Genomic DNA, 57,671 nt, shown 5'->3' with positions numbered 1-57,671 from the left:
GCCGGCGAACCCGTGCAGCTCGAAGGTGCGGCGCAGCACCTCCAGGACGTGCTGCTCCACGACGCGACCGTCGGGGAGCCATTCGGGGAAGCCGGAGAGGGGGGTGGGGCGTGCCATGGTGCACATCTTCCCAGACGTCGGTCCTCGCCGGTGAACACGCCCGGGAACCCTTTCAGCGCAGGTACGGGTTGGTCGCGAGCTCCCGGCCCACGGTGGTCGTGGGCCCGTGCCCGGGCACGACGGCGAGCGCCGGGTCGAGGCGGCCGACGACGTCGCGCAGCGTGCGCGCCATGGCCGCCGGGTCGCCGCCCGGCAGGTCGGTGCGCCCGACCCCGCCCGCGAACAGCACGTCGCCGGCCAGGAGGACGTCGCCCGCGACGAGGAGCGTCGAGCCCTCGGTGTGCCCCGGGGCGTGCAGGGCCCGCAGGTGGACCGCACCCGCGAGGAGCTCGGCGTCGCCGTCCGCGTCGTCGTCGTCCTCGTCGTCGTCCAGGGCCGCGAGGGCCTCGACGGCGGCGGGCGCCCGATAGTCCGCGACGCGGCGGCCCGTGGCCGCGAGCGCCTGCGCGAGGGCGCCGCTGACGCCGGGGGCCGCAGGGTCGGCCGACTGGTGGAGCCCGAGGGTCCCGAACGGGTCGGCGAGCCGGTAGGCGTCGGCCGGGTGGATGCGCATCGGCACGCCGAAGCGCTCGCAGAGCATCGCCGCGTCCCACGTGTGGTCCACATGGCCGTGGGTGGCGACGACGGCGCGGGGCGTCAGGCCGTGCTCCGCGACCAGGGCGGTGACGCCCTCGGCCGTACCCGCGCCGGCGTCGACGATCACGCAGTCCGGCGAGTCGCCGGCCACGACGACGCAGCAGTTGGTGGCGAAGACGGGGGCGACGACGAGGTGGATCTGCACGGCGGCCACGCTAGCGGGCATGGCACGGTCCGCACCCCCGGACGGCACCGAGGGTGTGACCTGCGCCCCGCCGCCTAGACTGTGCTCCGCGCGCGGTTGTTCCCGTGCGGTGACCGGGACGACCGAGGAGGTGCCCCCAGGGTGGCGGCCACCAAGCGCGAGCGTGAGAACGCCCGCAAGCGGCAGGCGGAGTGGGAGAAGCGGCGGGTGCAGGCGCGCGCCCGGAGACAGCGGACCTGGGCGATCGTGGCGATCTTCGCCGTGCTCGCCCTGGTCGGCGGCGGTCTCGTGGTCGCGAACCTCGGGAACGCGGCCGGCCAGTCCGCGGCGGCGGGTGGCTGCCCGGAGGCGGCCACGGCGACCCGCTCCGGCGGCGACCTCCCCGACCCGTCGGTCGCCGAGGACCGCGCCTGGACCGCGACGCTCGACGTGTGCGCGGGGGGCGAGGAGTCGCAGGTCGTGCTGGAGCTCGACGGCGCCGCTGCCCCGCAGGCCGTCGCCAGCTTCGTCTCGCTCACGGACCAGGGGTACTACGACGGCACGTCGTGCCACCGCCTCACGACCTCCGGCATCTCCGTGCTGCAGTGCGGCGACCCCACGGGCACCGGCTCAGGCAGCCCGGGCTACTCCTACGGTCCGATCGAGAACGCGCCCGCCGACGACGTGTACCCGAAGGGCACGATCGCCATGGCGCGCGTCGGCGGCGAAGGCGAGTCGATGGGCTCGCAGTTCTTCATCGTGTACCAGGATTCGACCATCCCGTCCGACGCCGCGGGCGGGTACACGGTGCTCGGCACCGTCACGTCCGGCCTGGACGCCGTCCAGGCAGTCGCTGACGCGGGTGAGACGAGCGGAACCGGAGACGGTCCGCCCGTGAACCCCGTCATCATCGAAGGAGTTGAGACCAAGTGAGCGAAAACACCCCCGGCTCGACCGGCCCCGAGGAGACTCCGGCCGGCACCGAGCAGGAGACGGCCGAGACTCCCCCCCAGCCGACGCAGGACGAGGCGGCAACGCCCGAACCCGCAGCGCCGCAGGACGACGCAACCGCCGCCGAGGCGACGCCGGAGCCCACGCCCACCGAGGCGACCCCGGCCGACGCAGCGCCGGAGCCCACGCCCGACGAGCCGACCCCGGCCGACGCAGCGCCGGAGCCCACGCCCGACGAGCCGACGGCGCCGAGCCCCGCCCCGGCTCCCGCTGCGCCGAAGCCGTCCGCCATCCCGAAGCCCGCACCTGCGCCCAAGCCGTCCGCGCTGCGGCGCCCGACGCCGGCGGCCGCTGCGGCCTCGCCAGCGGACGCCGCCCCCGCCCCGGTCGCCCCGCCCGCGCACGACGCGGCACTGGCCGCCGCGGCGGAGGCGTTCGGCCGGGTGGACGAGGACGGCACCGTCTACGTGCGCGAGGCGGCCGGCGAGCGGTCGGTCGGCCAGTTCCCCGGCGTGTCCGCGTCCGAGGCGATGAGCCTGTACGTGCGCCGCTATCTCGACCTGGATGCCAAGGTGGCACTCTTCGAGACGCGTCTGGACAGCGCCGACCTGTCGGTCCGCGAGATCGACCAGACGCTCACGAAGCTCGCGGAGGAGACCGGCGAGCCCGCCGCCGTCGGCGACCTGGATGCGCTGCGTGTCCGGGTGGACGGGCTGCAGGCCCGCGCCGCCGCACGCCGCGCGGCCCTGGAGCAGGAGCGCGCCGCCGCCAAGTCCGAGGCGGTGGCCGCCCGCACCGCCATCGTCGAGGCGGCCGAGAAGATCTCCGAGACGGAGCCCTCGAAGATGCAGTGGCGGCCCGCCGGCGAGGAGCTGCGCGGCCTCCTGGACAGCTGGAAGGAGGCGCAGCGCAACGGCCCGCGCATCGACCGGCCGACGGAGGAGTCGCTCTGGAAGCGCTTCAGCCACGCCCGCACCGCCTTCGACCGGGAGCGCCGGCACTTCTTCGCCGACCTCGAGCAGCGCAACACCACCGCCAAGTCCGAGAAGGAGAACCTGGTCGCGGAGGCGGAGGCCCTGCAGCACCACACCGACTGGGGCGCCACCGCGGCCGCTTACCGCGACCTCATGACGCGCTGGAAGGCGGCCGGGCGGGCGAGCCGCAAGGACGACGACGCGCTGTGGGCCCGGTTCCGCGCCGCACAGGACACGTTCTTCGGCGCGCGGGACGCCGAGAACGCCGCGATCGACGCCGAGTACGGACAGAACCTCGAGGTCAAGGAGGCGCTGCTCGTCGAGGTCGAGGCGCTGCTGCCGGTCTCCGACCTCGCGGCCGCCAAGGCCGCGCTGCGGACCCTCCAGGAGCGCTGGGAGGAGGCAGGCAAGGTGCCCCGCGGCGACGTGCAGCGCATCGAGGGCCGGATGCGGGCCGTCGAATCGGCGATCCGCGACGCCGACCAGGCCCGCTGGGACCGCACCAACCCGGAGACCCGGGCCCGGGCCGAGGGCGCGGCGGCCCAGCTCGAGGCGGCGATCGAGGGCCTCGAGCAGGACCTCGTCGCGGCCCAGGAGTCCGGCGACGCCCGGCGCGTCGAGGAGGCGGAGACGGCGCTCGCCGCGCGGCGTGCCTGGCTCGAGCAGGTCGTCCGCGCCGCGGAGGAGACTCGCGGCTGACGTCCGCGCGGGTCGCCGTCCACAGGCGGCCGCGCCAGGGGCCCACGACCGGATACGTTTCCGGGCGTGGGCCCCACCTTTGTCCCGTCCCAGCCGGCCGACCCGCCGACCCTCGCCGCACGACCGCGTCGACTCGGCCACCTGCTCGCCGCCCCGACGCCGGCCGCGGGGAGGCTCGTGCGCCCGGCGGACGTCGGCGGCCGTGCCGCCTGGGACGTGCTGGTGCGCGACGGCGCGCTGCAGGTGCTGCGGGGCTGCGCCGCCGTTCCCGCCGCCACGGTCGTCACGCCCGCCCTGCGGGCCGCCCTGCTCGAGCCGGAGCTGCCCACGGGCGGCGTCGTCGCCGGGCGCACGGCCGCCTGGGTCCACACCGGCAGGCACGTCTCCGCGGAGTCGGCCGACCGCCTGGACGTCACCTACCCGGCCGGCGGCCACCGTCCGGAGCTGTGGGGCGCCGGGCTCGTGTGGCAGGCGCCGTTGCTGCACGGCGACACGGAGCAGGTCGGCCCGGTACGGGTGACCACCCCGCTGCGGACCGTGGTCGACGTCGCCCTGCACGTCGCGCCCCAGGAAGCGGTTCGCCTCGTGCGCATCCTCTCCGACGCCTGCCCGGTCGACCTGGACGACGCCGGGCGCCTGCTCGAGCGCCGGGCACGGGTCGTCGGGCGCCCCCGCGCCCGGCGCGTGCTCGCCGAGGCGCGCGCCGTGCCGGCTCCGTCAGTGCGTGCGGCCCGGGCCGTGCTGCCCTAGGTTGAGGCGCATGGCCTCCGCCGCTCCCGCCGTCGAGCTCGACGCCGCCGGCCGCTCCGTGCGCGTCACCAGCCCCGACCGCGTGGTCTTCCCCGAGCAGCCCGGGCGAGCCGGGGTCACCAAGCGCGAGCTCGTCGAGTACTTCCTTTCCGTCGGTGACGGCGTCCTCGGCGCGTTGCTGCACCGGCCGACCACCCTCGAACGGTGGCCCAAGGGGGTCTTCGAGGGGGCCGTGATGGCCACCCGCGCCGACAACCGGGGGGACGCCTTCTATCAGAAGCGCATCCCCAAGGGCGCGCCCGACTACGTCGAGACCGCCACCATCGCCTTCCCCAGTGGGCGTACCGCCGACGAGGTGGCGCCCACCGAGCTCGCCGTCGTCGCGTGGGCGGTCAATCTCGGCACGATCACCTTCCACCCCTGGCCGGTGCGCCGCGACGACGTCGAGGCCGTCGACCAGCTGCGCATCGACCTCGACCCGCAGCCGGGCACGTCGTTCGACGACGCCGCGGCGGTGGCGCCGCACCTGCGGGACCTGCTCGTCGAGCTGGGCCTTACCGGGTACCCGAAGACGTCCGGCGGGCGCGGCCTGCACGTCTTCGTGCCCCTGGCCCCGCGATGGTCCTTCCAGCAGGCGCGTCGCGCCACCATCGCGGTCGGCCGCGAGCTGGAGCGCCGCCTCCCGGAGCAGGTCACCACGAGGTGGTGGAAGGAGGAGCGCGGCGAGAAGATCTTCGTCGACTACAACCAGATGGCCCGCGACCGGACCATCGCGTCGGCGTACTCGGTGCGCCCGAACAAGCGCGCCACAGTCTCGACCCCGCTCGAGTGGGACGAGGTGAGCGACGTCCACCCGGACGACTTCGACGTCACCACCGTGCCGGTCCGCTTCGCCGAGCGCGGCGACCTCTTCGCGGCGCTGCGCGCGGACCGCGACCCGGAGCTCGACTGCTCCCTGGACGCCGCGCTCGACCTCGCCCGGCGCGACGAGGAGGAGCATGGCCTGGGCGACCTGCCCTACCCCCCGGAGTATCCCAAGCAGCCGGGCGAGCCCAAGCGCGTGCAGCCCAGCCGGGACAAGGACCGCAAGCGCACCTAACCGGCCGTTGTGGGCGCGAGACACGCCGTGATCGTTCGCCCGACATCGGCGTGTCTCGCGCCCACAACGCTCAGGCCTGCACGTAGCGCAGAAAGACCGATCCGTCGTCGAGCGGCACGCACTCCGCGCGCGTGAGGTCGGCCCGCATCCCGTCCGGCAGCAGCCGCAACCCATCCCCCACCACGTGGGGCACGACGCGCACGGTCATCTCGTCGAACAACCCGGCCCGCAGCGCCCCGGCCGCCGTCGTCGGCCCGGAGACCTCCACGACGCCTTCGGTCGCCGCCACGATCTCGACGAGCCGCCCCGTCGTGAGCCGGGGCTCGAGCGTGGTGCGCGGCGCGTCGACGTCCTCGAGGCTGTCGGAGCACACGACCTTGTCGATGCCGCGCCAGATCTCGGCGAACTCGTCCGCGACCTCGCTCTGCCCGGGCGGCCAGGTGTCCCACACGCGCATGGTCTCGAACATGCGCCGCCCCACGACGAACGTCCGCACGTCGCGGACGCGGTCGTTGATGAAGGCGTGCACGTCGTCGCTCGGAGCCCCCCAGTCGAACCCGCCGTCGCCGTCGGCGACGTAGCCGTCGAGCGAACAGCTCATCAATCCATATCTCAGTGTTCCCATGACCCCTTGACCCCGCCGGGCGCTCCGACTCATCGCTCCCTCCGCCGGTTGAGCTTGCGTCGTCAGGCTCAACCAGCGGCCGTACCCGGCGCTCCCGGCAGCAGGCCCGCCAGGTCGTAGCCGACGGGCTCCTCGAGCTGGGCGTAGGTGCACGACGCCGGGTCGCGGTCCGGCCGCCAGCGCTTGAATTGCGCGGTGTGCCGGAAGCGGGAGCCCTCCATGTGGTCGTACCCGACCTCGAGCACGCGCTCGACGCGCAGCGGAGTGAACGACAGGTCCTTCCCGGCGCTCCACCGCGACTGCGCCCCCGGGCGCCGCTCCCCCGCGCTCCCGTCGGCGACCGCCGGGTCCTGCCAGTCCGCCCACGGATGATCGGCGGCGGCCGGCGTACCGGGCTCGACGACGAGCGGGGCGAGCTCGGCGTGCAGCGCGGCCCGCCTGGCCGCCGGGAACGAGGCCGACACCCCGACGAACTGCAGGCGGCCGGCGTCGCCCGAGGTTCCTTCAGCGTCGTACAGGCCGAGCAGGAGCGAGCCGATCAGGGGGTAGTCGGGCGTCGACGTCTTGTGCAGCCGATAGCCGGCGAGGACGACGTCCGCGGTTCGGGCGTGCTTGATCTTCAGCAGCGCGCGCTTGTTCGGCTGGTAGGGGTCGTCGAGCCGCTTGGCGACCACGCCGTCCAGCCCGGCCCCCTCGAAGGCGGCGAACCATTCCCGCGCCACGTCGGCGTCCTCGGTACGCGGGGTCGCGTGCACCTGCGGCCCGTCGAGGCCGAGCCCGTCGAGCGCGGCGAGGCGCTCGCGCAGCGGCCGGGCAGACAGGTCGTCGTCGCCCAGCGCGAGGACGTCGAACACGACGAGGCTCGCGGGGGTCTCGGAGGCCAGCAGCCGCACCCGCGACTCGGCCGGGTGGATGCGCTGGCCCAGCGCATCGAAGTCCAGGTGGGCGGCCCCGGCGCCCTCGCCGGGGCAGGCGACGACGATCTCGCCGTCGATGACGCACCGGTCCGGGAGAGCCGCGCGCACGGCCTCGACGACGTCCGGGAAGTACCGCTGCATGGGCCGCGCGTTGCGGGAGTCGATGCGCACGTCGTCGCCGTCCCGGAACACCAGCGCGCGGAAGCCGTCCCACTTGGGCTCGTACACCCAGCCGGCCCCGTCGTCCGGCTGGTCGGGGACGCCGGGCACGGACTTGGCAAGCATGGGCAGCACCGGCGGCTCGAGCGGCAGCGTCATGCTGGCGAACCTACTCCGCGTGCCGCGCCGGCACCTCCTCGGCGGGCGACCCGCTCCGGGGGTCGCGGGTCAGCAGGACGCGCCCGCGGCGACGGACCCCACGGGGATGGCGAACGCCCGCCCCGAGCGCCGGCCGGAGTAGCTGACGATCGTGAGGCGGCGGCGCACCGGGCCGCCCCAGCGCACCGAGTCGCGCCACGCGAGCAGGCGCGCGTTGACGCGCTCAGGCGCCGGGAGCCTCCTGCGCCTGGTGCACCTCTGCGGCCTTCGTCCCCGTGATGCGGTAGACGTCGAACACGCCGTCCACCTTCCGCACCGCGGCGAGCACCTGCTGCAGGTGCCCTGGCTCCGCCATCTCGAAGACGAACTTCGAGATCGCGATCCGGTCCGTCGAGGTCGAGACCGTCGCCGACAGGATGTTCACGTGGTAGTCCGAGAGCACGCGCGTGACGTCGGACAGCAGCCGGGAGCGGTCGAGCGCCTCGACCTGGATCTGCACGAGGAACATCGTGTTGGCGCCGTTGGTCCAGCTCACGTCCACCATGCGCTCCGGCTGGGCCTGCTTCAGCTGATCGGCGTTGGCGCAGTCGGAGCGGTGCACGCTCACGCCCGCGCCGCGGGTCACGAAGCCGACGATCTCGTCGCCCGGCACCGGGGTGCAGCACTTGGCGAGCTTCACCCAGATGTCGTCGACGCCCTTGACGACCACGCCCGGGTCGCCGGTGCGGCCGCGACGCGACGCGCGCCCGGGACTCGCCATCTCGGCGGTGTCCTCCTCGGTGCCCTCCTCGCCCCCGAGCGACTTCACCAGCATGTCGACGACGTGCGGCGCCGAGACGTGGCCCTCGCCCACCGCCGCATAGAGGGCCGAGACGTCGGCGTACCGCATGTCGTTCGCCAGCCCGACGAGCGTCTCGTGGCTGAGCAGCCGCTGGATCGGCAGGTTCTGCTTGCGCATCGCCTTCGTGATGGCGTCCTTGCCCTGCTCGATCGCCTCCTCGCGCCGCTCCTTGGTGAACCACTGCCGGATCTTGTTGCGGGCGCGCGCGGACTTCACGAACGCGAGCCAGTCCCGCGACGGGCCGGCGGACTCCGCCTTCGACGTGAGGATGTCGACGGTGTCGCCGTTCTGGAGGGTCGAGTCCAGCGGCACCAGGCGGCCGTTCACCCGCGCGCCCATGGTGCGGTGACCCACCTCGGTGTGCACCGAGTACGCGAAGTCGACCGGCGTCGCGCCGGCGGGCAGCGCCATCACCTCGCCCTTCGGCGTGAAGACGTACACCTCCGCGCCGCCGATCTCGTAGCGCAGGGAGTCGAGGAACTCGCTCGGGTCCGCCGTCTCGCGCTGCCAGTCCACCAGCTGGCGCAGCCAGGCCATGTCGTTGGCCCGCGGGTCGTCCGTCGCGGCGGCCTTGTCCGCGCGCGCCACCTCCTTGTACTTCCAGTGCGCCGCGACGCCGTACTCCGCGCGGCGGTGCATGTCGTGCGTGCGGATCTGGATCTCGACGGGCTTGCCGCCCGGGCCCACGACCGTCGTGTGCAGCGACTGGTACATGTTGAACTTCGGCATCGCGATGTAGTCCTTGAACCGGCCCGGGACCGGGTTCCAGCGCGCGTGCAGCGCACCGAGCACCGCGTAGCAGTCCCGCACCGTGTCCACCAGGACGCGCGTGCCCACCAGGTCGTAGATCTCCGCGAAGTCGTGGCCGCGCACGATCATCTTCTGGTAGATCGAGTAGTAGTGCTTGGGCCGGCCGGTGACGGTGGCCTTGATCTTCGCGCTGCGCAGGTCGGCGGAGATCTGCTCGCGCACCACCGACAGGTACTCCTCGCGCGCCGGGGCGCGCTCCGCCACCAGGTGCACGATCTCGTCGTACACCTTGGGGTAGAGGGTCTGGAAGGACAGGTCCTCCAGCTCCCACTTGATCGTGTTCATGCCCAGGCGGTGCGCGAGCGGCGCGTAGATCTCGAGCGTCTCGCGCGCCTTGCGCTGCGCCGACGAGCCCGAGACGTACTTCCAGGTCCGGGCGTTGTGCAGGCGGTCCGCGAGCTTGATCACCAGCACGCGGATGTCCTTGGCCATCGCGACGACCATCTTGCGGACCGTCTCGGCCTGGGCCGCGTCGCCATACGTCACCTTGTCGAGCTTGGTGACGCCGTCCACGAGCATGGCGATCTCCTCGCCGTACTCACGGGTCAGCTCGTCGAGCCCGTAGTCAGTGTCCTCGACCGTGTCGTGCAGCAGTGCGGCCGCGAGGGTCGGGCCGTCGAAGCCCAGCTCCGCCAGGATGGTCGCCACCGCGACGGGGTGTGTGATGTACGGGTCGCCGGACTTGCGCTCCTGGCCCCGGTGACACCGCTCGGCCGTCGCGTACGCGCGCTCGAGGACCGACAGGTCGGACTTCGGGTGATTGGTGCGCACGGCCTGAAGCACCGGCTCCAGCGCCGGGGTCGTCGGCGGGGCGCCGCGGACGCCGAGCCGCACCAGCCGATTGCGCACGCGCTGCCCCGAGCCCTGACCTCGGCCGGGGGGCGTGGGGGTCGCAGGGCCCTGCGGCGTGGCGGCGCGCACGACTTTGGTCTCGTCGCTCATCTGCGCCTCCTTCCGCAACCACCGCGGTGTTCCCGTCGGCCGGGACGGCAAGTCTACGACTCCACGCGCAGCAGGGCCTCGACCGTACGGCCTGGCAGCCGGTCGCGTCCGCCCAGGCCGGCGAGCTCGAGCAGGAACGCGAGGGCGACCACCTGGCCCCCGGAACGCTCCACCAGCTCCGCTGCCGCGCGCGCCGTGCCGCCCGTCGCGAGCACGTCGTCGACAAGAAGAACACGCGCACCCGCCTCGAGTGTTCCCGTGCGCAGCTCGATCGCGGCCGAGCCGTACTCCAGCTCGTAGGAGACCGTCTCGACGGGCGGCGGCAGCTTGCCCGCCTTGCGCAGCGGCAGGAATCCCACGCCAAGGCGCGTCGCGAGCGGGGCGCCGAAAAGGAACCCGCGCGCCTCCATGCCGGCGACGACGTCCACCCCGCCGTCGGCGTCGACCAGCCGGGCGAACGCCTCCACGACGTCGGCCAGGGCGCGGCCGTCGGCGAGCAGGGGCGTGATGTCCCGGAAGACGACGGGCGGGTGCGGGTAGTCGGGCACGTCGCGGATCAGCTGCCGGATCTCGGCGGCCCGCCCCGCGCCCAGGCCGCGCAGTCCGTCGAGGACGATGTCGTCGGCTGCGCCGCCCTGCGGTGCGGGGCCGGGCCCTGTCGTGTCGCCCACCCCGGGCTCAGTCGCCGCGCTTGCGGCGCGGCTGGGCCCGGTTGCCCTGGTGCTGACCCGGGATGAGCTGGGCGGAGCCGGTCGCGTACGCCTCGACCTCGGCCTCGTGCCCGCCCTCGGCGACCATCCCGGCCCGGCCCTCGAGTACCGACTTCGTGTGCGCGGCGATCTTCGGCTCGCGCTCACGCAGCGCGACGTCGAGCGGCGTCGCCAGGAAGAGCGAGGAGACCGCGCCGACGGCGATGCCGACGGAGAGCGACAGCGACAGGTCGCGGAGCGTGCCGGCCCCCAGGAGGAACGCCCCCACGAAGAGGATGCTCGCCACCGGCAGCAGCGCCACCACGGACGTGTTGATCGATCGCACCAGCGTCTGGTTGACCGCCAGGTTCGCCCGCTCCGCATAGGTGCTGCGGGTCTGCGTGAGCACGTCGGCCGTGTTCTCGCGCACCTTGTCGAAGACGACCATCTTGTCGTACAGCGAGAAGCCCAGGATGGTCAGGAAGCCGATGATCGTGGACGGCGTGACCTCCCAGCCGATGGCCGCGTACACGCCGGCCGAGATGAGCAGGTCGGCGAGCATCGCGACGATCGCGGCGACCGACATTCGCCAGGCGCGGAAGTACACGGCCATGAAGAGCGCCGCCGCCACCACGAACACCACGGTGCCCCAGAGTGCCCGCATGGAGACGCCGGCGCCCCAGGTCGGGCCGACGAACGACGTGCCCACCGCGGACTCGTCGACGCCGTACGCCTCGGCGAGACCCGTGACGAGCGCGGCCTCCTGCTCGTCGGTCACCTGCTCGGTCTGCACCCGCACGGCCGACCCGCCGACGACGGCGACCCGCGGCTCGTCGTCGGACAGCACCTCGTGCACGACGTCGATCGCCGGCTGCTGCTCGGTCGACGCCACGTCGTTGACCGTGAGCTCGGTGCCCCCACGGAAGTCGATGCCCAGCGCAAGCCCCTGGATCACGATCACCGCGATCGACACCAGGGCGAGGATCCCCGAGATCGTGAACCAGCGCCGACGGCGCTGCACGATCGGGTAGGACCGACGGCCCGTGTACAGGTCGTTGCCCCACTGGGCGAAGTTCATGCCGGCCATCAGCGGCTCTCCTCGTTCTCGCCGGTCGCCGAGGGCGACGTGCCGTCCTCAGGACCCGCTTGGCTGCCGGGATTGCCGCCGGGATCCGTCCCCGACTCGGCCGCCCGGCGTTCCGCCGCGCGCCGCTCCGCGATCGTCAGCCGCCGGCCCGAGGCATCCGTGGCGGGCGCCGCGGCCACCCGGGCGCCGCTGCGCGCGGGCTCCCGCTCAGGCTCCGTGCCCTCGACCGCCGGGGCCTCGGCCACCGCGGACCCAGAGGCCTCGTCCGGCGTCGCCGCCGTGTCCCTCGCGGCGGGCTCCGCCGCGCGGACGCGTCCCGCACCCACGTACCGCGGCCCGGAGCCGACGCGCAGCCGCTCGGCAGACAGGCCCGACCATCGGTGGCCGTCGCGGAAGAACGGGATCTTGGTGAGGACCTCCATCATCGGGTGCGTGAACCAGAAGACGACCGCCACGTCGATGATCGTCGTCAGACCCAGCGTGAAGGCGAAGCCCTGCACGCCGCCGACGGCGAGGAAGTACAGGATGACCGCGGAGATCAGGTTGACGGCCTTGGCGGCGAGCACCGTGCGCCGCGCGCGGGCCCAGCCCCGCTCCACGGCGTAGGACAGAGTTCTCCCGTCGCGTATCTCGTCACGGATGCGTTCGAAGTACACGATGAACGAGTCCGCCGTGAACCCGATCGCGACGATCAGGCCGGCCACGCCCGCGAGCGAGAGCCGATAGCCCATCCCCCAGGACAGCAGGGCGATCGAGAGGTACGTGATCGCGCCGGCGACCACCAGCGACGCCACCGTGAGCAGACCGAGCGTGCGGTACTGCATCAGCGAGTACACGACCACCAGCGCGAGGCCGATGAGGCCGGCGATCAGGCCGTTGCGCAGCTGCTCGGAGCCGAGGGTCGCGGAGATCTCCTCCTGGCTCTGCACGTCGAACTGGATCGGCAGCGCGCCGAAGCTCAGCTGGTTGGCCAGCGTCGCGGCCGTCTCGCGCGTGAAGCTGCCCGAGATCTGCGCCTGCCCGTCGGCGATCGGCGTGCTCACCGACGGGGCGGAGACGACGAGCCCGTCGAGCACGATGGCGAACTGGTTGCGGGGCTCCTCGAGGGTCGAGATCCGCGTGGTGGTCTCACGGAACTCCTTGGCGCCCTCGCCGTCGAAGTCGAGGAAGACGCCCCACTCGTTGGTGGTGGTGCCGTTCGGCCCGGGCACGAGGCCGGAGCTCGCGGAGGAGATGTGTGTGCCGTCGACCTCCATCGGGCCGAGGATGTACTTCACCGCCCCGTCCTCGCCGCAGGTGACCAGCACCGAGTCCGGGTCGTCCCCGCCGCCGCCCTTGAGGTTCGCGGGGTCGGTGCAGTCGAGCGCCTCGAACTGCTCCTGCACCTCGGGCGTGATCTGTGCGAGATCGCTCGGGTCGGCGGCCGCGGCGTCGTCGCCCTCGGTGGTCGTCGGCGACGGCTCCGGCTCCTCGGCCGCGTCCCCGCCCGACGTCGCCGTCGCGGTCGGCGCTTCCGTCGGGTCGGTGTCGGCCGGCAACGAGAGCGGCGCGCCGGCACCCTTGCCGTTCGGGCTCGTGTCCGCGGCGTCGTCGCCCGCGGCGTCGTCGCCCGCAGCGTCGTCGCCCGCGGCGTCGTCGCCTGCAGCGTCCTCGCTCGGCGACGGGCTGGCCGACGGGTCCTCGCTGGGCTCCTGGATCGGGGTGCCGGCCGCATAGGTCAGCACGGGGCGGAAGCGCATCTGGGCCGGCTGCGAGACGAGGTCGATGGTCTCCTGCGACACCTCGCCGGGGATGCCGACGACGATGTTGCCCGAGCCCTGGCTCGTGATCTCGGCTTCGCTGACGCCCGAGGAGTCGATGCGCTGCCGGATGACGTTGATCGACTCCTGCACGGTCTCCGACGTCACGTCGGAGCCGTCCGTGGACACCGGCGTCAGGACGATCTGCGTGCCGCCCTGCAGGTCGAGCGCCAAGCCCGGGGCAAAGCTCGCGCCGTCGGGGTCGTCAGCCGTCTTGGGGCTGAAGAAGACGCCGGAACCGAGCGCGATGAAGGGCAGGACGATCGTCAGGATCGTGAAGACCACGAGGGTGCGTGCCGGACGCGACCGCTTCGTGCGTGAGTTCGCCAACTTCTGTCTCTTCCCGTCTGCGCGCCGGTGGGTCGACGCGTGATGGCGCCGGCCGGGATCACCCCGACCGGCGCGGTGTCAGTCGAGCGGGCGCGAGCGCCCGCCGTCGCGTGTCACTGCTACTTGTTGCCGGTCTCGCCCTCGTCGCGACGCTGCTGGTCCCGGTACTCCCGCTGCGCGGTGTCCAGGCTCGACAGGTCGTCGGGGACGTCGACGTGATCGGCGCCGGAGGTGATCGTACCGGTCTCGGCGTCGTCGCTTGTGACGTCCGTCTCGTCAGCGGCGTCAACGGCGTCGTCCACCGGCGTGTCGACACGCTTGGCGATCGCGGCACGCAGCCAGCGGGACCGGTTGCCAGGCGTGGACTCGATGGTGACGGTGTCGTTCGCCTCGTCGATCTCCACGACCGTGCCGAACTGGCCCGAGCCGGTCATGACCTCCTGGCCCGGCGCGAGCTGCGACCGGAACTCGGCCTGCTGCTTCTGCTGCTTGCGCGTCCGCGAGCTCATGAAGAACATGAGGCCCGCGAGGACCACGAAGAGGATGATGAGTTCCACGGAGCGTCCTTGTCTGTCACTGCCCGCCCATGGCGGGCGTCTGGGGCGCGCCGGTCGACGCGCCATGCGCAGGGGTCTGCGCACACGGGACCAACGAGCATGGCGCCCGTCGAGTTCCACACACCGACCGTCGATGGTCGGTGCCTCACCCAGTCTAGGCGGTCGACGGCCACCCGCCGACGCGCGGCCCCGGTTTAGTCCGCCGGGTCGGCCCGGCCGCCCGCCCGGCCGCCCTCGGTGTCGTCGAAGTGCGTGCCCGACACGGCCGCGCCCCAGGCACCGGGCGGGGGCGTGAGGCCGAGGTGCTCCCACGCGGCGGGTGTCGCGACCCGGCCGCGCGGAGTCCGGCCCAGGAGGCCCTCACGCACCAGGTACGGCTCGGCGACGGTCTCCACCGTGTCCGGCTCCTCCCCGACCGTCATCGCCAGCGTGCCCAGGCCCACCGGGCCGCCGCCGAACCGGCGGCACACGGCGTCCAGGACGGAGCGGTCGAGCCGGTCCAGGCCGATCAGGTCGACCTCGTAGACCTCGAGCGCGGCGCGCGCCGCCCGGAGGTCCAGGCCGCCGTCCCCGCGCACCTGGGCCCAGTCGCGCACCCGGCGCAGCAACCGGTTCGCGACGCGGGGCGTACCGCGCGAGCGACCGGCGATCTCGTGCGCCGCGGCGTGCTGGATGTCGACGCCCATCAACCCTGCCGAGCGGATGATGACGCGCTCGAGCTCGGCCGCGTCGTAAAAGTCCAGGTGGCCGGTGAAGCCGAAGCGGTCGCGCAGCGGCGCGGGCAGCAGGCCCGACCGGGTCGTGGCGCCCACCACGGTGAACGGCGGCAGCGCCAGCGGGATCGCGCTGGCCCCGGCGCCCTTGCCGACCACCACGTCGACCCGGAAGTCCTCCATCGCCACGTACAGCAGCTCCTCGGCGGGCCGGGCAAGGCGGTGGATCTCGTCGATGAACAGCACCTCGCCCTCCTCGAGCGAGGACAGCACCGCGGCCAGGTCGCCCGCGTGCTGGATCGCCGGGCCGCTGGTGACCCGCATCGGCGTGCCGAGCTCGGCGGCGATGATCATGGCGAGCGTCGTCTTGCCGAGCCCCGGTGGCCCGGAGAGGAGCACGTGGTCGGGTGCGGCGTCCCGGGCCAGTGCCGCCTGCAGCACCAGGGAGAGCTGATCGCGCACCACCCGTTGGCCGACGAACTCGTCGAGCTTCTTGGGCCGCAGCGCCGCCTCGGCGGCCCGCTCGACGTCGTCGGCCGACGAGGTGACGAGCCGCTCGCCGCCGTATTCGGGTTCGAGCGGCTCAGCCACGGCGGCCACCGAGCGACTGCAGGGCCGCCCGCAGCGTCGCCGCCACGTCGACCGGGCCCTCGTCGTCCTGCTCCGCGAGCACCCGGTCGACCGTGTCCTGGGCCACCTTGGCGGCCCATCCCAGGCCCACCAACGCCTCGACCACCTGGTCCCGCGCAGTGTCTCCCCCGCCCACGGGCGCGACGTCGGCCACCGCGCCGGCGGCACCACTGGGCGCGCCCAACTTGCCGGTCAGCTCGAGCACGAGGCGCTGGGCGCTCTTGGGGCCGACGCCGGGGATCCGGCGCAGCGCCGCCAGGTCCTCCGACGCGACGGCCCGGCGCAGGGCGTCGGGGGTCAGCACGGCGAGCATCGCCAGGGCGATCCGCGGCCCGACGCCCGAGACCGACTGCGCGGTCTCGAAGACCTCGCGCTCGTCGGCGTCCGCGAACCCGAACACCGTCATCGAGTCCTCGCGGACCACGAGCGTCGTGTGCAGCTGCGCACGCTCACCCGGGCGCAACCCGGCGAGCGTGCCCGGGGTGGCGTGCACGAGGTAGCCCACCCCGCCCACGTCGAGCACGGCCCGCTCCAGCGTCACGTGCGTGACCGTGCCGGTCAGGGAGGCGATCACCGTTGTCCTTTCGTCGAGCAGGGCCGTCCGTCGAACACCCGTACGAGGCGCCACTGTAACAACCGGCGCCGACGCCCCCACCCACGACACGAGTGCCGGCCCGCCATCGACGGGAGCGCCGCGGTCAGCGCGGGGTGCGGGACGGCGCCCCGCGGTGGGAGCCCTTGCGGGCCGTCTGCTCGGCCGCCGCCCACGCGCGCTGCGCGGGGGTGAGCTCGTGCCGCTCCCCGCCCTGCAGGGCTCCTGCCGGCCGCCACAGGTGCGTGACGGCGAGGGCGAGCGCGTCGGCGGCGTCGGCCGGTCGCGGCAGCTCGTCCAGGCCCAGGATGCGCGCGATCATGCGCTGCACCTGCTCCTTGCCCGCCCGGCCGGAGCCGGTCACCGCGGCCTTGACCTCGCTCGGGGTGTGCATCGCCACCGGGATGCCGCGCCGTGCGGCCGCGACCATCGCCAGCCCCGCCACCTGGGCCGTGCCCATGACCGTGCCGAGGTTGTGCTGGGCGAAGACCCGCTCGACCGCGACGACATCGGGCACATGCCGGTCCAGCCACTCCTCGAGCCCGGACGCGACGTGCAGCAGCCGCAGGTCGACGCTCGAGGCCGGGTCGCTGCCCACGACGCCCACGTCGACGAGCCGCGCCCGCCGCCCCGGCAGCGAGTCGACGACACCGACACCGCACCGGGTCAGCCCCGGATCCACCCCCAGCACGCGCACGTCGTCACCTTCTCACGCAGGTCGCCGAGGTAGTCCCAGATTCGCCGAGGTAGTTCGAAATTCCGCGAGATAGTTCGATCCTCGGCGAGGTAGTGCGCCATCTTGCGGTCTGCGAACTACCTCGCGGAATTTCGAACTACCTCGGCGAATCAGGGACTACCTCGCCGCGGGGGCGGCGGGGTGGGGGGTGGGGGACGTGTCGGGAGTGGTCAGTCCTCTTCGTCGAGCGCCGCCATGACCTCGTCGGAGGCGTCGAAGTTGGCGTAGACGTTCTGCACGTCGTCGCTGTCCTCGAGCGCGTCGATGAGGCGCAGGATCTTGCGCGCGCCCTCGACGTCGACCTCGACCTCCATGGACGGGTGCCACACGGAGTCGGCGGAGTCGTACTCGATGCCCGCCTCCTGGATCGCGGTGCGCACGGCAACGAGGTCGGTGGCCTCGCAGAGGACCTCGATGAACTCGCCCTCGTCGCTGACGTCCTCGGCGCCGGCATCGAGCGCCGCGAGCATGACGTCGTCCTCGGTGACGCCCTCGGCCTTGGGCACGACGACAAGACCCTTGCGGGAGAACAGGTACGACACCGAGCCCGGCTCGGCGAGGTTGCCGCCGTTGCGGCTGAACGCGAGGCGCACCTCGGAGGCGGCACGGTTCTTGTTGTCGGTGAGGCACTCGACGAGGACGGCGATGCCGTTCGCCCCGTAGCCCTCGTACATGATCGTCTGGTAGTCGACGGCGTCGGCGCCCTCGCCGGAGCCGCGCTTGAGCGCGCGCTCGATGTTGTCGTTCGGGACCGACGACTTCTTGGCCTTCTGGACGGCGTCGAACAGCGTGGGGTTGCCCGCCAGGTCACCGCCCCCGGTGCGCGCGGCGACCTCGATGTTCTTGATCAGCTTCGCGAAGAGCTTGCCGCGCTTGGCGTCGATCGCAGCCTTCTTGTGCTTGGTCGTGGCCCACTTGGAGTGACCTGACATGCGCTCCCTAACTCCTTCGCGATGCTTGGACGAGCCGGACGAACAGCCCGTGCACCCGCGCATCCCCCGTGATCTCCGGGTGGAAGGCGGTGGCGAGCAGCCGTTCCTGACGTGCTGCGACGATCTTACCGGCGGCCGCGCCCACCGTGGAGCCGTCCGCCCAACGGTCGGGCATCCGGGCCAGCACCTCGACGTCGGGGCCGGCCGACTCGACCCAGGGCGCCCGGATGAACGCGGTGCGCACAGGGACGCCGTCCGGCACGTCGGAGATGCCCGAGACCTGCAGGTCCGCCTCGAACGAGTCGACCTGCCGGCCGAAGGCGTTGCGTCGCACCACGACGTCCATGCCGCCGAGGGTGCGCTGGTCGGCGGTGCCGCCCTCGATGCGGTCCGCGAGCAGGATCATTCCCGCGCACGACCCGAAGACGGGCAGCCCCTGCCCGATCGCGCGGCGCAGGGGGTCGGCGAGCTCGAACAGCCGCAGCAGCTTGTCGATGGTGGTCGACTCCCCGCCGGGTAGCACGAGCCCGTCGACGGCCTCGAGCTCGGCGGGGCGGCGCACTCGGACGGCCCGGGCCCCGGCGGACTCGAGGGCGGAGGCGTGCTCGCGCACGTCGCCCTGCAGGGCGAGCACCCCGATCGTGGGTGCGCTCACCAGCGATCCTCCGGGATCTCGACCTGCGGTTCCTGAGCCTGTCGAAGGGCGACCGGCGAGGTGGGCTCGTCGTCGTACTGCGTGCCCAGGTGGCGCACCGTGCCGTCCCAGCCGCGGGCGAGGGCGTCGACGACGTCCGGCAGCACGGTCGGGAAGACCTCGCGTGTCTCGGCGCGCAGCTCCGCGGTCGTGAGCCAGCGCATCTCGTCCAGGACGTCGCGCTCCACCGGTGTCCACCCGGCGTCGGTCGGCTCGTGGCCGCCGTCGACCCGCGCGACGAAGAAGACCTCGTCCTGACGGCAGGTCTCGGCGAAGAACCGGAAGATCCCCGCGCGGGTGGCCACCGGGCCCACCAGGTCGTCGGGGGTGAGCTCCAGGCCGGCCTCCTCGCGCACCTCGCGCAGCGCGGCCTCGACCTCGCTCTCGCCCGGGTCGATCCCGCCGCCGACGGTGAACCACCACGACCGCTCGGGTTGGTCAGCGTCGTGCCCGCGCACCAGCAGCACGCGGTCCGCCTCGTCGAGCAGGATCACGCGGGCCGCACGACGGTGCTTGAGGCCGTCCGGCCCGGTGACCCAGTCGTCGCCGAGGGGCGGCGTCACCAGCCCCGCTCCGCCAGGCGCACGGGCGCCGGCTCGGCCTCGACGTCGATGCCGTGGTTCACGACTGACGGGGAACGTGCATCCATGGTGCCCATGCTAGCCAAGGGCACGGCCCCGCCCAGAACCTGTCGCCCAGACGCTCGGCAAGCCGTCACCGCGACGGATGAGATCAGGGCAGCCCCGCTCACTGGCGAGGTTTTACTCGTTTGGTCGGGAGGGCGGTGAGTGGGTCTTCCGGCCACGGATGGCGCGGGTAGCGGGCCCGCAGGTCGGCTCGGACCTGGGGATAGCCCCGCTTCCAGAAGGAGGCGAGATCGCTCGTGATCGCGACCGGACGTCGTGCGGGCGACAGCAGGTGCAGAACGACCGGGACACGACGGTCCGCGACGGCTGGAGTCGCAGTCCAGCCGAATACCTCCTGCAGCTTCACTGCGAGGACCGGCGACTCGGCGCCGTCGTAAGCGAGTCGAACCTCGGAGCCCGACGGGACCTGGAGCCGTTCCGGTGCTAGCTCACCGAACCGGGCTGCCGCGGGCCATGGCAGTAGTCGCCGGAGGGCCGAAGCCACGTCGATGTGGGCAAGATCGCGCGAGCCTCGCACCGAGGCGAGCTCGGTACCCAGCCATTCGTCAAGATCGGCCAGCAGCGCTTCGTCGTCGACCGCAGGCCACGGGGCGCCGAGGCGGGCGTGGCAGAACGCGAGCCGCTCCCGCAGGGCGAGTGCGGCCTCTGACCAGCGCAGTACGGACAGACCGCTGCGCCGGATACCGTCGCGGACGGCCGCTTGGACGAGCAGCCGGTCGGGTTTTGCCAGCGGGACGTCGCCCAGCACGATCGCGCCGAGCGCCTCGACACGCCGCGTCACGATCCGGCCGTCGTCCCAACGGATCTGGTCGGTGGTCGAGACGAGGTCGCCTGCGATGTCTCGCGCGGTCTGCTCATCGATCGGCGCCGCGGAACGGATCCGGGCGTCGGCGCGACCGGGTGCCCGGTCAGCGACCGCGATCGCCAGCCAGGTCGTGGTCCGCAACGGCGACTGCAGATCCAGCGCTGCACCCGTACCACCAGACATCTGGTACGTCGCCGAGTCGATCCCCCGGGCCCGCGCGATCCGATCCGGATACGCCAACCCCGCCACGATCCCCACCGCGAGATCGTCCGGTACTCCGTGCGTCCCCCGACCAGCCCGCCCACCCGACGGGTCGCCGGTCGGCGCGCCTCGGCCGAGGCGCTTCGTCTCTTCTCGCCAGCGGGCCGTCGCTCCGCGGTCCTCACCACGGCGAAGGGCTCGCCAGCGGGCCGGTAGATCATCGCCGAAGTTGCGGCCCGAGTCGTCCGAGAGCATGGCGACGATCTCGCGTGCCCGGTCGGCGCCGACCCGCGGCGCCCCGTCCAGCAACGCACGAGCAAGGCGAGGATGCGCCCCGATCGCCCTCATCCGCCGGCCCCGCTCGGTGATCCGGCCACCGTCGTCAAGGGCATCGATGCGGCGCAGCAATTCGGTGGCCGCCGTCATCGCCACGACCGGCGGCGCCTCGAGCAAGGTCAGACCGGCACCGGCCGGCGCACCCCACGCCGCGAGGTCGAGGGCGAAGGCTGCCAGATCGGCGATCGCGATCTCCGGCGCCGCATGATCGTCGAGACGCACGTGGTCGGTGGCGGACCAGCACCGATAGACCCGGCCAGGCGCCTCCCGCCCGGCGCGACCCGCTCGTTGGTCGGCCGACGACCTCGAGACCCGGCAGGTGACCAACGTACCGAGGCCACGGGACTGATCGGTCCGCGGCTCCCGGGCAAGACCCGCGTCGACCACGACCCTGACCCCGGGCACGGTCAGCGAGCTCTCCGCGACCGACGTCGTGACCACGATCCGACGAGTGGCGGACGGCGCCAACGCGCGGTCCTGTTCAGCCCTGGACTGGCGGCCGAACAACGGTAGGACATTCTGGCCGGCCAACCGACGAGTCACAGCGTTGATCTCGGCCTCCCCCGGGACGAACACGAGGATGTCGCCGTCGTTCTCGGTCAGTGCGCGCTGGACGACGGTCGCGACGTGATCCAGCAGGCGCGGGTCGACCCGCCCACCGGGAAGCAGCGGCGCGGGGACCGGTGGTGGGGCCCACTCGATCGCCACGTCGAACAGCGCAGCAGACGCGGTGATCACGGGCGCCGGTACGTCAGTGCCCAGCGCGCGGCTCAGCCGGACCGTGTCCGCGGTGGCCGAGGTCGCGACGATCGCCAGGTCTTCTCGAAGGTTCGCCCGGATGTCGACGCAGAGCGCGAGCAGCAGATCGGCATCGAGGTGCCGCTCGTGGCACTCGTCGATCACGATCGCGGCGACACCCGGCAGCTCCGGGTCCTGCTGCAGACGCCGTACGAGGAGCCCTGTAGTCACGACCTCGACACGGAGTCCCTTGCCGCCGCTGCGTTCACCGCGCATCGCGTAGCCGATCTGCCGGCCGAGCGGTTCGCCGACCAGCATCGCCAGCCGGGTCGCGGCCGCGCGGGTCGCCATCCGTCGCGGCTCGGCGACGATGATCGTGCCCCCGAGCGCGTCGGCCAGCGCGAGCGGCAACAGCGAGGTCTTCCCCGATCCGGGCGGCGCGACCAGCACCGCGGTGCCGCGCGACCGCACCGCGTCGACCGTGGCAGGCAGAACCGCCCGGACCGGCAGGTCCGCCCCCGGCACCGAAACTTCAGGTAGCAGCACGCCCCGACGCTAACCGACCTGCAAGAATGCATTGTCGTGAACCATCTGCTGGACCTCGGGTCCCGGAAGTTCTGGCGACTGGCCGGCAAGCCTGTCGACCTTGCAACGCATCACTCCTGGTTGCGCGCCCCGATGAGTCGTTCCTCCACGGTCGGGGACGGCTGGCTCGCCGCCGAGGCCGCGCACCACGGCGGCACGGTCGACGACGATGCCGCGACCACGGATGCTTCAGCAGGCCCAGCACCCGGTCTGCTTCCGGCGATGACGATCCTCGACGGTCCTGGGTTCGACGCCTCCCGACTGGATCCGCGGATCCGCGACTTCTACGAGCACACCGCCTCCTGGCAGATGGAGGTGTGGACCGGATGGTCACCGCTGTTCTGGCCTGCGGGTGAGCTGATCGCTCGGGTGTTCAGCCGCCGGGTTGAGCAGCTATCTCTCCCGATGCGCCCGCTCGACGTCGCGTACGGGATGGACAGCCGGGTCCGCGTGATCCGCGACCGGGACGGCGAGCAGGTGGGTGCCGCGTGGCTGCGAACGCTCCGGCCGTCGAGCCGCTACGTGTTCAGCGGCTGCTATTCGGTACGGCTGCTTCCCGGCGCGGCGCGGCCGAGCGTCCACGTCACGTTCCCGCTCGAGTCCGGCAACGTCCAGGTGTTCCTGCGCCCGGTCATCAATGACGGGGGCGGGCTCGTCCTGGAGTCACCCCCAGGACGGTTCGGTCAGGACGGCGCGTACGTCGTCGTCCACGACGGCGGACGGGACTTCGCGGCACGCGTCCCGCTCCACGAGACCTTCCGGCTCTACCGCGACCCTTACGGGGTGCTCCGTACTGACCACGAGCTACGGATGTGGCGCACCTGGATGATGCGTCTGCACTACAAGATGGAGCACGCCCGATGATCCACACCTTTCACCTCGCCGAGATCCCGGCCGCCGTGACGGCACGCGCGCTGCTGCGACCGCCGTCGGGCACCACCACGCCAGGGCTGGACCACGCCGAGTGCCTGGCCCTCATGCGCCTGGGGTCGCCCACCGTCTCCCCGGACCGACTGCAGCTACGACGGATCGCGGTCTTCGCACAGTGGCGCGATGAGGACGCCGTTGACCGCTTCCTGTCCGACGACGGCCTCGGCCGCCACCTGGCGACCGGCTGGCACGTCCGACTGGAGTACCTGCGCCGCTGGTCCCGGCTGGCGGCCCTGCCCGGTCTGCCCGCCCGGGCAGGCGGTTGGGACCAGGACGAGCCAGTGGTCGCGGTCACCGTCGCGCGGATGCGTCTGCTCGAGGTGCCCCGGTTCCTGCGGTGGGGCAGACCCGTCGAACGTCAGGTGCGCGACCACCCGGGCACCACGCTCGCCCTGGCCGCCTTCCGACCGCCGCACACCATCTCCACGTTCTCCGTGTGGCGCACCGTGCGCGAGATGGAGGAGATGGTGCACGGGCGCTCCGGCGTTCCCACTGACCGGCGGCACGCGGACGCCATGGTCGAACGTCGGCGTCGCGACTTCCACCACGAATTCGCGACGTTCCGCTTCCGCCCGCTCTCGGAGCACGGCACCTGGGAGGGACGGACCGGGATGGTCCCGCAGAGCTGATCATGGCGGCTCGACGGTCTCGCGGGCACCGGCGCGGTTCAGACCAGGCCTGCGTCGCGGATCCGCAGTGCGATGGTCACGCGGCCGTCACACCGCGTATCACCTGGGGCGCGTGCCCCGAGCGGGCCGAGGGCACCAGTCGCGGCCCCCGGCTCACCTGCGGAACCGTGGAGGTTCCGCTCGACTACGGGGACCCCGGTGGCGAGAAGATCGAGGTGGCCGTCTCGAAACTGCCGGCGGCAAGGTCGACCCACGAAGGTCGGGGCCGACGCGAAGGACAACTGGGGCAAGGCCATGTCGGAACGCTTCCCCGACGCGGCAAAGGTCGCCGCAGCACAGCACGCCACGCTCGGGCTGGGCGGCACCGTCGACGAGGTGACCCAGAACTACCTCGCGCTCGCCGACCGCCTCGACCGCACCCCCGCGCCCCCGCGCCCCCGCGCCCCCGCGCCCCCGCGCCCCCGCGCCCCCGCGCCCCCGCGCCCCCGCGCCCGACGGCACGCTCGCCGAGGCGGACGGCCAGGTGCTGCAGCAGGTGTTCGCCGCGCCGCCGCCGACCCCTGGCGTGCCGGCCGACAGCCAGGCCACCATGTTCCTGGCACTGACCTGTGGTGACGCGCAGTGTCGCTGGCGGTGGGTGTCGCGAGTTCCATACCGAGTACGGGCTCGTGGCGAGCGGGGCTACCCTACGGCGTGCCAACGAACGCGGCGATCGACCCGGACGAGCTTGCCACCACCCTTCGGGTGCTGGGCCGGCTCAAGGACCTCGACCCCAACCATCCCGACGTCCAGACGGTCAAACGGGCGACCGGTTACATGTGGAAGCTGCTCAAGAAGTCCCGTAAGGCGGCGGTCCGCGAGGAGCGTCAGGCGCACGACCGGAGCGTCATCGAGCAGACGGCGACAGGTTCGGCGGCGCGGATCGACGACGAGACCGCCGGCATCCCGCTGGTCTCGACCGCGCCGGGGGCGTTCGCCGGCGAGCTGCGCACCGCCCGCGGCTGCTACATCTGCAAGACGGACTACACGCTGGTCGACTCGTTCTACCACTGGCTGTGCCCGGCCTGTGCCGCGAAGAGCCACACGCGGCGCGACCAGCGCACGGACCTGACCGGGCGCCGTGCCTTGCTCACCGGGGGCCGGGCGAAGATCGGAATGTACATCGCGCTGCGACTGCTGCGCGACGGCGCTCACCTCACCATCACCACCCGCTTCCCGAAAGACGCGGTGCGCCGCTTCTCGGCGATGCCCGACGCCGCCGACTGGCTGCACCGGCTCAAGATCGTCGGTATCGACCTGCGTGACCCCACCCAGGTGATCGCCCTGGCCGACGACGTCGCCGCGGCGGGCCCGCTCGACATCCTGGTCAACAACGCCTGCCAGACGGTCCGCCGGACCCCCGGGGCCTACTCGCAGCTCGTCGCGGGCGAGTCGTCACCGGTCGCCCCGCTTCCCTATGGGCTGGAGCCGCCGGGGATGGTCACGTTCGATCACGTCTCGGAGGCGCACCCCGCTGCGATCGCAGGGGCGCTGACCGCCTTGTCGGTCGCCCACCGCGAGGGGCAGTCGCAGGACGACGCCGTCGCGATGCACACCGCGGCATCCCTGACGGCGCTGGCGCTTCGGGCGGGCTCGGCCTCCCTGGACGCCCACCTGGCCGGCACGGCCGTCGACGCCGGCGGGCTTCTCCCCGACCTGCAGACGACCAACTCGTGGACCCAGGTCGTGGACGAGGTCGACCCGCTGGAGCTCCTGGAGGTCCAGCTCTGCAACGCGATCGCGCCGTTCCTGCTCATCTCCCGGCTGCGGCCCGCGATGCGGGCCGCGACGTCCATGGCGCGACGCGGGTACGTCGTCAACGTCTCGGCGATGGAGGGGCAGTTCTCCCGCCGTTACAAGTCCGCGGGACACCCGCACACCAACATGGCCAAGGCCGCCCTGAACATGCTGACCCGGACGTCCGCAGCGGAGATGTTCGAGACGGACCGGGTCCTGATGACCGCGGTGGACACCGGGTGGATCACGGACGAGCGCCCGCACCAGGAGAAGCTGCGGATCGCCGCCGAGGGCTGGCATGCGCCCCTCGACCTGGTCGACGGCGCCGCCCGCGTCTATGACCCGATCGTCCAGGGCGAGGCAGGGACCGACCTGTACGGCTGCTTCCTCAAGGACTACGAGCCGTCGCCCTGGTAGTTGAAAGGGCGGACGCCGGGCGCCTTCGCTCCCCGGCGTCCGCCCTGGTCAGGCAGGTGTTACCAGCCGCGCTCGGCCAGCCGGTGCGGCTCCGGGATCTCGTCGACGTTGATCCCCACCATCGCCTCGCCCAGGCCGCGGGAGACCCTCGCGAGGACGTCGGGGTCGTCGTGGAACGTGGTGGCCTGGACGATCGCCTTGGCGCGCGCCACGGGGTCCCCGGACTTGAAGATGCCCGAGCCCACGAACACGCCCTCGGCGCCGAGCTGCATCATCATCGCGGCGTCGGCCGGGGTGGCGATGCCGCCCGCGGTGAACAGCACGACGGGCAGCTTGCCGGCCCGGGCCACCTCGGCCACGAGCTCGTACGGGGCCTGCAGCTCCTTGGCCGCCACGAACAGCTCGTCCGTCGGCAGCGACGACAGGCGGCGGATCTCGCCGCGGATCTGGCGCATGTGCGTCGTGGCGTTCGAGACGTCGCCCGTGCCGGCCTCGCCCTTGGAGCGGATCATGGCGGCGCCCTCGGTGATACGGCGCAGCGCCTCCCCGAGGTTCGTGGCACCGCACACGAAGGGCACGGTGAACTGCCACTTGTCGATGTGGTTCGCGTAGTCGGCCGGGGTGAGCACCTCGGACTCGTCCACGTAGTCGACTCCGAGGGACTGCAGCACCTGCGCCTCGACGAAGTGCCCGATGCGGGCCTTGGCCATGACCGGGATCGAGACCGCGTCGATGATCCCGTCGACCATGTCCGGGTCGCTCATGCGCGCGACGCCACCCTGGACACGGATGTCGGCGGGCACACGCTCGAGCGCCATGACCGCGACCGCCCCGGCGTCCTCGGCGATCTTCGCCTGCTCGGGGGTGACGACGTCCATGATGACGCCGCCCTTGAGCATCTCGGCCATGCCTCGCTTGACGCGGGCGGTACCCACCTCGCCCGCGGTGATGACGGCGTCCGTGCCGGTGGTCTCGCTCAACTCGGGCCTCGCTCGTGTCGGAGTCGGAGGCGTGACCGCTGTCACGCCACCTCTCATCTTACGGTCGTCAGTGCCCGGTGAGACCCGCCGGCATCTGGTCGTCGAGCTCGACCGTCCGCGGCAGCGCGGCGTGCCCGCTCAGGCGCAGGAGACGCACGTACCAGGTGCGCCGGGCCCGGCGCGCCTGGGCCACCGCCTGGTTGTGGAACCGCCGCGCGAGCTGGGCCCTGTACCACGCCGCGGCCAGCTGCCCCACGAGCTCGTCGCCCGGCGCGGACTCGCGCAGGGACCGGAGGAACTCCTCGTCGCCGAGCGCCGAGCGCAGCGTCGACGACAGCTCGCTCTCGGCGCGCTCGCGCTCGGGGCTGAGGCCGTCGAGCGCCAGCTCGCCCCCGGGAGGGGCGGGCGGACCGGCGTCCTCGACGACGGCGAAAGCGGCATCGGCGACGAGCACTGCGCCCGCCGGGTCGAGCAGGCCGGAGGACGCCAGGTCGATCGCGGCGCCTGCGCGGCGCGCGAGCTGCGCGTACAGCGCGATGCGCGAGGCGATGACCTTGCGGTGCAGCCGGTCGAGGCGCGACGCCGAGATCCAGGCCAGCCACACCACGATCGCCGCGACGACAAGGACGACGAGGGCGAGCTCCGACCAGGTCATACGCCCTCACCTCCCGCTGCGCGGCGGCCGCGCAGCCAGCCGACCGCGCCCTCGGCCCGCGCCGCCGCCTCGGGGGTGTCGAGCGCGTCGCCCGCGGCGACCGCCATCTCGTACACCGCGAGCACCTGCTCGGTGACCGTCGACCAGTCGAACCTCCGGACGAACGCCGTCGCGCGGTCCCGCCGCTCTCCGGTGCCGTCGGGGTCACCGAGGGCCGCGAGGATCGCGTCGGCCAGGTCCCGCGGCTCACCGGTACGGAACAGCCTGCCGGCCGCGCCCTCGTCGAGCACGCGGCGGAAGGCCCCGAGGTCGCTGGCCACCACGGCGGTCCCGGCGCTCATCGCCTCGACCAGCACGATGCCGAAGCTCTCGCCGCCGGTCTGCGGGGCGATGTACAGGTCTGCCGACGCCAGCAGCGATGCCTTGTCCCCGTCGCTCACGCCCCCGAGGAACTCGAAGGACGACGCGTGCGCGCCGAGCGTCTCGATCGCCGCGTCCCGACCGGCGTCGCCGCGCCCGGCGACCAGGAACCGCGCCCCCGGGATCTGCTCCAGGACGTGCGGCACGGCCGCGGCGAGCACCTCCAGGCCCTTGCGGGGCTCGTCCAGCCGGCCGAGGAACGCGATCGTCGGCGCCTCGAGCGTGCCGCGCCACCGTTCGGCCTTCGCGCCCGCGGCGAACGTGTCGACGTAGACCCCGTTCGGGATGACGACGGCGTCGCCGCCCACGTGGTCGACCAGCGTGCGTCGCGCGTCCTCCGACACGGCGATGCGCGCCGCGATCTTCTCCAGCGACTGGCGCAGCACCGGGAACGCGACCTGGAGCGCCCGGGAGCGCACCTGGGAGGTATGGAACGTCGCCACGACCGGCCCCTCCGCCACCCAGAGGGCGAGCATGGACAGGCTGGGCACCATCGGTTCGTGCAGGTGCATCACGTCGAAGCGGCCGGCCTCGACCCACCGCCGGACCCGCGACGCGGCGCGCGGGCCGAAGGCAAGCCGCGCGACGGAACCGTTGTAGCGGACCGGCACCGCCCGGCCCGCGGCGGTCACGACCTCCGGCACCAGGGTCTCCTCGTCGGCCGGCGCGAGCACCGAGACCTCGTGGCCGGCGCGTTGCAGCGCCTGCGCCAGGTCGCGCACATGGAACTGCACGCCGCCGGGGGCGTCGAACGAGTACGGGCACACGATCCCCACCCGCAACCGTCGAGCGGCCCCGCCCGTGCCGTCCCGCTGAGCGTGTTCCGCCCTGTCGGCCTGCGCGGCGCTCATCCCTCGCCCGCCTCGGCCTTGGTGCGGGCGTACCGGTCCGGGTCGAGGTCGTCGACGAAGACGCGCTGCAGCATGTGCCAGTCCTGCGTGGACTCCTGCAGGGTGCGGGCGACCACGTCCACCCAGCTCTGGGTCATCCGCGCCACGCGCTCCTGGCGGCGGATGCCCGAGTCGTCAGGCACCGGGACCGCCGGGTAGAACCGGATCACGATGCCCCACACGGTCCCGGCGGCCCGCCGGCGCTCGCCCGACAGACGCTCGTACGTGATGTCGGCCGGGACGAGCGGCACCTTGGCCGCCAGCGCGAGGGCCGCGGGACCGGCGGCGACGCGGGCCCGGTGGCCGCACAGGTCCACCTCGACGCCCGTCGCGGTGAGGTCGCGGTCGGCCAGCAGCGGCACGAGGTACCCGCCGCGCGCGGCCCCGCGCACCAGGTTGCGGAACACGCTCGGCTCGCCGAGCGGCAGCACCTCGATGCCGATGGACCGCCGGAACTCGACGAACTCGACGAACAGCTCCTCCGGCTTCAGGCGCTCGGCGACGCTGAGGACCGGCGCGATGCGCGGCGTCGCATACGCGCCCGCGAGGTCCCAGTTGCCCAGGTGCGCGAGCGCCAGGGAGACGCCCTGGCCGTCGCCGACCGGTCCCGCCACGTTCTCGTAGCCCTCGACCCGGACGCGGGCCGCGATCTGCTCGGGCGTGGACCCCTGCAGGGTGAACGCCTCGCGGAAGTACCGCATGTACGAGCGCATGCCCGCGCGGGTCAGGCGCCGCAGCTCGGGCGCGTCGAGGTCCGGACGCACCCGCGCGTAGTTCGCCTCCATGCGGCGCACGCCCTCGGTGCGCCGCAGCCACGTGAGGTCAGCGATCGCCGTGAACGCGGCGCGCAGCACCGGCTCCGGGATCTTCGGGGCGTGCCGCCACGCGAACGTGTACAGCCGGGCGACGTCGAACCGCATCAGGCCTCCGGGTCGGTGCTGTCGGGACTGCTGTCGGGACCGCTGCCGGGACTGCTGCCGGTCAGGTCGGTGGTGCCCGGCGCGCCTGCCGTGGCGAGCTGTCGGCGGACCGTCGCCATCCGCTGCACCACGGTGACGAGGCTCGCGACGGCGAGCAGGGTGAGCGCGGCCTCGGTCGCGACGACAGGGAGGCCGACCTGCGTGAACGCGACCGCTGCCAGGGCCACGAGGAGCCGGTCGCTGCGCTCGGCGATCCCGACGGCAGCCGACGCACCGACGCTCTCGGCCCGCGCCCGCGCGTACGGGACAACGGACCCGAGCACCAGGCAGGCCAGCGACGCCGCGATGCCCCACACGGAATAGGGGACGTCGGGGTGCAGCACGAACCAGAGGGTGATGCCGGCGAAGACCGCGCCGTCGGAGACGCGATCGAGCGTCGAGTCGAGGAAGGCGCCCCACGGGCCCGACCGCCCGGACAGGCGCGCCATGACGCCGTCGAGCGAGTCGGCCAGGGCGAACAGCCCGATGAGAACGCCGCCGAGGAGCAGGTGGCCGGCCGGCAGCAGGGTGAGGGCGAGGACGACGACCACGACTGTCCCCGCGATCGTCACGGCGTCCGGCGTCACGCCCCATCGGAGCAGCAGCCGCGCCGGCGGGGTGAAGAAGCGCTGCATCGCCGCGCGCAGGCCTCTCAGCATCAGCGCTCTCCCCCGGTTGACGGCTCGGTTGACGGCTCGGTTGACGGCTCGGTTGACGGCTCGGTTGACGGGCCGGCCGAGTGCTCGTCGGAGGGCCACGCGGCCGCCAGGCGGGCGCGCGTGTCGGCCAGCAGCTCGGGCAGCGCCTTGGTCTGGCCCACGACGGGCAGGAAGTTCGCGTCGCCGAGCCACCGCGGCACCACGTGCTGGTGCAGGTGGGCCGCGATCCCCGCGCCGGCGACCTCGCCCTGGTTCATGCCGAGGTTGAAGCCCGCCGGGGCGTAGACCGCGCGCAGCGTCTGCACCGCCGTCTGCGTCATGGCCGCGAGCTCGGCCGTCTCGGTGAGCGTCAGGTCCGTGTAGTCGGACACGTGCCGGTACGGCAGCACCATGAGGTGCCCCGAGTTGTACGGGTACAGGTTGAGCACCGCGTAGCACTCGTGCCCGCGGGCGACGACGAGCCCGGACTCGTCGTCACCCGCCGGGATGCGGCAGAACGGGCACTGCGCCACCGAGCCGTCCGCCGGCTTGTCCTGCCCGCCGATGTAGACCATGCGGTGCGGCGTCCACAGCCGCTGCAGCCCGTCCTCGGGCGGGCCGAAGTCGCCCGCCGGCGCCGTCGCGCTCTCCCCCGTCATGTGCCGGCCCTGCTCAGACCTGGACGCGGTCGCGCACGGCCGCCACGATGCGCTCGACCGCGTCCGCCACCGGCACGCCGTTCTCCTGGCTGCCGTCGCGGAACCGGAACGACACCGCGCCGGCCTCGACGTCCTCCCCGCCCGCGATGAGCACGAAGGGCACCTTCTCCTTGGACGCGTTGCGGATCTTCTTGCCGAACCGGTCGTCCGACAGGTCCAGCTCGGCGCGGATCCCGCGGGCCTTGAGCTGGGCGACGACCTCCTTGAGGTAGTCGTCGAACGCCTCGGCCACCGGGACTGCGAGCACCTGGACGGGCGCCAGCCAGGCCGGGAAGAGCCCCGCGTAGTGCTCGATGAGCACGCCCATGAACCGCTCGATCGAGCCGAACTTGGCCGAGTGGATCATCACCGGCTGCTGCTTGGTGCCGTCCGCCGCCGTGTACTCCAGGCCGAAGCCCTTCGGCTGGTTGAAGTCGTACTGCACGGTGCCCATCTGCCAGGTGCGGCCGATCGCGTCCTTGACCTGGACGGAGATCTTGGGACCGTAGAAGGCGGCGCCGCCCGGGTCGGCCACCAGCTCCAGGCCTGACTCGACCGCGACCTTCTCCAGCACCGCGGTGGCCTTGGCCCAGTCCTCGTCGGTGCCGACGAACTTGTCGGGCTTGGAGTCGTCCCGCGTCGACAGCTCCAGGTAGAAGTCGTCGAGGCCGAAGTCCCTGAGCACCGACAGCATGAAGTTCAGCAGGTGCTTGACCTCGTCGGGTGCCTGCTCGGGCGTGACGTAGGAGTGCGAGTCGTCCTGGGTCAGGCCGCGCACGCGCGTCAGGCCCTGGACCACGCCGGACTTCTCGTACCGGTACACCGTGCCGAACTCGAACAGCCGGATCGGCAGCTCGCGGTACGAGCGCCCTCGGCTGGAGAAGATCAGGTTGTGCATCGGGCAGTTCATCGCCTTGAGGCGGTAGCGCCCATGGTCGCCGACCTCCTCGAGGTCGAGCGCCGGGAACATCGTGTCCGCGTAGTACGGCAGGTGACCCGAGGTGTAGAAGAGCTCTTCCTTGGTGATGTGCGGGGTGCCGACGTAGGAGAAACCCTCCTCGATGTGGCGCTGGCGGACGTAGTCCTCCATGACCCGCTTGATCACGCCGCCCTTGGGGTGGAACAGGGGCAGGGCCGAGCCGACCTGGTCGTTGAACGAGAACAGGTCCATCTCGGCGCCGATGCGGCGGTGGTCGCGACGCTCGGCCTCGGCCAGGCGCTCCAGGTACGCCTTGAGCTCGTCCTTCGACGGCCAGGCGGTGCCGTAGATGCGCTGCAGCTGCGGGTTCTTCTCCGACCCGCGCCAGTAGGCGGCGGCCGAGCGCATGAGCTGCACGCCCTGGCCGATGAGCTTGGTGGAGGGCAGGTGGGGGCCGCGGCACAGGTCCTTCCAGGCCACGGTCTCGCTCTCGCGGCCGGCGCCGCGCACGTTGTCGTAGATGGTCAGCTCGCCGCCGCCGACCTCGACGGAGACGCCTGCGTCGTCCCCCTCGGCCGGCGTCGTCCCGCCCTTGAGCCCGATGAGCTCGAGCTTGTACGGCTCGTCGGCGAGCTCGGCGCGCGCCTCGTCCTCCGTCACGACGCGGCGGCGGAAGGTCTGGCCCTCCCGGATGATCCGGGTCATCGCCTTGTCGAGGGCCTTGAGGTCCTCGGGCGTGAACGGGGTCTCGACGTCGAAGTCGTAGTAGAAACCGTCCGTGACGGGCGGGCCGATGCCGAGCTTGGCGTCCGGGTTGACCTGCTGGACGGCCTGGGCGAGCACGTGCGCGGCGCTGTGGCGCAGCACGGCGAGCCCGTCGGGCGAGTCGATCGTGACCGGCTCCACCACGGTCCCGGCCGCGAGGTCGGTGGCCAGGTCGAGCAAGGTGCCGTCCACCCGCATGACGACGACGTCGCGGCGGTCCGCGAAGAGCTCGGTGCCCGTCGTCGACGTCTGCACCGTCACCGTGTCCGTGTCCTGCGCCGGGTCCTGCGCGTGATCGGGGGTCGGTGGCATCGGCGAGGCGACGTCGGACACGGAGGTGCTCCTTGCTGGTCGGGACCGGCGCGCGGTGCGCGGCGGCGGGTCGAACGACGACCGGCCGGCGCGCAGCGCTCGCCGGGCACGATCGAGGGGCGCCACCCTCGGGCAGCGCCCCTCGATCGTACTCATCCGCACCGGCCACCACGACGAGGCTCTCCGCCCGTGGGCGGCCGGGCCGTGGTCCGGTGTTCCCCCTTTCCGTCAGCTGGTCCCCCCGACCCGGCGTCGGCCGCGAGCAGGCGAGAGCGTCGCGGCACCATCTCCGCCATTTGTGAAGAACTTCACAAGCCCTGAAGGCGCAGGCCAGAGGCTGTGGTCTTACCATAGAGACGGCGTCAGACCCGACGCCGACACAGCGGCCGCAGCCCCGCGGTCAGCACCCGGAGGGGACCATGAACACCACTCGCAACGCCCAGCGACCGGCTCGCACCGTCGGCCTCGTCGCTCTCGTCGCCGGCATTCTTATGATCGGGGCCGGCGCGGCCACCTGGGCCACGGTCAGCTCCCAGCTGTCCGCCCAGAACATCACCGTCTCCGAGGATGCGGCGTTCCTCGCCGGCGACACCGTCGACGGTCCCCTCTCCGCATACGCCCAGGCGCAGGTCATCGACAAGCACGCGCTGGAGGCGACGGGCGGCCAGACCTACTCCGAGCTGGGTCAGGACGACCCGCTGCGCGCCACCGCGATGAACGCCTCGTTCCTGCGCGCGTCGCTGTTCACCTCCGTCGTGGCGTACGGCGTGAGCGCCCTGGTCATGGGCCTCGGCGTCCTCTTCGGGCTGCTCGGCTGGACGCTCCGCCGCCTCGGCACCGAGCCCGCCGTCGCCCCGGCCGCCGCCCCCGCAACAGCCCCGGCCCGTGGGCGGCTCCACCCGGCGGTCTGACCGCCCCTCGCGCCACCTCGCCGCACGGCCCGTCCCCGGTCAACGGAGGCGGGCCTTGCGGCGTCCGGGCTCCCGGCGGGCCACGATGGACCTCGTGACCCCCGCCCCGTCGCCCGACCCCGCCTCCCCCGCCTACCCGGTCGCCGCCCGCACGGCACCCACGCTGGCGGCGCTGGACGCCCACCTCGTGGAGTGTCGCGCCTGCCCCCGCCTGGTCGCGTGGCGTGAGGAGGTGGCCCGCGAGCGCCGGGCCGCGTTCCGCGACGAGGAGTACTGGGGGCGGCCGGTGCCGGGCTTCGGCGACCCGCGTGCGCCCGTCGTCGTCGTGGGGCTGGCCCCGGCCGCGCACGGCGCCAACCGCACGGGCCGCATGTTCACCGGCGATCGCAGCGGCGACTTCCTCTTCGCGGCGATGCACCGCACGGGCTTCGCGAACCAGGCCACGTCGGTGGCGGCCGGCGACGGGCTGGAGCTGCGGGGGATCCGGGTGACCGCGCCCGTGCGGTGCGCGCCGCCGGCCAACAAGCCCACCCCCGAGGAGCGCGGCCGGTGCGCGCCCTACCTGGCGCGCGAGCTCGAGCTGGTGGGTTCCGTGCGGGTGGCCGTCGCGCTCGGGGCGATCGGCTGGCAGGCCCTGCTCACCGCCCTCGCCGAGCAGGGCTGGGAGGTGCCACGGCCCCGGCCGCGGTTCGCCCACGGCGCCGAGACGACGCTCGCCCGGCGCGACGGCTCCCCCGGCACCCTCACGGTGCTCGGCTGCTTCCACGTCTCGCAGCAGAACACCTTCACCGGGAGGCTCACGCCGGCCATGCTCGACGCCGTGCTGCTCCGGGCGCGCGAGCTCGCGGACGCCGCCGGCGACGACGGAGGAAGACCTTGGAGAAAGGTGGAGGAATAGGCGCGCCCGGCACCTCCCCCGCACGCTACGGTCGCGACGTGACCGTCACCATCCTCACCGGGCCCCCGGGCGCCGGGAAGACCACCGTGGCCGCGCTGCTCGCGCTCGACACGGACCGCCCCACCGTCAACCTCACGACCGACACGTTCTACCGATCGATCGTCCAGGGCCACGTGCCGCCGTACCTCGCCGGCTCCCAGGCGCAGAACGAGACCGTCGCCGCCGCGATCGTCGGCGCGGTGAGCGCCTACGTCCGGGGCGGGTACGACGTCGTGACGGACGGAGTCGTCGGGCCGTGGTTCCTGCCCCCGTTCCGCGCCGCCGCGGCGCGCGAGGGCTGGGACCTCGCGTACGTCGTCCTGCGGCCGGACCTGGACGCGACCCTCGGGCGCGCCACCGGCCGCGCCGACTCCGAGCTGCGCGACCCGGCCGCGGTGCGGAGCATGCACGCCGCGTTCGCGGACCTGGGCGACCTGGAGCCGCACGCCCGGGACACGGGCGGCGAGGAGCCCGCCGCCACGGCGGCGGCGGTCCGCGCCGCGCTCGACGACGGCGCGTTCCGGCTGCCCGTGCCGACGCCGGGCCTCCCCGAGAACCACCGCGTCGACCCACCGCTGCGAGTCGACGAGCTCGCCACGCTGCGCGGGTTCCTCGACTACCACCGCGACACCATGCGCTGGAAGACCACCGGCCTGACGGCCGAGCAGCTGCGCACCCCGCACCCGCCGAGCACCCTGACGCTCGGCGGCCTGCTCAAGCACCTCGCGCTGGTCGAGACGAACTGGCTCGCCGAGGTCTTCGACGCCGACGAGCCCATCGCGCCGTTCGACACCGTGGACTGGGACGCCGACCGCGACTGGGACTTCCACTCCGCGGCCGGCGACTCCGCCGAGGAGCTGCGCGCCCTCTTCGACGCGGCCGTCGCCGACTCGGACCGTCGGCTGGCCGCCGCGGTCGCCGCGACCGACGGGCTGGACCGGGTCAGCGTCCGCGAGTCGCGTCGGGAGGGCGAGGGCGCCTTCAGCCTGCGCTGGATCCTGGTGCACCTCATCGAGGAGTACGCCCGGCACAACGGGCACGCCGACCTGATCCGCGAGGCGCTGGACGGCGCAGGCTCACCAGCGGCCCGTGCCTCCCGGCGCGGGCGTAGCACCGCGTGCTCGGTGACGTAGCCCACCACCACCGCGAGGAGCACGACCGGGGCCATCGCGGGCGCGGCCGGACCCAGGAGCATGACCACCAGCACGGCCCCGGACACCGGGAACGGCAGGGTCGCCGCGGTCGCCGCCGCCATCCCCGCGGCGAGCGCCGGGACCGCGCCGTACCCGGGCAGGGGCGCGACCAGCACCCCGGCCGCCGCGCCGAGGAGGATGCCGGGGAAGATGGGGCCGCCGCGCAGCGTCCCGAGCGACACGGCGTAGGCGATCCCCTTGAACGCCAGCAGGGCGACCAGCACCCCCACGCCCCATGCCTCCGGGTCGGCGGCCAGCGGTCCGAGCAGCGACTGTCCCGACAGCGCCACGTCCTCGGGCGAGCGCCCCGAGACCAGGGCGTAGGCCACGGCGCAGACGCCGACGACCAGCGCGCCCGCGACGGCGGCCCGGAAGGGGCGCGCCGCCGCCCGCCGCGCGACGGCGGCACCCAGGTCGTGCACGAGCCGCACCCCGACGGCGACGAGGACTGCCACAGGGATCGTCCACAGCACGTCGCCGAGGTCCGGCCGCGCCGGGGCGTCGAGGTGCGGCAGGGCCAGCGACGCGATCTCCAGCCCGGTCCAGCTCCCCAGGCCGGTGAACACGAGCGCGCCGACCCCGGAGGTCAGCAGGGACGGGAGCACCACGCCCACGAGCCGCGCCCCGGCGAGCCCGCCGAGCGCGGCCGCCTCGACGACGAAGACGGCGCCCACGAGCGGGCTGCCGAAGATGGCCGACAGTGCGGCGGCGGACCCGGCGACGGCGAGGACCTGGCGCGTCGGGTCGTCGAGGGCCGCGTCCCAGGGCCGCACCAGCAGGAGGGCGAGCGCCGCGCCGACGGCCAGCAGCGGCGCCTCCGGCCCGAGGACGACGCCGAGCGGCAGACCCGCCAGCGCGGCGAGCAGGATGCCGGGCACATGGGAGGCGGGCACCGGCCCCATCGCCAGGCCGTCCACCGGCACGTGGCCGCCGTGCCCCGGCAGGGACCGGACGGCGAACCCGACGGCGAGGCCTGCGAGCGCCAGCCAGGGCAGGGGCCACCACCAGGGCACGTCGTCGAGGCCCGCGGCGGCGGGCAGCACGTCCCACACCAGGTGGGTCAGCTGGTGCAACGCCGCGAGGAGGCAGAAGGCCGCGACCGACACGGGGATGCCCAGCGCGGCGGACATCCCGAGGAGCCTTGCGTGGTCGCGCACGGACCGGACCGGCGTCGTGTCGCTCGTCGTCGCGTCGTTCATCGTCGCCCCGCGTCCTCGCCGGCGTGGTCCCCCGCACCGTCGGCAGCACCGTCCGGGGCACCCGCGGCCGCGCCGGATCGCAGTCGCCCGGCCACGACCGGGAAGACGAGCACCGACACGACGGCAGCGCTGACGAGCGCCGCGGCGTCGGCCGTCGCCAGCAGGCCCGCCGTCGTGCCCACCGTGGCGATGACGACGACGAGCGGCAGCGCGGTGGCCGCCATCAGGCCCAGCGCGAGCGCGTCCGTGGTGCCCAGCGCGCGCCGGTGGGCCAGGAACGTGGGCACGCACCGCACCACGAGGAAGAGGATCACGAACACGGGCACCGTGACGAGCACCCGCGGGTCCGCGACCATCGCCTGGACGTCGAGGGTGACGCCGCTCATCACGAAGAAGACGGGGATGAAGAAGCCGAACCCGATGCCCTCGAGCCGCGACTCGACGACCTCGGCCTCCTGCGGGTCGCCCGAGGACAGGAACAGGTGCACGAGGATGCCCGCGGTGAACGCCCCGAGCACGGGGTCGAGGCCGAGCGCCAGGGCCAGGGCGAACATGGCGATCACCACCAGCACGCAGAGCCGCACCCCCACCTGCGAGCTGGTGCCGAGCGTGGCGGTGACGACCTTCCCGAGGCGCGGATGGCGCCGCTTGCGCGCGAGCCACGCCCCGGCGACGGCGAGGGCCGCGAACGCGGCCAGGACGACGACCGTGTGGGCGGGCCGGTCCCCGCTGAGGACGAACGCGATCGCGAGGATCGGTCCGAACTCCCCCACCGCCCCGACGGCGAGCACCCGGTCGCCGAACGGCGTCCCCGTGGCGCCGCCGTCGCGCACGATCGGCAGGATGACGCCGAGCGCCGTCGTGGTGAGCGCCAGCCCGACGACGAGCCCCGTCTGCGGCCCCGCGAGCAGGATGCCCAGCACCAGTCCGAGCACGAGCGAGGCCGCCCAGCTCCCGACGGCGCTGCGCAGCGGACCGCCGCGGATGCGGGAGAACTCGATCTCGTATCCGGCGAGGAACATGAGGAAGGCGAGACCCAGGTCGGAGAGCGCCCCGACGACGTCGGTCTCGTGCACGAGCCCCAGCGCCGCCGGGCCGAGCAGGATGCCCAGGAGGATCTCGATCACGACCGAGGGGAGCCGGACGACCGGCTCCAGGCGGTCCACGACCAACGGTGCGACGACCCCCGCCGCGGCCACCAGGGCCAGCATGGTCACGGTCTCGAGATCCACGTCCCGTCCTTCGGTCCCGTCCTGCTCCTCGCCGTCCTCCCCGGAGTGTGCCGGCCCTCGGCCGACCGGATCAGCCCAGCAGCTTGGCCTTGGCCGCGGTGAACTCGGCGTCCGACAGCACGCCCGCCGTGCGCAGGTCGCCCAGCCGCTTCAGCTGGGTGATCAGGTCGTCCTCGCCGGGGCCCGCCGGCGCGGGTGCCCCCGGCGGCGTCGGCGCGGGCGGCTGCTGGTACTGCGGCGCCGGGGGCCGCTGCGCCTCGTACTGCTGGGCCTGGTACTGGTCGGCGGCGTAGCGCTGCTCGTCGCGCGCCGCGGCGCGCCGGTTCATCGCCCGGCTGGTGGCGTTCGCCGTGCCGGTGATCACTGCCGTGCGAGCCATCGTCCCGATCAGCCCGGGCCGGCCCATCCGTCCCAGAGGCGGCATCTCAGCTCTCCTTCGCGAGCTCGGCGGTGAGCTCCTCGATCGCGGCGGCGGGCACCCGGGTCCAGTCGAGGACCTGCCCACCGGCCCCGTGGACGGCGCCCGCGAGGCCACGTGCCCAGGTGTGCTCGAAGACGAGCATGCCGACGGCCGACCCGGGGGCCAGGTCCTCGGCGACCGCGTCCACGTCGTCCGCGGCCAGCAGCCCGGCGGGTTCACCCACGATGCGGGCCAGCTCGTCGTCGCCGCCCTCGGTGGCCTCGAGCCACTCCACCGTGCCGTCGTCGGCCTTGCGGATGAGGAGCGCGTCGAGCACGTCGATCGTGCCGGCGTCGACGAGCTTCCCGAGCTCCGCGATGATCTCGCCCCGGAACTCGGCCCGGGGGAACTCGATGAGCACGAGCTCCACCGGCGCGCCGGCCGCGGATCCGTCGCGTCCCGTCCCCGTCGTACCGGTCATGCGACCACCACTTTCCCTCGACGTTGAGATCCCCCTGACGGTCGGTCGCCGCCGCGTCGCCTTAGCGGCCCGGCGTGCCGTCCGCCTTGATGATCCGGTCGCCGGAATCAGTCCGCAACAGCAGGCGCCCGCACACCGCCGGCCGGGCGACGAGGAGGGCGACGACGGATCGTGCTCAGGCCCGGCCGACCGCCACGCCCGGCCCGCCGGCCACGCGGCGCACGTACGCGGTGGCCGGCGCCTCGAGCTCGGCGCGGAGCCGTTCGAAGGTCGCGACGCCGGCCCGCCCCGGCCAGTCGTGGGGCAGCGCGCCGGGCGGGAGGCCAGGGTCGACGGCCGGGATCAGGCGCCAGTCGTCGAGGACCCGCGTCCAGCGCGCGAACGCCTCGCTCCCTGCGGCGGCGTCCTCGGCCTGGCCGGCCTGGCCGGCATGGCCGGCATGGCCGGCGTCGTCCGCGTGCCGCGCCAGGAACCCGTGGTGCAGCGCCGCGAGCCGGTCGAGGTCCCACCACCGCGCGGCGGCCTCGGCGAAGGGGCCCGCGGTGCGCGGCGTCGACGTGACGAAGAGCGTCGCCGCGTCCCGCAGCCCGAGGGAGTCCAGGATCTCGTCCACCTCGCCGGTCAGGTGGGCCGGGCAGATCCACAGCCCGGTCGCGACGTGCCCGCACCCGATCCCCGCCAGGTGGCGGCGCAGCTGGTGGCGGGCGTCGCGCCGCGTCTCCGGCACCGTGTACGACACCAGGCACCAGGGGTCCGCCTCGCCCTGGGGGCGGTAGGTGAAGATGCGCCGGTCGCCGCGCTCGAGCATCCAGGTGGCGCCGGGGGCGAGCCGGTAGCCGGGCCGCCCGCGCACGGACGCGGCGTCGAGCAGGCCGCGGGCCTTGACCCGGGAGACCGCGCTGCGGGCGCTCGGGCCGCCCACCCCGATCTCGCCCAGGAGCGCGACGAGGTCGGCCGCGGCGATCGCCCCGCCGACCTGGCGCAGGTAGGCGCCGACGACGGTGCGCACCAGCGACGTCGCGCTGCCGGGCCGGGCCTCGACGTCGTCGAGGACGGCGGGCGGGTCGGTCGCCACAGGGCTGTCAGCTGCCGTCAGCCCGCGCGGCGCAGGAGGGCGGACCGGACGGCCTCGACGCCCACGCGCACCTCGTCGAACGACGTCGACAGGGGCGACAGGCCGAGGCGGATGCCGTGCGGGCGGCGGAAGTCGGGCACGACCCCCTGCTCCCACAGCTCGGCCACGACGTCCGCGAACTCGGGGTGGTCGATCGTCACGTGCGAGCCGCGGCTCTCGGCGTCGCGCGGGGAGGCGACCTCCACGCCCAGCGGCACCAGCAGCTCGTCGGTCAGCTCGAGCGCGAACCGCGTGAGCCGCACCGACTTGGCGCGGATCGCGTCCATGCCGGCGGCCGAGATCAGGTCGAGCATGTCCTGCATCGCCAGCATCGAGGTGATGGCCGGCGTGCCGGACACGAACCGGCGGATCCCGGCGTGCGGGGCGTAGGCCGGGCCCATCTCGAAGGGGGCGTCGGCACCCATCCAACCCTGGATCGGCTGGCGCAGCTGGTCGACCAGGTCGGAACGCACGTAGCCGAAGGCGGGCGAGCCCGGGCCGCCGTTCAGGTACTTGTACGTGCACCCGGCGGCGAGGTCGGCGCCCCACTCGTCGAGCGCGACCGGCACCGCCCCCGCCGAGTGGCACAGGTCCCACAGGACCAAGGCGCCGGCGTCGTGGGCCAGCCGCGTCACCTGCGCGGCGTCGGTGCGATACCCCGAGCGGTACGCGACGTGGCTGAGCAGCACCAGCGCGGTGCGGTCGCCCAGCACCGCCCCGACGTCGGCCGGCGTCACGCCCGCCGCGGGGTCCGGGTGCAGCCATACGAGCCGCTTGCCGCGCTCGGCCGCGATCCCCTCGAGCAGGTAGCGGTCCGTGGGGAAGTTCCCCGAGTCGACCACGATCTCGTCGCGCCCGGCGACGGCCGGCAGGTCGAGCGCCGCCCGCACCAGCTTGTAGAGGACGACCGTGGTCGAGTCGCCGACGAACGTCTGGCCGGGTGCCGCGCCGAGGACGACGTCGCCGATCCGGTCGCCGAGCGTCAGCGGCAGCTCGTACCAGGACTCGTCCCAGCCGCGGATGAGGCGCGCCCCCCACTCCTCGGTGGCGAAGCCCGCGAGACGGCGAGCCGCGGCCCTCGTGGGGCGGCCCAGGGAGTTGCCGTCGAGGTAGGCGACCACGTCGTCGGACGGCACGAAGCGGTCCCGGTAGGCGGCGAGCGGGTCGGCGACGTCGAGCGCGGCGGCGCGGGCCGCGGGGGTCGGTGCGGCTGCGGGGATGGTCACGGCGCGTCCTCCTCGGGGGCGATGGCGGGGGTGATGGCGGTATCAGGGTCGGCGACGACGGTGGCGTGGGCGAGGAGCTCGACCAGCTCGGCGGCTCCGGTGGCGGCGTCGGGCGGGCTGCCCGGCAGGAATGTCGCCAGGCCGGGCACGGGCCGGGAGGTCAGCGCCCGGAGCAGGGCGGGGGCCTCCAGGCCGGCGTCGCCCAGCGCCCGTAGCTCGCGGACGTTCAGCCCGACGGGCAGCGACCCGTTGCCGAGGTCGGTGCCGTAGGCGACCACGCCGCCCGCGGTGTGGAAGCGCCGCAGGTTGTCGAGCGCGGCCTCCCGGTCCCGCTCCTGCTGGGCGTCGGGCGTGCCCCAGCCGTGGATGTCCAGCGTGCTGACCCAGACCTGCCGTGCCGCGGCGGCCTCGACGACCGCGTCGGACAGGCGCTCGGTCCACGGGGTGTGCGCGAGCCGGTCGACGCCGGCCGCGAGCGCCCGCTCGGCCTGGCCGTGCCCCTCGGCGTGCGCGACGACGGGCACGCCGTGCGCTCGGGCCGCGCGCACGACCGCGGCCAGCGCCGCGTCGTCCAGCATCGGCCCCCCGGAGTGCAGCGTCACCTTGACGTACGAGGCGCCGACCCCGACCTGGCGGGCGACGGCGGCCTCGGCGTCCTCGGGCGAGGCGACGGGCTCGACGCAGCCGTCGGGCGCCCACGACCGGTCGGACGGGTACCCGCCGGGGGCGGCGAGGAACGCGCCGGCGAACCGGACGTGCGGGAAGCCGGGCGTGCCCGGCCAGGTCGCGGCCCGGCCCGGCTCCGCGCCGAGGTCGTCGACACCGGCGATCCCGGCGGCCCGCAGCACGCCGGGGCCGCCGCGCGCGCCGAGGGATCCGTCGAGGAGGGCCAGGTGCACGTGCGCGTCGACGAACCCGGGCAGCAGGACGCCGCCGTCGACAGGGCGTGCGCGCGGGACGCGGCGCGGCAGCCCCCCGGTGGTTGAGCCTGTCGAAACCCCCATCAGGCGCCGAGCTCCGTGCGCACGGCGAACAGCTCGGGGAAGAAGGTGAGGTCGAGGGCCTTCTTGAGGAAGGCGGCGCCCGAGGACCCGCCGGTGCCGCGCTTGAAGCCGATGATGCGCTGCACGGTGCGCAGGTGGCGGAACCGCCAGAGCTGGAAGTTGTCCTCCAGGTCGACGAGCTCCTCGCACGCCTCGTAGGCGGACCAGTGTGCCTGCGGGTCGGCGTAGATCGCCCGGAAGACCTCGACGAGGCCCTCGTCGTGGGTGTGGGCGCGCGTGACGTCCCGCTCCAGCAGGTGCCGCGGGACGGCGTGCCCCTGGCGCGCGAGGTAGCGCAGGAACTCGTCGTAGACGCTCGGCTCGGCGAGCAGCCGAGCGAGCACCGCCTGCGCCTCGGGCTCGGCGTCGAAGACCCGCAGCATGCGGTGGTTCTTGTTGCCGAGCAGGAACTCCACCGCGCGGTACTGCCACGACTGGAACCCCGACGCGTTCGCGAGGGAGCCCCGGAACTCGCCGTACTCACTCGGGGTGAGCGTCGCAAGCACGGACCACTGCTCGGTCAGCGTCTTCTGGATGTGCTTGACCCGCGCGATGCGCTTGAGCGCCGCCGGCAGGTCGTCCGCGGCCAGGAGCTCGCGCGCCGAGAGCAGCTCGTGGAGCACCAGCTTGAGCCACAGCTCCGTCGTCTGGTGCTGGACGATGAAGAGCATCTCGTCGTGGTGCTCGGGGCTGCTCACGGGGACCTGCGCGGACAGCAACCGGTCCAGCTGCAGGTACGACCCGTACGTCATCCGGTCGCGCAGGTCGGTGACGATCTCGGCCTCGAGCTCACGCTCGTTGGACGACGGCGGCGAGGGGGGCGTCGGCGGCTCGGACGGCGTGGGGTGGGCCATGCGGCCCGAGCGTACTGCAGGATCGTGACGGCCGTCCGACAATCGCATCATGGGCGACCGGACGACCGACGGCGGGGGCGCGCCGACCGCGGCCGCCGCCTACATTGGGTCCCGACCTGACCGCGCACGGACCGGGGAACGATGCACCAGGCACGGACGACCGCCATCGGCGAGGGGCGCGCGGACGGCGACGACCCCGCCGCCGGGATCGCGTCGGCGCTCGCGGTGGCCGGTGTCGCGCCGGACGAGGAGCGGCTGTACCGGCTGCTCGTGACCGTCGGCACGTCGGACGTGCCCCACCTGGCCGAGGTGCTCGGGTCCCCGAGCGACGCCGTCGCGGAGGTCCTCGGCCGCCTCGTCGAGCACGGCCTCGCCGCGGCCCACGGCGAGCCGGCGCGGTACACCGCGACGGCCCCCGAGGTCGCCCTCGGCCCGCTGCTCCTGGACACCCAGGCGGCGCTGCACCAGGCCACGACGGCGATCGCCGAGCTCGCCGAGGAGCACCGCGCCAGCACCCGCCGGCGCCATGCGGACCGGCTGGTCGAGGTGGTCACCGGCCAGGCGGCGCTGCGGCAGGCGCTGCGCAGCCTGCAGCTCTCCACGCGCTCGGAGATCCTGTGGTTCTGCCGGGCGGGGCACGTGGCGATGCCCTCGACGGAGAACGACGAGGAGTTCGCCATGCTGGCCCGCGGCGTGCGGTACCGGGTGGTCTACGAGCAGGCGTTGCTCGAGGAGCCGGGCATGATCGACAGCCTCGTGCTCGGCGTCGAGGCGGGAGAAGAGGCGCGGGCGGCCCCGTCGCTCCCGGTCCGGCTGGCCGTGGCGGACGGCTCGGTCGCCCTGCTCCCGCTGGTCCCGGCGCGCGACGGGGTCACCGAGCCGACCGCCGCCCTGGTCCGCGACAGCGACCTGCTCACAGCCCTGATCGCCCTGTTCGAGAGCTACTGGGTGAGCGCCTCCCCGCTCCTGGTCGCCGGTGCCAGCAAGCGAGGCCGAGACGGCGACGGGGGCGGGGGCACGCTCGCCGCCCGGTCCCCCGCCGCTCCCCTGGCCACCGACGAGCGTCGGCTGCTGTCGCTGCTCGTCGCCGGCGTGAGCGACAAGGCGATCGCGACCCGGCTGGGGATGAGCACCCGCACCGTGCAGCGCCGGGTCAGCGACCTGATGGACCTGACCGGGGCGCAGACCCGGATGCAGTTCGCCTGGCAGGCCGCCCAGCGCGGGTGGCTGACCGACGACGGCTCCCCCGCGCGCCCAGCCGGCCAGCCGGCCGGCCACCCCGGCGGTCACGCGATGCCGTAAGCGCGCTCCACCGTCTGCCGCACCGTGTTGCCGTCGGCGTCACGCACCCGCACGTCCAGGGTCACCGGCCCGGTGCGCCTGCCCTGCACCACGCGGGCGTCGAACGTGCGCCCGTCGCGGGACCGCGACACGTCCAGCCGCTCCCAGGTCGCCCCGTCGTCGAACGAGACCCGCGCCTCGAGCGCTGCCACGCGCGGCGCTCGGCCCGACAGCCCGGGGTGCTCCACCCGGAACGCCACGTCGTGGAACGGCCGGCGCGTGTCCACGAGGTTGTCGAGGCCGACGGGCACGTCGTAGTCGACGCGCATCATCGGCAGCCCGGCCGACCGGCCCTCGGCGGGACGCCGCGAGCCGAAGGTCCACACCGACTCGGTCGTGGTGGCGAAGGCCCAGTCCGACCCCACGCGCCGGGTCGTCAGCTCGACCTGGTACTTCGCCGTGTGCTTGCTCGCCCGGAAGGTGCCCCAGACGGGGCCCTCGCCGATGACCTCGCCGTCCTCGAGCACCCGCCCTGTGACCTCGGGCGCCGCAGCCCGGGCGGACGTCTCCCCGGCACCCTGGACGAACTCGGGCACCTCGATCGTCAGCTCGTCGCCCGTGCGGGACGCCTCGCGGACGGCCGGCCGCTGCACGCCGCCGTACCAGTCGTAGGTGACCTTCTCGCCGGGGTCGTACGTGCGCAGCTCGTGCGACGCGCCGCCGCTGATCGGGTTCAGCTCGTCCCATGTGTCCTGGTGCAGCACGTGCTGGCGCCAGAGGGTGTCGCCGGCCGACACGTACTCGGTGCGCGCCTGCGGTGTCCGCAGCTCGTGCTGGGACTCGACGATCGTGGACCGCTGCCACGGCCGCCACGCGAACCGCTGCTCCTTGGACCACTCGGTGCCGCCCATCTCGTGGTACCTCGCGGTGATCATCGCGGTGTTCGCCCGCGACACCTCGTGCACGACGTGCTCGGGGACCCGGCCCGCCGACACCTGGACGACGTCGTACCGGTACGCGGACTGCTGGTCCCCGCTCACCTTCAGCCGGGTCCGCCCCCGCTCCAGTCGGTCCGCGAGCTGCCGCACCTCCTCGGGTGCCAGGACCGCGACCGGGACCGGCAGCCGCTCGCCGCGGCCCGTGAACTTCACCCACCACGACAGCCCCTCCGCCGGCGCGATCAGCACCATCGCGGCGCTCGCGTCCGCCGCGGCCGCGGCGGCGGCCCGCTCCTGCCCCTTGCTGTCCAGGTGCACGACGACGACCGCCCCGGCGACGTCCCGCCCGGCGTAGTCCTCGGCGAGCCCGCGCCCGACGTCGACGACCGGGAGGGCGCCGCGCAGGTCCGCCTGCGGCGAGTACCGCTCGTACTTCGGCCACAGGTCCAGGCCGCGCCCGTGGCCGTGGCTGCCGGGCTCCCGCACCCGGAGCATGGGGGCCGAGAGCTGCCAGCGGGACGTGAACTCGAAGTAGCCGCCGTCCGCCCGCGCGGTGGGCGTGACGTTGATCTTCGAGGTCCCGTCGAACTTCATCGTCGAGTTCGACATGGTCCGGGTCCCGGTGTCGCGGTACGTCGTGAACCCGAGCGTGCCGCGCGGCTCGGCCGGCCGCGGCGTGTCGATCTGCACGCGGTTCGCGTCGCGGGCGTCCAGCACGAGCTCCCTGTCCCCGGTGATCTCCAGGTCCGGGTCGACGATCACCGACGACTCCCCCTGCCCGTCGTTCACCATCGCGTGCAGGAAGTACGAGCCCTCGCCCACCTGCACCTGACGCGTCTCGCCGGGCTTGTCGAAGGTGAGGACGTCGAACCGCGGATCGTCGCCCAGCAGGACCACGGGGCTCGCCATGGCCTCCTCGCCCGCCCGGTTGACGCCCCGGACGGTCACCGTGTGGATCGGCGGGTCCTTGACGACGCCGACGGTGGTGTGCACCACGGTGTCGCCGGCGGTGGCGGTCAGCCAGCCGGTGTGCTGCCCCACGGGCAACGCCCCGACGTCGGCCGCGACCTCCGTGGTGGCGCTGCCCCCGGCCGGGACGGTCACCGAGTCCGCGCCGACGTCGACCGCGCCACCCGTCGGGTCCCCGTGCCCGTCGGTGAGGTCCAGCCGCAGGGACAGCTCGACGTCGGCGTCGCCCGTGTTGGTCCAGGTGACCTCCGCGGTGGCGGGGGCCGTGTCGCCGTCGGTGAAGCTCCCGAGGTGCACGCTGCCCGTGCCGGACACGGTCTGCGTGAACGCCCGGGCGACGTCGACGCGCCCGCCGCCCTGCTCGTACGCGGTGTCGCCGCCCTTGACGGACGTGCTGACCAGGGCGTCCTTCAGCCGCGGCCCGGACCAGTCCGGGTGCGCCGCCGCGAGGAGCGCGGCAGCGCCGGCCACGTGCGGCGCGGCCATGGAGGTGCCGCTGGCGGCCGTGTAGAGGTCGTCGACCGGCGAGCCCAGGGACGTCCCGGCCGCGCGCGCGGCGACGATCCCGACGCCGGGGGCGGTGAGGTCCGGCTTGACGGCCAGGTCGCCGAGCCGCGGACCACGGCTGGAGAAGTCGGCGAGAACGTCGTCCCGGTCCACCGCCCCGACGGTCAGCGCCGAGTCCGCGGCGCCCGGGGCGCCGATCGTCCCGTCGCCCGGTCCCTCGTTGCCGGCGGCGACGACGAACAGCACGTCGTCGGCCGCGGACAGCTCGTCGACCGCCTGGCTCAGGGGGTCCGTGCCGTCGGTCGCACCGCCGCCCAGGCTCAGGTTGACGACGTCCGCCCCCGCGCCGGCGGCCCACTCCATGCCGGCGATGATGTCGGACTCGTAGCCCGAGCCCTCGTCCGACAGGACCTTGCCCGAGAGGATCTCGGCGCCGGGCGCCACGCCGGCGCGGCGGCCGTCGGAGCCGGCACCCGTCCCGGCGACGGTCGACGCCACGTGCGTGCCGTGCCCGTGCCCGTCGTGCGCGGTCGGGGTCGGGGAGAAGTTCTCCTGCGCCGCGACCTTGCCCGCCAGGTCCGGGTGGTCCGCGTCGACGCCGGTGTCCAGCACCGCCACCGTCGCCCCGCTGCCGTCGACGCCGGCGTCCCACACGGTGGGGGCGCCGATCTGGGCGGTGCTCTCGTCCAGGTCGGCCTGCACCTGACCGTCGAGCCACAGCTTCTCCACGCCCCGGGAGAGCGTCGTCGCCCCCTCGGCGGCGCCCGCCGCCCGGGAGCCCGCGGCGCCCGTGAGCGACTCCCAGAACCGTTCGGCGTCGTCCTTGTCGACGGCGAGCGCCTGCGCGTCGATGCTCTCCAGCCGCTCCTCCTTCGCGGCCGCGGCGAAGGGCTCGGCCGCGGCCGCCCGCGCGCCGTCCGCGAAGGTGGCGATCACCGGCAGCCTGTCGGTGGAGGCGTCGTCGTACCCCTGGGAGATCAGCGCGTCGACGCCGAACAGCTCGCGGTCCAGCAGGTCCTCGGCCACGTAGGGCACGACGTCGAGCGGCAGCACGTAGAGCTCGCCGTCGATCTCCAGCTGGTGGACGTCGATCGCCTCGCGCCCCTCGCCCGGGTCGATCGTCACCGCGCGGCGGCCGTCGACCTCGTCCAGCCGGACCGTGTCGCCGGTCAGCAGCGTGACGGACGCCGACCCCGACGCCGGCGCCTCCGGGGCCGGGCTGGCGCCCGGCTCGTCCGCGGCGGCCAGGCCGTCAAAGGAGGCGGTGGCCACGGCGGCCGCCGTGAGACCTGCGAGCAGTGAACGACGCATCCTGGTGCTCCTCTTCCCCGGGCAAGGGCTCCGACGAGCCCGCCTCCGAGGATGTGTCACCCGGCGTGCGGTGTCACCGGGTCGGCCGTGTCGCAGATCGTCATGTCGTCATCGCGACACCTCGAGCCCCGGGTCCGGCATGACCATCTCGGCGCGGACGCCGAGCAGCCGCACCTCGCGGCCGGGCTCCATCCCGGCCGCGAGGCCGAGTACGGCGGCGGTCAGCTTCTCGAGCGACCGCGTGGGCGCCGGCAGCTTCCGCGAGAGCGTCCGGGTGAAGAACGGCGCGTAACGCACCTTGAGGCCCACCCGCACGACCGCCCGGCCCTCGGCCTCCGTGTCGGCGTGCACCTGCGCGGCGAGCTCCCGCAGCGCCGCGGCCACCTGCTCCGGCGTCGCGAGGTTCTGCTGGAACGTGGTCTCGCGACCGTGCCCGCGCGCCACCCAGGGCGTGTCGTCGACGACGGCGGAGCCGCGCCCGCGCCCCAGCTCGCCGTACCAGACGCCCATGCGCGGCCCGAACTCGCCGACCAGGACCGCGTCGTCCGCGGCGGCGAGCTGCGCCACCGTGTCGATGCCGTGCGCAGCCAGGCGCCCCGACACCTTGGATCCCACGCCCCACAGGTCGATGGCGGGCCGTGCGCCCATCACCGCGAACCAGTTGTCCGCGGTGAGCCGGAAGACGCCCGCCGGCTTGCCGAACCCGGTCGCGATCTTGGCGCGGACCTTGTTATCGCCGATGCCCACCGAGCAGTGCAGCGCGGTGGCGTCGAGCACGGCCCGCTGCGCACGGCGGGCGAACGCCTCCGGGTCGTCGGCGTCGGTGCCCAGGAACGCCTCGTCCCAGCCGAGGACCTCCACCACCGTGCCGAGCCCGCGGAGCGCATCCAGCACCTGCGCGGAGGCCGCGTCGTACACCTCGCGGTCCACCGGGAGGATGACCGCGTCCGGCACCTTGCGGGCCGCGATGCGCAGCGGCATCCCCGACCCGACGCCGTACGCCCGCGCCTCGTACGAGGCCGTGGAGACCACGGCGCGTTCGGTCGGGTCGCCGCGCCCGCCGACGATCACCGGCCTCCCGGCGAGCTCCGGGCGCCGCAGGACCTCGACCGCGGCCAGGAACTGGTCGAGGTCGACGTGCAGCACCCAGCGGAAGGCGCGCGGACCCATGCGTCGAGTCTGCGGTACTCCGGGACGTCAGGCGATGCTCACCGACGGCCGGGGCCCGTCACGGCTCCCGAAGCGCCGCGCGCTGCGCGAGCGCGAGGGTCCAGCGCGCGCGCTCCACCATCGCGACGTCGAGGAACGTGCCGTCGGCCAGGACGACGGTGCCGGACCCGGCGGCCGCGGCGTCGGCCACGGCGCGCACGACATCGCGCGCCCGGACGACCTCGTCCGCGGTGGGTGCGAAGGCCTGGCGGATGGTGTCGAGCTGGGTCGGGTGGATGGCGGTGCGGCCGCAGAAGCCGAGCGCGCGGCCGGCGCGGCACGACGCGGCCAGGCCGTCGAGGTCGCGCACCCGGGTGTACGCGGACATCGCGGGGGCCGGCAGCCCGGCGGCGCGCGCCGCCACGACCACCCGGGCGCGCGCCCAGGTCAGGCCGGCATCGTCGTCCACGCGCAGGTCGGAGCGCAGGTCTGCCTCGCCCAGGCCGATCGACGCGACCTGCGGCGACGCGGACGCGAGCTCGAACGCCCGCTCCACGCCCAGCGCGGTCTCGAGCAGCAGGTGCAGGCGGCGGCCTGGCAGCGCGGCGGCGAGCGCCCGCACCTCGGCCGGCGTCTCCACCTTGGGCGCCCGCGCCGCGACCTCGCCGGGCAGGGCCGCCACGGCGGCCACGTCGTCGGCGTGCCAGGGCGTGCCCGCGTGGTTGATCCGCACCTGCACCTGGGGATGGTCGGCCAAGTCCGACGGCTCGCCGCCCAGCAACCCCGCGAGGTTCCCGCGCGCGGTGCCCTTCGCCGCGGGGGCGACGGCGTCCTCCAGGTCGACGAGCACGGCGTCCGCGCCGGAGGCCAGCGCCTTCGCGACGCGGTCGGGACGGTCGGCAGGCACGTACAGGAGGGTGAGCGGCTGCGCGGCCGGGGCGTCGTGCCCGGGGCTCGCCGCCGTGCCCGGCGTCATACCGCCCCCTCGTCCCGCAGCGCCGCGACGCGCTCGGGCGCGAAGCCGAGCTCCCCGAGCACGGCGTCCGTGTCCGCGCCGTGGGGCCGGCCGGTGTGGCGGATGACGCCGTCGTTGCCGGACAGCCGGAACAGCGGACCCTGCATGAGCACGGGGCCGAGCTCCGGGTCGTCGATCTCGTGGATCGTCCCGAGGGCGCGGAACTGCGGGTCGTCCACGATGTCGTGCGCGTCGTAGATCGGCGCCACCGCGGCCTGCGCCTCCTCGAACGCCGCGACCACCTCGTCCCGCGTGCGCGCGGCGATCCAGCCGCCCACCGCCGCGTCGAGCTCGTCGGCGTGCTGCGCCCGGTCGACGCCGCGAGCGAACCACGGCTCGTCGATCAGCTCGGGGCGGCCCACGAGGCGCATCACCCGCTCGGCGATCGACTGCGCCGACGTGGAGACCGCGACCCACTGCCCGTCGCTGGTGCGGTAGGTGTTGCGGGGCGCGTTGTTGGCCGACCGGTTGCCGGTGCGCGGCTGCACCGTGCCCAGCTGGTCCCAGCGGGTGATCTGCGGCCCGAGCATCGCGAGGATCGGCTCCACGATGGCGGTGTCGACCACCTGCCCGCGGCCCGTGGCCTCCCGCGTGGACAGGGCGACCATGATCGCGAACGCCGTCGCCAGGGAAGCCACGCCGTCCGCCAGGCCGAAGGGCGGGAGCGTGGGCGCGCCGTCAGGTTCGCCGGTCATCGCGGCGAACCCACTCATCGCCTCCGCGAGGGTGCCGAAGCCGGGGCGCGTGCGGTACGGCCCGAGCTGCCCGAAACCGCTGACCCGCGCCAGCACGAGCCGCGGGTTGCGGGCCGACAGCTCGTCGTAGCCGAGCCCCCACCGCTCGAGCGTGCCCGGCCGGAAGTTCTCGATGACGACGTCCGAGCGCTCCGCCAGCGCGAGGAAGACCTCCCGGCCGCCCGCGCTTCCGAGGTTCGCCGTGATCGTGCGCTTGTTGCGCCCGAGCGTCTTCCACCAGAGGTTGACGCCGTCCTTCGCCGCGCCGTGCGTGCGCGACGGGTCGGGCTTGGTCGGGTGCTCCACCTTGACGACGTCGGCGCCCATGTCGCCGAGGTGCATGGCCGCCATCGGGCCGGCGAACAGGGTGGACGCGTCGACGACGCGGAGGCCGGCGAGCGCGCCGGAGCCGGGGTCGCGCGAGACGGTCATCGGGTCACCTCCGTCGTGTCCGTCACGGGCAGCGCGTCCGGCAGGTCCCACGCGCACCGGAACCCGACCGTCGCGCCGCGTGCCAGGCCGAGGCCGGGCAGCAGCAGCTTCACCGCGTAGTCGGGCGCGTGCCGGCCGCCCTCGACGTACCAGTCCGAGCCCTCGGCGCGGTAGTCGCTGCCTCCCTTGAGCATGACGTACCGCGTGCGGCCGTCGCTGTGCTCGCTGTCCGTCCAGGCCCACACGGCGGGCGTGCCGCGGCGGAACGCCGGCTGCCCGGGTCGCCCCTCGCCCGCGAGCTGCCACTCGTCCTCGGTGGGCAGCCGCCCGCCGCGCCAGGCGCAGTACGCCCGCGCGTCGTCGAGGTCGACGAACGTCACCGGCTCGTCCTCGGTGCCCGGCACCGGGCGGCCGTCCGCCCAGTGCGCCAGGAAGCGGTGCCCCACGGCCGGCGCGTAGCCGGTGGCGTCGAGGAACTCGGCGAACTGCACGTTCGTCACGTCCGTGGCGGCGACGGCGACCGGCGCCGCAAGCTCCCCGTCGCGCTGCAGCGTGCGGGCGTCGTGCAGGCGCGGGGGCAGCGGCTTCCACTCGTCGACGTACGGCGCGCCCTGGTACATGCCGGTCTCCCGGGCGCGGTGGCGCACCGTGAGCACGTACGGGCCGGCGGGCACGACGACGGCGTCGCGGTCGGGCAGGACGTCGGGACCCGCGTCGGGCGCGAGGCCCGCTCGCTGGTTGAGCCTGTCGAAACCGAGACCTCGCTGGTTCGGGGCGTCCGCGCGGAGCCGGCGGGCGAGGCGGTGCGGGAAGCGGGCGTCCGGGTCGTGGCGCAGCGCGCCGCCCTCGTGGCCTTCCTTGTGACCGCCGTCGAGGCCACCGTCGAGGACGTCGACGACGGCGCGCAGCCCGGCCGCCCACGGCGGCGCGCCGGCGCCGGTGTGCAGCAGCGCCGCGATGCCCCGGGCGGGGACGGTGACGCGCTCGTCGCCGACCGCGAGCACGGGCCCGGCATAGTCCTCGTCGCCGCGGTTGACCAGCGTCCACAGCGCGACGCCGTCGGCCTCCCACCGCGACGCGTACACCCCGGCGGCCTCGGCCTCGGGGGCGAGCTCCGCGAGCGGGGTCCAGTCGCCGTCGAGCAGCAGCTCGCGCGCCGCGCGCTGCACGGTCACCATGCGCCGCACGGTCGCGGCGTCGCGTGCCGACCAGCCGACCCACACCCCGAACACGACCTCCCACACCATCACGCCCACGCCGTTGAGCCACGCGGACTGCAGCTCCTCGGTGTGGTCGCGGTGCCAGCGCCGCACGTGGTGCTGCATGTGCCGCCGCTCGTACCAGTGCGCCCGCAGCACGCCGGGCACGGGCGAGTCGGCGAAGAACTGGGCCCAGGACGAGGAGTGGTCCTCGATGCGCTCGACGGGCAGCTTCGACTCGCCCTCGAGCACGATGCCGGGCCGGGCGGCCTCCAGCCGTGCCACGAGCTCGGGCTCCGCCTTCTTCAGGGTGTCGAGGAAGACGCCGTCCGCGCCGAGGTCACGCACCAGCGCGGCCAGCTCGGTGAGGTCGTCCTCGCCGCGGCGGGTGCCCGTGTCCCAGGGGTTGTAGTCGACGAAGACGTGCAGGCCGGCGTCGTGGAACGTCGCCACGAGGTCGACGATGCCGGGCACGTCGCGGTAGAAGTCCCACTGGTTGCGGTCGTCGATGCCGATCACCGGGTAGGCGTGCCAGAGCACGACGGCGTCGAGGCCGGCGAACCGCTCGCGCGCGTCGGCGAGGAAGACCTCCGGGGTGAACCGGTGCTCGGCGAACGAGTACAGCAGCTCGTCCCACAGCCACACCTGCGCCACCGTGCGGCAGCCCGCGGCCCACCCGGCCCCGGGCCGGTCGTAGGCGGCGCCGGTGTAGCCGTGCCGCTCTCGGGCGTCCGCGCGCCAGGTCGCGAGGCGCTCGCGCCACGCCGGGCGGTCGGCCGGGTCCTGCGGACCGACGAAGATCTTCGCCTCGTCGAGCGACGTGCTCTGCTCGGGGGCCAGCGGGCCGTCGAGAGGCACCGTCGTGGGCAGGTCGATCGGGCGCGGGACGAGCGGGTCGAACGTGTACGTCATGGCTGCTCTCTACGGCTGTCGGAGGGGGCGGGCGCGCTCAGGCGGACCGGCTCAGGCGGTCCCCGAGGCCGCGAGCGCGGCGACCTCCGAGGCGGCGGGCACGGCGTCCTGCGCCCCCGGCCGGGTCACCGCGAGCGCGCCGGCGGCGGCGGCGAGGCGCGCGGCGTCGGGCAAGGTCTCCCCACGAGCGAGGGCCGCGGCGAGCACGCCGCAGTAGGTGTCGCCCGCGCCGGTGGTGTCGACGGCCTCGACCGTGTGGGCCGGCACGCGCACGACCGGCTCACCGCGGCGCGCCACCAGGCTTCCGTCGCCGCCGAGCGTGACGACCACCGCCGGCACGCGCGCCAGCAGCGCGGCCGCGAGCGCCTCGGCGTCCGAGGCCGTCTCGGCGTGACCGGAAGGGTCGGCAGATCCGGCAGGGTCGGCGAGGTCGGCCGCCTCGTGCTCGTTGACCACGAGCACGTCGACGGCGTCCCACACGTCGTCGGGCAGCGGGCGCGACGGCGCCGCGTTGAGCACCAGCAGCGCGCCCGGGCGGCGCGCCGCGGCCGCGGCCAGGACGACGTCGAGCGGGATCTCCAGCTGCGCCAGCACGACGTCCGCCGCGGCGATCCGCCGCGCCTGCGGCTCCTGGATCGCCAGGTGCGAGTTCGCGCCGGGCGCGACGACGATCGCGTTCTCGCCGTCCGGCGACACCGTGATGAGCGCCGTGCCGGTGGCGACGTCGACCCGCCAGACCAGGTCGGTGTGCACGCCGGCCCGCCGGAGCGACGCAAACAGAAGGTCCGCCGACTCGTCGCGGCCCACCGCACCCACGAACGACGTCTCGGCTCCCCCGGCCCGCGACGCGCCGGCGGCCTGGTTGGCCCCCTTACCGCCCGGGCTGCGGCGGAGGTCCCCGCCCAGGATCGTCTCGCCGCCGGCCGGGTGCCGCGGCACGTCGACGACCAGGTCCACGTTGGCCGAACCGACCACGACCACGCGCCCGTCCGCGCTCACGCCATCTCCCCTTCGTTCGTCGACTCGTTCGTCGACTCGTTCGTCGACTCGTTCGTCGTGCCCGCTGAACTGCCTGCCGATGTGCCCGTCATGTCGCCAGCCTGCTGCGCCGGGGCGCGGCGCGCGAGCGCCGCCGTCCGCGCGGCGAGATCGGCGATGCTCCGCTCGCCGCCGGGCAGCGACGTGGCGATCCGCCCGTCGAGGGGCGCCGACCACCGCTCGCCGATCCCGTCCGCGCCGCGCAGGGCGCCGACGACGCCGCCGACCGTGGCGGCCGCGGAGTCGGTGTCCCAGCCGGCGGTCACGGCGATCGGCACGCTGGCGCCGAAGTCGCCGCGCCCCGCCGCGAGCGCGTAGGCGATCACGGCGGCGTTGTGCAGCACGTGCACCCAGTGCAGGTCGCCGTAGGCGGCATGCAGCCGGTCGAGGTCGGCGCGCACGGCGGGCTCGCTGCCGTCGGACGCCGCGCCCAGCCCGCGGCCGAGCCGCACGGCGTCCGCGAGGCGGCTGCCCGGCGGCACTACCGCGTCACCGGCGTCGAGCACCTCGTCCACGCCGTCACACACGACGGCCGCCGACGCCAGCGCCGCGGCCCACATGGCCCCGTACACGCCGTTGCGGGTGTGGCTGAGGCGGGCGTCGGTCCACGCGAGCCGTGCGGACTCGCGCACGTCGCCGGGGCTGACCCAGCCGAGCAGGTCGGTGCGGATGAGGGCGCCGATCCACTCGCGGAACGGGTTGTGGTGCGTGGCCGTCCCGGGCACGGGGCGCGCGTCGAGGATGTTGCGGTACGCCGCCCGCTCGGCCGTGAACGACCGCCCGGCGGGCATCAGGTCGAGCCACAGCTGGGCGACGTCGTCCGTGGTGAAGTCCCGGCCGCGCGCCTCGAGCAGCTCGAGGGCGAGGATCGGGTAGTTGAGGTCGTCGTCCTCCGGCATCCCGTGGATGTTCTCCTCGAGGGAGGTCGGGGCGGAGCGACGGTTCCAAGGCCAGCGGGCGGCGACGTCGTCGGGCAGCCCGACGGCGGTGAACCAGCGGTCCAGCGGCCAGCGACCCGTGGCGCGCAGGATCTCCTCGATCCCGGCGCGCGGGATCTTCTCCACGGGCTTGCCGAGCAGGCAGCCCGCGGCGCGGCCGGTCCAGGCGCCGAGCACCCGGGCGTCGAGGTCGGACCCCGGGCGCGGCAGCCGCGGGGCGGCGGGGAGGAGGCCGGCGATCGCGTCCCAGTCGTCCGGCTCCTGCGGCGCCGCGGCGGCGGGCCGGGCGTCGAGCTCGTCCAGCAGCTCCCGGGCCAGCGCGCGCAGCGCGGGCGTGGCGGGCACCGGACCGGCGCCGCTCACCGCGGGCGCCGGGTCTCCCCCGGCGGCCACCCAGCGCTCGCGGACGTCGGCCGTCTCCTTGCCCTCGGCGGCGGACTGCACGAGCTCGTGGGCGAGCAGGTCCTCCGGCTGGGCCCAGGTGAGCCTCACGCGGGCTCCCCGACGGCGTCGCGCCCGGGAGCGTCAGACCCGGCCGGCGCGGCAGCGTCGAGCGCATCCATGCCGGCCAGGCGGGCGCGCGCCCGCTCGGCGTCGGCGCGCACGATGTCCGCCGCGGCGGAAGCCATGAGCCGCCCCGTCTCGCGGACGTCCGTGCGGCTCGCCTCCTCGATCTCGTCCAGCCACTCGGCGGGGACCACGCCGCTGCCGCCGAGCCCGGCGGCGACCGCGCCCGCCATGACGGCGATCGAGTCGGCGTCGCGCCCGTAGTTCACGGCCGCGAGCACGGCGCCCCGGAAGTCGCCGCGGTGCCCGAGCAGCAGGCCGAGCGCCGCCGGCAGCTCCTCGATCGACTTCGTCCGCGAAGGGCGGCGCGCGTCCATCGACATCTGCCGGTAGGCCGGGCCGACGGAGTCGAACGGGGCCACCGTCTCGCGCACCAGCCGCCCGAGCTCCCGCTCCTCGGAGTCGGTGGTGGGCGCCGTGGTCCACCCCTCGAACGCCTCGACCATCGCGTGCAGGGCGTCCGCCGTGCCGTCGTGCGCGACGTCCAGCGCCGCGTGCACGACGTCGTCGAGCGTGGCGCCGGGCGCCACCGAGGCCGCGACCATGGCGGCGAAGACGCCCGCCGCCTCGCGGCCGTAGCTCGACTGGTGGGCCCCGGTGAAGTCGATCGCCTCGGCGTACGCGCCGCGCGGGTCGCCGGGGTTCGCGAGGCCGACGGGCGCGACGTACATCGCGGCCCCGCAGTTGACGACGTTCCCGACGCCCGCCTCGCGCGGGTCGACGTGCCCGTAGTGCAGCCGCGCGACCATCCACTTCTCGGCGAGGAACACGCGCTGCAGCAGCAGCGCCGTCGACTCGAGCTCGGGGATCCAGCGCGGCTCCCCGATCATCAGGGGCACCAGGTCCTCGGCGACGGCGTACGCGTCCAGGTGGTCGCGGCGCTTGGCGTAGACCTCCACGACGGCCCGGGTCATGAGGGTGTCGTCGGTGATGTGCCCGTCGCCCTTGTGGTACGGGGCGATGGGGCGCGCGTCGCGCCAGTTCGGGTACCAGGGGCCCACGATCCCGGTCACCCGGCCGCCGTGGCGCTCCTCGATCTGCTCCGGGGTCCAGCCCTCGACGGCTCCGCCGAGCGCGTCGCCCACCGCAGCGCCGCTGATCACGGCCATCGATCGGTCGTCCAGCCAGGTCACGGTCACTCCCTCGTCGTTCTGCGGGGCGCGTGTCTCGCGCCCCCGGTCCGCCCGCCGCGGCGGGCTGTCGTGGGGGGGGCGGTGTGCCGCCCG

The 57,671-nt window shown here is 74.2% G+C and carries 50 protein-coding genes and 1 pseudogene (1 of these 51 only partly in view); 12 read left to right on the top strand and 39 right to left on the bottom strand.

The window, feature by feature from the left end:
• Together hisS and AC1C2W_RS07230 are read right to left on the bottom strand one after the other, a co-directional pair.
• Positions 1–117, bottom strand: partial view of a histidine--tRNA ligase gene (gene hisS / locus AC1C2W_RS07235; protein ID WP_495412747.1) — the start only. The gene continues 1,293 nt to the left of window position 1, outside the view; 117 of the gene's 1,410 nt are visible here — the first part of the coding sequence; it begins with the start codon at positions 115–117; its stop codon lies beyond the left edge, outside the window.
• 55 nt (positions 118–172) lie between these two features.
• Positions 173–922 (bottom strand): MBL fold metallo-hydrolase, encoded by a 750-nt coding sequence (locus AC1C2W_RS07230; RefSeq protein ID WP_495412746.1) that lies wholly within the window; start codon positions 920–922, stop codon positions 173–175.
• Positions 923–1,042: 120 nt separating this feature from the next.
• Here AC1C2W_RS07230 and AC1C2W_RS07225 point away from each other — a divergent pair, with 120 nt between their 5' ends.
• The 4 genes from AC1C2W_RS07225 (at position 1,043) to AC1C2W_RS07210 (ending at position 5,353) form a co-directional block, all read left to right on the top strand.
• Complete coding sequence (locus AC1C2W_RS07225; protein ID WP_495389403.1) at positions 1,043–1,813, top strand: peptidylprolyl isomerase; 771 nt, start codon at positions 1,043–1,045, stop codon at positions 1,811–1,813.
• Positions 1,810–3,504: a DUF349 domain-containing protein gene (locus AC1C2W_RS07220; RefSeq protein WP_495412745.1), complete on the top strand. Its 1,695-nt coding sequence runs from the start codon at positions 1,810–1,812 to the stop codon at positions 3,502–3,504. The genes AC1C2W_RS07225 and AC1C2W_RS07220 overlap by 4 nt, the downstream gene beginning before the upstream one ends.
• Positions 3,505–3,570: 66 nt before the next feature.
• On the top strand, positions 3,571–4,254 hold the full coding sequence (locus AC1C2W_RS07215) for a hypothetical protein (RefSeq protein ID WP_495412744.1): 684 nt from the start codon (positions 3,571–3,573) through the stop codon (positions 4,252–4,254).
• 10 nt (positions 4,255–4,264) lie between these two features.
• On the top strand, positions 4,265–5,353 hold the full coding sequence (locus AC1C2W_RS07210) for a DNA polymerase domain-containing protein (RefSeq protein WP_495389406.1): 1,089 nt from the start codon (positions 4,265–4,267) through the stop codon (positions 5,351–5,353).
• A 70-nt stretch (positions 5,354–5,423) separates the two neighbouring features.
• Here AC1C2W_RS07210 and AC1C2W_RS07205 read toward each other — a convergent pair whose 3' ends face one another.
• A complete protein-coding gene (locus tag AC1C2W_RS07205) occupies positions 5,424–5,954 on the bottom strand; it encodes a dihydrofolate reductase family protein (RefSeq protein WP_495389407.1) in 531 nt (176 codons plus the stop codon).
• A gap of 92 nt (positions 5,955–6,046) precedes the next feature.
• On the bottom strand, positions 6,047–7,213 hold the full coding sequence (locus AC1C2W_RS07200) for an ATP-dependent DNA ligase (RefSeq protein WP_495412743.1): 1,167 nt from the start codon (positions 7,211–7,213) through the stop codon (positions 6,047–6,049).
• Between AC1C2W_RS07200 and AC1C2W_RS07195 the strand changes: the two genes are divergently transcribed.
• Positions 7,212–7,355, top strand: coding sequence for a hypothetical protein (locus AC1C2W_RS07195; protein ID WP_495412742.1), 144 nt, complete (start codon positions 7,212–7,214; stop codon positions 7,353–7,355). The genes AC1C2W_RS07200 and AC1C2W_RS07195 overlap by 2 nt on opposite strands.
• Positions 7,356–7,436: 81 nt before the next feature.
• Here the strand turns inward: AC1C2W_RS07195 and AC1C2W_RS07190 are convergent, their stop codons facing one another.
• From AC1C2W_RS07190 to hrpB, 12 genes are all read right to left on the bottom strand, one after another.
• On the bottom strand, positions 7,437–9,806 hold the full coding sequence (locus AC1C2W_RS07190) for a RelA/SpoT family protein (protein WP_495389410.1): 2,370 nt from the start codon (positions 9,804–9,806) through the stop codon (positions 7,437–7,439).
• 53 nt (positions 9,807–9,859) lie between these two features.
• The gene (locus AC1C2W_RS07185) at positions 9,860–10,408 is read right to left on the bottom strand and encodes an adenine phosphoribosyltransferase (protein ID WP_495412875.1); all 549 of its coding nucleotides are present in this window, start codon (positions 10,406–10,408) and stop codon (positions 9,860–9,862) included.
• 76 nt (positions 10,409–10,484) lie between these two features.
• Positions 10,485–11,582 (bottom strand): protein translocase subunit SecF, encoded by a 1,098-nt coding sequence (gene secF / locus AC1C2W_RS07180; RefSeq protein ID WP_495412741.1) that lies wholly within the window; start codon positions 11,580–11,582, stop codon positions 10,485–10,487.
• Positions 11,582–13,711 carry a protein translocase subunit SecD gene (gene secD, locus AC1C2W_RS07175; protein ID WP_495412740.1) on the bottom strand — a complete coding sequence of 710 codons (2,130 nt, stop codon included), beginning with the start codon at positions 13,709–13,711 and terminating at the stop codon, positions 11,582–11,584. Before secD ends, secF begins: the two co-directional genes overlap by 1 nt.
• A gap of 119 nt (positions 13,712–13,830) precedes the next feature.
• Entirely contained in the window at positions 13,831–14,268 is a 438-nt protein-coding gene (gene yajC, locus AC1C2W_RS07170) for a preprotein translocase subunit YajC (protein ID WP_495389413.1), read from the bottom strand.
• Between the two features lie 194 nt (positions 14,269–14,462).
• Positions 14,463–15,581: a Holliday junction branch migration DNA helicase RuvB gene (gene ruvB, locus AC1C2W_RS07165; RefSeq protein ID WP_495412739.1), complete on the bottom strand. Its 1,119-nt coding sequence runs from the start codon at positions 15,579–15,581 to the stop codon at positions 14,463–14,465.
• Positions 15,565–16,185, bottom strand: coding sequence for a Holliday junction branch migration protein RuvA (gene ruvA / locus AC1C2W_RS07160; RefSeq protein WP_495389415.1), 621 nt, complete (start codon positions 16,183–16,185; stop codon positions 15,565–15,567). Before ruvA ends, ruvB begins: the two co-directional genes overlap by 17 nt.
• A gap of 124 nt (positions 16,186–16,309) precedes the next feature.
• Positions 16,310–16,900: a crossover junction endodeoxyribonuclease RuvC gene (ruvC, locus tag AC1C2W_RS07155; protein WP_495389416.1), complete on the bottom strand. Its 591-nt coding sequence runs from the start codon at positions 16,898–16,900 to the stop codon at positions 16,310–16,312.
• 209 nt (positions 16,901–17,109) lie between these two features.
• The gene (locus AC1C2W_RS07150; RefSeq protein ID WP_495389417.1) at positions 17,110–17,871 is read right to left on the bottom strand and encodes a YebC/PmpR family DNA-binding transcriptional regulator; all 762 of its coding nucleotides are present in this window, start codon (positions 17,869–17,871) and stop codon (positions 17,110–17,112) included.
• A 7-nt stretch (positions 17,872–17,878) separates the two neighbouring features.
• Positions 17,879–18,526, bottom strand: a complete 648-nt coding sequence (pdxT, locus tag AC1C2W_RS07145; RefSeq protein ID WP_495389418.1) for a pyridoxal 5'-phosphate synthase glutaminase subunit PdxT — start codon at positions 18,524–18,526, stop codon at positions 17,879–17,881.
• Positions 18,523–19,128, bottom strand: a complete 606-nt coding sequence (locus AC1C2W_RS07140) for an NUDIX hydrolase (RefSeq protein WP_495389419.1) — start codon at positions 19,126–19,128, stop codon at positions 18,523–18,525. The genes pdxT and AC1C2W_RS07140 overlap by 4 nt, the downstream gene beginning before the upstream one ends.
• A gap of 184 nt (positions 19,129–19,312) precedes the next feature.
• On the bottom strand, positions 19,313–21,838 hold the full coding sequence (hrpB, locus tag AC1C2W_RS07135) for an ATP-dependent helicase HrpB (protein ID WP_495389420.1): 2,526 nt from the start codon (positions 21,836–21,838) through the stop codon (positions 19,313–19,315).
• Positions 21,839–21,874: 36 nt separating this feature from the next.
• Between hrpB and AC1C2W_RS07130 the strand changes: the two genes are divergently transcribed.
• The 3 genes from AC1C2W_RS07130 to AC1C2W_RS07120 all read left to right on the top strand — a co-directional run bounded on the left by AC1C2W_RS07130 (position 21,875) and on the right by AC1C2W_RS07120 (position 25,629).
• Complete coding sequence (locus tag AC1C2W_RS07130; protein WP_495389421.1) at positions 21,875–22,741, top strand: hypothetical protein; 867 nt, start codon at positions 21,875–21,877, stop codon at positions 22,739–22,741.
• Positions 22,738–23,436, top strand: a complete 699-nt coding sequence (locus AC1C2W_RS07125) for a hypothetical protein (RefSeq protein WP_495389422.1) — start codon at positions 22,738–22,740, stop codon at positions 23,434–23,436. The genes AC1C2W_RS07130 and AC1C2W_RS07125 overlap by 4 nt, the downstream gene beginning before the upstream one ends.
• Before the next feature lie 693 nt (positions 23,437–24,129).
• Complete coding sequence (locus tag AC1C2W_RS07120) at positions 24,130–25,629, top strand: SDR family NAD(P)-dependent oxidoreductase (RefSeq protein ID WP_495389423.1); 1,500 nt, start codon at positions 24,130–24,132, stop codon at positions 25,627–25,629.
• A 59-nt stretch (positions 25,630–25,688) separates the two neighbouring features.
• Here AC1C2W_RS07120 and pdxS read toward each other — a convergent pair whose 3' ends face one another.
• The 7 genes from pdxS to thrS form a co-directional block, all read right to left on the bottom strand.
• On the bottom strand, positions 25,689–26,666 hold the full coding sequence (gene pdxS / locus AC1C2W_RS07115) for a pyridoxal 5'-phosphate synthase lyase subunit PdxS (protein WP_495389424.1): 978 nt from the start codon (positions 26,664–26,666) through the stop codon (positions 25,689–25,691).
• Between the two features lie 10 nt (positions 26,667–26,676).
• Positions 26,677–27,264, bottom strand: coding sequence for a hypothetical protein (locus tag AC1C2W_RS07110; RefSeq protein ID WP_495389425.1), 588 nt, complete (start codon positions 27,262–27,264; stop codon positions 26,677–26,679).
• Complete coding sequence (locus AC1C2W_RS07105) at positions 27,261–28,466, bottom strand: glycosyltransferase family 4 protein (protein ID WP_495412874.1); 1,206 nt, start codon at positions 28,464–28,466, stop codon at positions 27,261–27,263. The genes AC1C2W_RS07110 and AC1C2W_RS07105 overlap by 4 nt, the downstream gene beginning before the upstream one ends.
• A 65-nt stretch (positions 28,467–28,531) precedes the next feature.
• On the bottom strand, positions 28,532–29,494 hold the full coding sequence (locus tag AC1C2W_RS07100) for a phosphatidylinositol mannoside acyltransferase (protein WP_495389426.1): 963 nt from the start codon (positions 29,492–29,494) through the stop codon (positions 28,532–28,534).
• The gene (pgsA, locus tag AC1C2W_RS07095) at positions 29,494–30,192 is read right to left on the bottom strand and encodes a phosphatidylinositol phosphate synthase (RefSeq protein WP_495412738.1); all 699 of its coding nucleotides are present in this window, start codon (positions 30,190–30,192) and stop codon (positions 29,494–29,496) included. The genes AC1C2W_RS07100 and pgsA overlap by 1 nt, the downstream gene beginning before the upstream one ends.
• Positions 30,192–30,830, bottom strand: a complete 639-nt coding sequence (locus AC1C2W_RS07090) for an HIT family protein (RefSeq protein ID WP_495412737.1) — start codon at positions 30,828–30,830, stop codon at positions 30,192–30,194. The genes pgsA and AC1C2W_RS07090 overlap by 1 nt, the downstream gene beginning before the upstream one ends.
• Positions 30,831–30,843: 13 nt before the next feature.
• Positions 30,844–32,886: a threonine--tRNA ligase gene (thrS, locus tag AC1C2W_RS07085; protein WP_495412736.1), complete on the bottom strand. Its 2,043-nt coding sequence runs from the start codon at positions 32,884–32,886 to the stop codon at positions 30,844–30,846.
• Between the two features lie 398 nt (positions 32,887–33,284).
• Here thrS and AC1C2W_RS07080 point away from each other — a divergent pair, with 398 nt between their 5' ends.
• The 3 genes from AC1C2W_RS07080 to AC1C2W_RS07070 all read left to right on the top strand — a co-directional run bounded on the left by AC1C2W_RS07080 (position 33,285) and on the right by AC1C2W_RS07070 (position 35,846).
• Positions 33,285–33,776 (top strand): aromatic ring-opening dioxygenase LigA, encoded by a 492-nt coding sequence (locus AC1C2W_RS07080; protein WP_495412735.1) that lies wholly within the window; start codon positions 33,285–33,287, stop codon positions 33,774–33,776.
• A gap of 85 nt (positions 33,777–33,861) precedes the next feature.
• Complete coding sequence (locus AC1C2W_RS07075; protein ID WP_495389431.1) at positions 33,862–34,674, top strand: uracil-DNA glycosylase; 813 nt, start codon at positions 33,862–33,864, stop codon at positions 34,672–34,674.
• Between the two features lie 38 nt (positions 34,675–34,712).
• Positions 34,713–35,846 (top strand): mycothiol transferase, encoded by a 1,134-nt coding sequence (locus tag AC1C2W_RS07070; protein ID WP_495412734.1) that lies wholly within the window; start codon positions 34,713–34,715, stop codon positions 35,844–35,846.
• A 50-nt stretch (positions 35,847–35,896) separates the two neighbouring features.
• On the opposite strand, the pseudogene AC1C2W_RS07065 reads toward AC1C2W_RS07070, so the two are convergent.
• The 8 genes and pseudogenes from AC1C2W_RS07065 to kynA all read right to left on the bottom strand — a co-directional run.
• Positions 35,897–36,808 (bottom strand): annotated as a pseudogene (locus tag AC1C2W_RS07065) (chloride channel protein); the annotation flags it as partial.
• A gap of 293 nt (positions 36,809–37,101) precedes the next feature.
• Entirely contained in the window at positions 37,102–38,337 is a 1,236-nt protein-coding gene (locus AC1C2W_RS07060; protein WP_495412733.1) for a cation:proton antiporter, read from the bottom strand.
• A gap of 70 nt (positions 38,338–38,407) precedes the next feature.
• Positions 38,408–38,761, bottom strand: coding sequence for an SHOCT domain-containing protein (locus tag AC1C2W_RS07055; RefSeq protein ID WP_495389435.1), 354 nt, complete (start codon positions 38,759–38,761; stop codon positions 38,408–38,410).
• Between the two features lies 1 nt (position 38,762).
• On the bottom strand, positions 38,763–39,218 hold the full coding sequence (locus tag AC1C2W_RS07050; RefSeq protein ID WP_495389436.1) for a DUF6325 family protein: 456 nt from the start codon (positions 39,216–39,218) through the stop codon (positions 38,763–38,765).
• Positions 39,219–39,393: 175 nt separating this feature from the next.
• Positions 39,394–40,293, bottom strand: coding sequence for a PaaX family transcriptional regulator (locus tag AC1C2W_RS07045; RefSeq protein ID WP_495412732.1), 900 nt, complete (start codon positions 40,291–40,293; stop codon positions 39,394–39,396).
• Positions 40,294–40,310: 17 nt separating this feature from the next.
• Positions 40,311–41,552 carry a kynureninase gene (locus AC1C2W_RS07040; protein WP_495389505.1) on the bottom strand — a complete coding sequence of 414 codons (1,242 nt, stop codon included), beginning with the start codon at positions 41,550–41,552 and terminating at the stop codon, positions 40,311–40,313.
• Positions 41,553–41,554: 2 nt separating this feature from the next.
• A complete protein-coding gene (locus AC1C2W_RS07035; protein WP_495412731.1) occupies positions 41,555–42,562 on the bottom strand; it encodes an amidohydrolase family protein in 1,008 nt (335 codons plus the stop codon).
• Positions 42,562–43,455: a tryptophan 2,3-dioxygenase gene (kynA, locus tag AC1C2W_RS07030; protein ID WP_495389439.1), complete on the bottom strand. Its 894-nt coding sequence runs from the start codon at positions 43,453–43,455 to the stop codon at positions 42,562–42,564. The genes AC1C2W_RS07035 and kynA overlap by 1 nt, the downstream gene beginning before the upstream one ends.
• A 141-nt stretch (positions 43,456–43,596) precedes the next feature.
• On the opposite strand from kynA, the gene AC1C2W_RS07025 reads away from it, so the two are divergent.
• Positions 43,597–44,757 carry a helix-turn-helix domain-containing protein gene (locus AC1C2W_RS07025; protein ID WP_495389440.1) on the top strand — a complete coding sequence of 387 codons (1,161 nt, stop codon included), beginning with the start codon at positions 43,597–43,599 and terminating at the stop codon, positions 44,755–44,757.
• Here AC1C2W_RS07025 and AC1C2W_RS07020 read toward each other — a convergent pair.
• From AC1C2W_RS07020 to AC1C2W_RS06985, 8 genes are all read right to left on the bottom strand, one after another.
• Entirely contained in the window at positions 44,742–48,461 is a 3,720-nt protein-coding gene (locus AC1C2W_RS07020) for a S8 family serine peptidase (RefSeq protein ID WP_495412730.1), read from the bottom strand. The genes AC1C2W_RS07025 and AC1C2W_RS07020 overlap by 16 nt on opposite strands.
• A 108-nt stretch (positions 48,462–48,569) precedes the next feature.
• Positions 48,570–49,631 (bottom strand): DNA polymerase IV, encoded by a 1,062-nt coding sequence (locus AC1C2W_RS07015; protein WP_495412729.1) that lies wholly within the window; start codon positions 49,629–49,631, stop codon positions 48,570–48,572.
• 58 nt (positions 49,632–49,689) lie between these two features.
• Positions 49,690–50,586, bottom strand: a complete 897-nt coding sequence (locus tag AC1C2W_RS07010; RefSeq protein WP_495412728.1) for an HpcH/HpaI aldolase/citrate lyase family protein — start codon at positions 50,584–50,586, stop codon at positions 49,690–49,692.
• Positions 50,583–51,791 carry a CaiB/BaiF CoA transferase family protein gene (locus tag AC1C2W_RS07005; protein WP_495389447.1) on the bottom strand — a complete coding sequence of 403 codons (1,209 nt, stop codon included), beginning with the start codon at positions 51,789–51,791 and terminating at the stop codon, positions 50,583–50,585. The genes AC1C2W_RS07010 and AC1C2W_RS07005 overlap by 4 nt, the downstream gene beginning before the upstream one ends.
• Positions 51,788–53,902, bottom strand: coding sequence for an SUMF1/EgtB/PvdO family nonheme iron enzyme (locus tag AC1C2W_RS07000; RefSeq protein ID WP_495412727.1), 2,115 nt, complete (start codon positions 53,900–53,902; stop codon positions 51,788–51,790). Before AC1C2W_RS07000 ends, AC1C2W_RS07005 begins: the two co-directional genes overlap by 4 nt.
• 51 nt (positions 53,903–53,953) lie before the next feature.
• Positions 53,954–54,901: a ribokinase gene (locus AC1C2W_RS06995; RefSeq protein WP_495389449.1), complete on the bottom strand. Its 948-nt coding sequence runs from the start codon at positions 54,899–54,901 to the stop codon at positions 53,954–53,956.
• The gene (locus AC1C2W_RS06990; protein WP_495389450.1) at positions 54,898–56,370 is read right to left on the bottom strand and encodes an ADP-ribosylglycohydrolase family protein; all 1,473 of its coding nucleotides are present in this window, start codon (positions 56,368–56,370) and stop codon (positions 54,898–54,900) included. Before AC1C2W_RS06990 ends, AC1C2W_RS06995 begins: the two co-directional genes overlap by 4 nt.
• The coding region (locus AC1C2W_RS06985) for an ADP-ribosylglycohydrolase family protein (protein ID WP_495412726.1) at positions 56,367–57,671 on the bottom strand (1,305 nt) is incomplete at its 5' end. The genes AC1C2W_RS06985 and AC1C2W_RS06990, both read right to left, overlap by 4 nt.

Source organism: Isoptericola sp. Y581 (assembly GCF_059445475.1).
The sequence above is the reverse complement of the archived record's forward strand: the minus strand, read 5'-3'. Positions and strand labels throughout refer to the sequence as shown.

What these genes read in the sequence shown, in the direction of transcription:
- AC1C2W_RS07195 (WP_495412742.1), top strand. Translation starts at nt 7,212, where the DNA reads ATGCTGGCGAACCTACTCCGCGTGCCGCGCCGGCACCTCCTCGGCGGG.
- AC1C2W_RS07075 (WP_495389431.1), top strand. Translation starts at nt 33,862, where the DNA reads ATGGACCTCGTGACCCCCGCCCCGTCGCCCGACCCCGCCTCCCCCGCC.
- AC1C2W_RS07210 (WP_495389406.1), top strand. Translation starts at nt 4,265, where the DNA reads ATGGCCTCCGCCGCTCCCGCCGTCGAGCTCGACGCCGCCGGCCGCTCC.
- AC1C2W_RS07025 (WP_495389440.1), top strand. Translation starts at nt 43,597, where the DNA reads ATGCACCAGGCACGGACGACCGCCATCGGCGAGGGGCGCGCGGACGGC.
- AC1C2W_RS07080 (WP_495412735.1), top strand. Translation starts at nt 33,285, where the DNA reads ATGAACACCACTCGCAACGCCCAGCGACCGGCTCGCACCGTCGGCCTC.
- AC1C2W_RS07035 (WP_495412731.1), bottom strand. Translation starts at nt 42,562, where the DNA reads ATGGGGGTTTCGACAGGCTCAACCACCGGGGGGCTGCCGCGCCGCGTC.
- AC1C2W_RS07205 (WP_495389407.1), bottom strand. Translation starts at nt 5,954, where the DNA reads ATGAGCTGTTCGCTCGACGGCTACGTCGCCGACGGCGACGGCGGGTTC.
- pgsA (WP_495412738.1), bottom strand. Translation starts at nt 30,192, where the DNA reads ATGCTGAGAGGCCTGCGCGCGGCGATGCAGCGCTTCTTCACCCCGCCG.
- AC1C2W_RS07230 (WP_495412746.1), bottom strand. Translation starts at nt 922, where the DNA reads ATGCCCGCTAGCGTGGCCGCCGTGCAGATCCACCTCGTCGTCGCCCCC.
- AC1C2W_RS07110 (WP_495389425.1), bottom strand. Translation starts at nt 27,264, where the DNA reads ATGACCTGGTCGGAGCTCGCCCTCGTCGTCCTTGTCGTCGCGGCGATC.
- AC1C2W_RS07015 (WP_495412729.1), bottom strand. Translation starts at nt 49,631, where the DNA reads ATGGGTCCGCGCGCCTTCCGCTGGGTGCTGCACGTCGACCTCGACCAG.
- pdxS (WP_495389424.1), bottom strand. Translation starts at nt 26,666, where the DNA reads ATGAGAGGTGGCGTGACAGCGGTCACGCCTCCGACTCCGACACGAGCG.
- AC1C2W_RS07005 (WP_495389447.1), bottom strand. Translation starts at nt 51,791, where the DNA reads ATGACCGTCTCGCGCGACCCCGGCTCCGGCGCGCTCGCCGGCCTCCGC.
- AC1C2W_RS07125 (WP_495389422.1), top strand. Translation starts at nt 22,738, where the DNA reads ATGATCCACACCTTTCACCTCGCCGAGATCCCGGCCGCCGTGACGGCA.
- AC1C2W_RS07190 (WP_495389410.1), bottom strand. Translation starts at nt 9,806, where the DNA reads ATGAGCGACGAGACCAAAGTCGTGCGCGCCGCCACGCCGCAGGGCCCT.
- secF (WP_495412741.1), bottom strand. Translation starts at nt 11,582, where the DNA reads ATGGCCGGCATGAACTTCGCCCAGTGGGGCAACGACCTGTACACGGGC.
- AC1C2W_RS07020 (WP_495412730.1), bottom strand. Translation starts at nt 48,461, where the DNA reads ATGCGTCGTTCACTGCTCGCAGGTCTCACGGCGGCCGCCGTGGCCACC.
- AC1C2W_RS07000 (WP_495412727.1), bottom strand. Translation starts at nt 53,902, where the DNA reads ATGACGTACACGTTCGACCCGCTCGTCCCGCGCCCGATCGACCTGCCC.
- AC1C2W_RS07050 (WP_495389436.1), bottom strand. Translation starts at nt 39,218, where the DNA reads ATGACCGGTACGACGGGGACGGGACGCGACGGATCCGCGGCCGGCGCG.
- AC1C2W_RS07055 (WP_495389435.1), bottom strand. Translation starts at nt 38,761, where the DNA reads ATGCCGCCTCTGGGACGGATGGGCCGGCCCGGGCTGATCGGGACGATG.
- AC1C2W_RS07200 (WP_495412743.1), bottom strand. Translation starts at nt 7,213, where the DNA reads ATGACGCTGCCGCTCGAGCCGCCGGTGCTGCCCATGCTTGCCAAGTCC.
- AC1C2W_RS07010 (WP_495412728.1), bottom strand. Translation starts at nt 50,586, where the DNA reads ATGACGCCGGGCACGGCGGCGAGCCCCGGGCACGACGCCCCGGCCGCG.
- AC1C2W_RS07100 (WP_495389426.1), bottom strand. Translation starts at nt 29,494, where the DNA reads ATGCGGTTCGACGTCGCCCGGCTGTACACGTTCGCGTGGCGGCACGCC.
- AC1C2W_RS07090 (WP_495412737.1), bottom strand. Translation starts at nt 30,830, where the DNA reads ATGACGGGGGAGAGCGCGACGGCGCCGGCGGGCGACTTCGGCCCGCCC.
- AC1C2W_RS07150 (WP_495389417.1), bottom strand. Translation starts at nt 17,871, where the DNA reads ATGTCAGGTCACTCCAAGTGGGCCACGACCAAGCACAAGAAGGCTGCG.
- kynA (WP_495389439.1), bottom strand. Translation starts at nt 43,455, where the DNA reads ATGGCCCACCCCACGCCGTCCGAGCCGCCGACGCCCCCCTCGCCGCCG.